General features: G+C 53.6%; 43 protein-coding genes (1 of these 43 only partly in view). 35 read left to right on the forward strand and 8 right to left on the reverse strand.

Annotation, left to right across the window (positions count from 1 at the left end):
- The coding region (locus ACFSX3_RS29175) for a transposase (protein ID WP_379313604.1) at positions 1-389 on the forward strand (389 nt) is incomplete at its 5' end.
- A 132-nt stretch (positions 390-521) separates the two neighbouring features.
- Here the strand turns inward: ACFSX3_RS29175 and ACFSX3_RS29180 are convergent.
- Positions 522-1,484 (reverse strand): helix-turn-helix transcriptional regulator, encoded by a 963-nt coding sequence (locus ACFSX3_RS29180; protein WP_209990564.1) that lies wholly within the window; start codon positions 1,482-1,484, stop codon positions 522-524.
- A 97-nt stretch (positions 1,485-1,581) separates the two neighbouring features.
- On the opposite strand from ACFSX3_RS29180, the gene ACFSX3_RS29185 reads away from it, so the two are divergent.
- Positions 1,582-2,067, forward strand: a complete 486-nt coding sequence (locus ACFSX3_RS29185; protein WP_209990567.1) for a GyrI-like domain-containing protein — start codon at positions 1,582-1,584, stop codon at positions 2,065-2,067.
- A 26-nt stretch (positions 2,068-2,093) separates the two neighbouring features.
- Positions 2,094-2,558, forward strand: a complete 465-nt coding sequence (locus ACFSX3_RS29190) for a phage tail protein (RefSeq protein WP_209990570.1) — start codon at positions 2,094-2,096, stop codon at positions 2,556-2,558.
- Between the two features lie 116 nt (positions 2,559-2,674).
- Here the strand turns inward: ACFSX3_RS29190 and ACFSX3_RS29195 are convergent, their stop codons facing one another.
- Both ACFSX3_RS29195 and ACFSX3_RS29200 read right to left on the reverse strand, forming a co-directional pair.
- Positions 2,675-3,925, reverse strand: coding sequence for an MFS transporter (locus ACFSX3_RS29195; protein ID WP_209990572.1), 1,251 nt, complete (start codon positions 3,923-3,925; stop codon positions 2,675-2,677).
- Positions 3,922-4,758 (reverse strand): TrmB family transcriptional regulator, encoded by an 837-nt coding sequence (locus tag ACFSX3_RS29200; RefSeq protein WP_209990575.1) that lies wholly within the window; start codon positions 4,756-4,758, stop codon positions 3,922-3,924. Before ACFSX3_RS29200 ends, ACFSX3_RS29195 begins: the two co-directional genes overlap by 4 nt.
- A gap of 243 nt (positions 4,759-5,001) precedes the next feature.
- Here ACFSX3_RS29200 and ACFSX3_RS29205 point away from each other — a divergent pair, with 243 nt between their 5' ends.
- On the forward strand, positions 5,002-5,625 hold the full coding sequence (locus tag ACFSX3_RS29205) for a lysozyme inhibitor LprI family protein (protein WP_209990579.1): 624 nt from the start codon (positions 5,002-5,004) through the stop codon (positions 5,623-5,625).
- 82 nt (positions 5,626-5,707) lie between these two features.
- Here the strand turns inward: ACFSX3_RS29205 and ACFSX3_RS29210 are convergent, their stop codons facing one another.
- Positions 5,708-6,442, reverse strand: a complete 735-nt coding sequence (locus tag ACFSX3_RS29210; protein WP_209990582.1) for a DUF1835 domain-containing protein — start codon at positions 6,440-6,442, stop codon at positions 5,708-5,710.
- 201 nt (positions 6,443-6,643) lie between these two features.
- Here ACFSX3_RS29210 and ACFSX3_RS29215 point away from each other — a divergent pair, with 201 nt between their 5' ends.
- The 5 genes from ACFSX3_RS29215 (at position 6,644) to ACFSX3_RS29235 (ending at position 20,256) form a co-directional block, all read left to right on the forward strand.
- Entirely contained in the window at positions 6,644-13,039 is a 6,396-nt protein-coding gene (locus tag ACFSX3_RS29215) for a rhamnogalacturonan lyase family protein (RefSeq protein ID WP_209990585.1), read from the forward strand.
- A gap of 766 nt (positions 13,040-13,805) precedes the next feature.
- Entirely contained in the window at positions 13,806-15,077 is a 1,272-nt protein-coding gene (locus tag ACFSX3_RS29220; protein WP_209990588.1) for a BNR-4 repeat-containing protein, read from the forward strand.
- A 351-nt stretch (positions 15,078-15,428) separates the two neighbouring features.
- Complete coding sequence (ppsA, locus tag ACFSX3_RS29225) at positions 15,429-18,050, forward strand: phosphoenolpyruvate synthase (protein WP_209990826.1); 2,622 nt, start codon at positions 15,429-15,431, stop codon at positions 18,048-18,050.
- A gap of 44 nt (positions 18,051-18,094) precedes the next feature.
- Complete coding sequence (locus ACFSX3_RS29230; protein ID WP_209990591.1) at positions 18,095-18,868, forward strand: ABC transporter ATP-binding protein; 774 nt, start codon at positions 18,095-18,097, stop codon at positions 18,866-18,868.
- Positions 18,869-18,999: 131 nt separating this feature from the next.
- On the forward strand, positions 19,000-20,256 hold the full coding sequence (locus ACFSX3_RS29235) for a peptidase G2 autoproteolytic cleavage domain-containing protein (protein WP_209990596.1): 1,257 nt from the start codon (positions 19,000-19,002) through the stop codon (positions 20,254-20,256).
- A gap of 86 nt (positions 20,257-20,342) precedes the next feature.
- Here ACFSX3_RS29235 and melA read toward each other — a convergent pair whose 3' ends face one another.
- Positions 20,343-21,641 (reverse strand): alpha-glucosidase/alpha-galactosidase, encoded by a 1,299-nt coding sequence (gene melA / locus ACFSX3_RS29240; RefSeq protein ID WP_209990599.1) that lies wholly within the window; start codon positions 21,639-21,641, stop codon positions 20,343-20,345.
- 136 nt (positions 21,642-21,777) lie between these two features.
- Between melA and ACFSX3_RS29245 the strand changes: the two genes are divergently transcribed.
- The 14 genes from ACFSX3_RS29245 to ACFSX3_RS29310 all read left to right on the forward strand — a co-directional run bounded on the left by ACFSX3_RS29245 (position 21,778) and on the right by ACFSX3_RS29310 (position 41,899).
- Positions 21,778-22,674 carry an AraC family transcriptional regulator gene (locus ACFSX3_RS29245; RefSeq protein WP_209990602.1) on the forward strand — a complete coding sequence of 299 codons (897 nt, stop codon included), beginning with the start codon at positions 21,778-21,780 and terminating at the stop codon, positions 22,672-22,674.
- Complete coding sequence (locus ACFSX3_RS29250) at positions 22,671-23,420, forward strand: AIR synthase related protein (RefSeq protein ID WP_209990604.1); 750 nt, start codon at positions 22,671-22,673, stop codon at positions 23,418-23,420. Before ACFSX3_RS29245 ends, ACFSX3_RS29250 begins: the two co-directional genes overlap by 4 nt.
- 708 nt (positions 23,421-24,128) lie before the next feature.
- Positions 24,129-25,067 carry an NAD(P)/FAD-dependent oxidoreductase gene (locus tag ACFSX3_RS29255; RefSeq protein WP_209990607.1) on the forward strand — a complete coding sequence of 313 codons (939 nt, stop codon included), beginning with the start codon at positions 24,129-24,131 and terminating at the stop codon, positions 25,065-25,067.
- Between the two features lie 74 nt (positions 25,068-25,141).
- On the forward strand, positions 25,142-26,566 hold the full coding sequence (locus ACFSX3_RS29260) for a spore germination protein (RefSeq protein ID WP_209990610.1): 1,425 nt from the start codon (positions 25,142-25,144) through the stop codon (positions 26,564-26,566).
- Between the two features lie 34 nt (positions 26,567-26,600).
- On the forward strand, positions 26,601-27,704 hold the full coding sequence (locus tag ACFSX3_RS29265; RefSeq protein ID WP_209990612.1) for a GerAB/ArcD/ProY family transporter: 1,104 nt from the start codon (positions 26,601-26,603) through the stop codon (positions 27,702-27,704).
- Between the two features lie 18 nt (positions 27,705-27,722).
- Positions 27,723-28,901 (forward strand): Ger(x)C family spore germination protein, encoded by a 1,179-nt coding sequence (locus tag ACFSX3_RS29270; RefSeq protein ID WP_209990615.1) that lies wholly within the window; start codon positions 27,723-27,725, stop codon positions 28,899-28,901.
- A 47-nt stretch (positions 28,902-28,948) separates the two neighbouring features.
- Entirely contained in the window at positions 28,949-29,167 is a 219-nt protein-coding gene (locus ACFSX3_RS29275; RefSeq protein ID WP_209990618.1) for a hypothetical protein, read from the forward strand.
- A 138-nt stretch (positions 29,168-29,305) separates the two neighbouring features.
- Positions 29,306-30,256: an ABC transporter permease gene (locus ACFSX3_RS29280; RefSeq protein WP_209990621.1), complete on the forward strand. Its 951-nt coding sequence runs from the start codon at positions 29,306-29,308 to the stop codon at positions 30,254-30,256.
- Entirely contained in the window at positions 30,250-31,155 is a 906-nt protein-coding gene (locus tag ACFSX3_RS29285; RefSeq protein WP_339225006.1) for a carbohydrate ABC transporter permease, read from the forward strand. The genes ACFSX3_RS29280 and ACFSX3_RS29285 overlap by 7 nt, the downstream gene beginning before the upstream one ends.
- A 115-nt stretch (positions 31,156-31,270) precedes the next feature.
- Positions 31,271-32,875 carry an extracellular solute-binding protein gene (locus ACFSX3_RS29290; RefSeq protein ID WP_209990830.1) on the forward strand — a complete coding sequence of 535 codons (1,605 nt, stop codon included), beginning with the start codon at positions 31,271-31,273 and terminating at the stop codon, positions 32,873-32,875.
- Positions 32,876-32,977: 102 nt separating this feature from the next.
- Positions 32,978-34,444: a response regulator gene (locus tag ACFSX3_RS29295; RefSeq protein WP_209990622.1), complete on the forward strand. Its 1,467-nt coding sequence runs from the start codon at positions 32,978-32,980 to the stop codon at positions 34,442-34,444.
- Positions 34,441-36,252 (forward strand): sensor histidine kinase, encoded by a 1,812-nt coding sequence (locus tag ACFSX3_RS29300; RefSeq protein WP_209990624.1) that lies wholly within the window; start codon positions 34,441-34,443, stop codon positions 36,250-36,252. The genes ACFSX3_RS29295 and ACFSX3_RS29300 overlap by 4 nt, the downstream gene beginning before the upstream one ends.
- 791 nt (positions 36,253-37,043) lie before the next feature.
- On the forward strand, positions 37,044-40,166 hold the full coding sequence (locus tag ACFSX3_RS29305; RefSeq protein WP_209990630.1) for a family 43 glycosylhydrolase: 3,123 nt from the start codon (positions 37,044-37,046) through the stop codon (positions 40,164-40,166).
- Positions 40,167-40,186: 20 nt separating this feature from the next.
- Positions 40,187-41,899 (forward strand): beta-L-arabinofuranosidase domain-containing protein, encoded by a 1,713-nt coding sequence (locus ACFSX3_RS29310; protein ID WP_209990634.1) that lies wholly within the window; start codon positions 40,187-40,189, stop codon positions 41,897-41,899.
- A gap of 149 nt (positions 41,900-42,048) precedes the next feature.
- On the opposite strand, the gene ACFSX3_RS29315 is transcribed toward ACFSX3_RS29310, so the two are convergent.
- The 3 genes from ACFSX3_RS29315 to ACFSX3_RS29325 all read right to left on the reverse strand — a co-directional run bounded on the left by ACFSX3_RS29315 (position 42,049) and on the right by ACFSX3_RS29325 (position 44,986).
- Positions 42,049-43,191: an alpha/beta hydrolase gene (locus ACFSX3_RS29315; protein WP_209990833.1), complete on the reverse strand. Its 1,143-nt coding sequence runs from the start codon at positions 43,189-43,191 to the stop codon at positions 42,049-42,051.
- An 18-nt stretch (positions 43,192-43,209) separates the two neighbouring features.
- A complete protein-coding gene (locus tag ACFSX3_RS29320; RefSeq protein WP_209990638.1) occupies positions 43,210-43,869 on the reverse strand; it encodes a TetR/AcrR family transcriptional regulator in 660 nt (219 codons plus the stop codon).
- A gap of 139 nt (positions 43,870-44,008) precedes the next feature.
- Complete coding sequence (locus ACFSX3_RS29325) at positions 44,009-44,986, reverse strand: biotin--[acetyl-CoA-carboxylase] ligase (protein ID WP_209990641.1); 978 nt, start codon at positions 44,984-44,986, stop codon at positions 44,009-44,011.
- A gap of 342 nt (positions 44,987-45,328) precedes the next feature.
- Here ACFSX3_RS29325 and ACFSX3_RS29330 point away from each other — a divergent pair, with 342 nt between their 5' ends.
- From ACFSX3_RS29330 to ACFSX3_RS29385, 12 genes are all read left to right on the forward strand, one after another.
- Entirely contained in the window at positions 45,329-46,819 is a 1,491-nt protein-coding gene (locus tag ACFSX3_RS29330; RefSeq protein ID WP_209990644.1) for a class I adenylate-forming enzyme family protein, read from the forward strand.
- 148 nt (positions 46,820-46,967) lie between these two features.
- Positions 46,968-47,228, forward strand: a complete 261-nt coding sequence (locus ACFSX3_RS29335; protein ID WP_209990648.1) for an energy-coupling factor transporter transmembrane component T — start codon at positions 46,968-46,970, stop codon at positions 47,226-47,228.
- Positions 47,229-47,239: 11 nt separating this feature from the next.
- Positions 47,240-48,439 (forward strand): phosphoenolpyruvate hydrolase family protein, encoded by a 1,200-nt coding sequence (locus tag ACFSX3_RS29340; protein ID WP_209990651.1) that lies wholly within the window; start codon positions 47,240-47,242, stop codon positions 48,437-48,439.
- 74 nt (positions 48,440-48,513) lie between these two features.
- The gene (locus ACFSX3_RS29345) at positions 48,514-49,731 is read left to right on the forward strand and encodes a Tm-1-like ATP-binding domain-containing protein (protein ID WP_209990655.1); all 1,218 of its coding nucleotides are present in this window, start codon (positions 48,514-48,516) and stop codon (positions 49,729-49,731) included.
- A 25-nt stretch (positions 49,732-49,756) separates the two neighbouring features.
- Positions 49,757-50,587, forward strand: coding sequence for a phosphoenolpyruvate hydrolase family protein (locus ACFSX3_RS29350; RefSeq protein ID WP_209990660.1), 831 nt, complete (start codon positions 49,757-49,759; stop codon positions 50,585-50,587).
- Positions 50,588-50,772: 185 nt separating this feature from the next.
- Positions 50,773-52,164, forward strand: coding sequence for an erythromycin esterase family protein (locus ACFSX3_RS29355; RefSeq protein ID WP_209990662.1), 1,392 nt, complete (start codon positions 50,773-50,775; stop codon positions 52,162-52,164).
- A 221-nt stretch (positions 52,165-52,385) separates the two neighbouring features.
- On the forward strand, positions 52,386-53,753 hold the full coding sequence (locus tag ACFSX3_RS29360; RefSeq protein WP_379256585.1) for a right-handed parallel beta-helix repeat-containing protein: 1,368 nt from the start codon (positions 52,386-52,388) through the stop codon (positions 53,751-53,753).
- Positions 53,750-54,298, forward strand: coding sequence for a nitrous oxide reductase accessory protein NosL (locus ACFSX3_RS29365; protein ID WP_209990665.1), 549 nt, complete (start codon positions 53,750-53,752; stop codon positions 54,296-54,298). The genes ACFSX3_RS29360 and ACFSX3_RS29365 overlap by 4 nt, the downstream gene beginning before the upstream one ends.
- Before the next feature lie 2 nt (positions 54,299-54,300).
- The gene (locus ACFSX3_RS29370; protein ID WP_209990836.1) at positions 54,301-55,122 is read left to right on the forward strand and encodes an ABC transporter permease; all 822 of its coding nucleotides are present in this window, start codon (positions 54,301-54,303) and stop codon (positions 55,120-55,122) included.
- Positions 55,115-55,834: an ABC transporter ATP-binding protein gene (locus ACFSX3_RS29375; protein WP_209990668.1), complete on the forward strand. Its 720-nt coding sequence runs from the start codon at positions 55,115-55,117 to the stop codon at positions 55,832-55,834. The genes ACFSX3_RS29370 and ACFSX3_RS29375 overlap by 8 nt, the downstream gene beginning before the upstream one ends.
- Positions 55,831-56,355 (forward strand): TlpA family protein disulfide reductase, encoded by a 525-nt coding sequence (locus ACFSX3_RS29380; RefSeq protein WP_209990671.1) that lies wholly within the window; start codon positions 55,831-55,833, stop codon positions 56,353-56,355. The genes ACFSX3_RS29375 and ACFSX3_RS29380 overlap by 4 nt, the downstream gene beginning before the upstream one ends.
- Positions 56,356-56,591: 236 nt before the next feature.
- On the forward strand, positions 56,592-57,671 hold the 5' portion of the coding sequence (locus ACFSX3_RS29385) for an ABC transporter substrate-binding protein (protein ID WP_379313610.1). The gene runs 243 nt beyond the window's last position; the window shows 1,080 of its 1,323 coding nt (coding positions 1-1,080); the start codon lies at positions 56,592-56,594; its stop codon lies beyond the right edge, outside the window.

The following is a 57,671-nucleotide window of genomic DNA, read 5'->3' on the forward strand; positions in this document are numbered from 1 at the left end:
TCCCGAGTGATACGCAGTTTGCATCATGGGCGGGGGTGTGTCCAGGGAACAACGAAAGTGCTGGAAAGCGAAAAAAGTCAAAAACGATGCAAGGGAACAAGCATCTGAAAGGGGCCTTGTGTCAGGCGGCTTGGGCGAACTCTCGCTCCTCGAACCGGATCGGCCAATTCTTTCGACGAATACGTAAGAGACGGGGAGATAAAAAAGCAAACGTCGCCACCGCGCATTTGCTGATTCGAATCCTCCATGCCCTGATGCGGGAGAAAAGGTCATACCAAGAAATAGACGTCTCACTAGGCGATGAGACGTCCAAGAAAAACCCGTTGGATCGGTACGTGCAATATATCCAGCAGTTAGGATATAGCGTGCAATTAAATCCTATCCAATAGTCTCTCCTTTTTCAAAAAAAACGAAACGTTATTTTGGGGCGGTGGGTCTTTTTTTGTCAAAATCCAGTCTGCGGCGCATTTTCCGATACTTTTATTTTCGTATTAAACCGGATACATGGAGCCGCGCGCTTCCTAAGGATGAAACAGCTCAACTCTCGCCTGCAGCTCCGCCCTAACTTCATCCGGAATTTCCTTCATCGTAAGATCATCGCCCAGGAACAACAGCCAATTTGTGACTTCCTTCAGCTCCTCCGTGCGGTTCACCTCGACCTCCATTTTCAGAATAGCGGTAGTTTGGTAGGGGTTAGTGTAGGACAGCGTCACCCTGAACGGGTGATATTTGCGGTATTGGGCAATGGCCCGGGGACCGAGCTCCAGGACAAGGTTGTTCTTCACCTGCTGCTTGCTTAGCTTCTCCTTAATTTTTTTCGCGCTTGGCCTGTTGGAACCCGGGGAGGGGATGACATCCGTTAGCTGATCAACCGGGATGATCCGTTTCCTGGAGGCGTCCAGGTCGAAGCACTCGATAAGCCACAGGCTTTTCTCCTGGTAGAGACGTAAAAGATACACAGCATAAGAGATATCCTTCTGGTCTTCCCGGCAGGTAATTAGCAGATATCGGTCCGCCAGCAGGAGCCGGATCAGCTTGTCCAGCATAGGGTGGGGGAGATCGGACAGGTCCAGCAGATCGGGATTGCCCGGGTGGGTGCCCTCGAACAGCAGGATCTGATTGAGAAGAACAAGCTCCTCCTGCTGATTCTCCGAGATGAGCCCCAGCAATTTCTCCGTCAGCGACTGGCGGCTCCTGAGATAAGGAAGCTGGCCGTTTCTTGTCGCCATGAAGGCAATGAACAGCGCTTTGACCTCGTTATCCGTGAACCGGACCACCGGAAGGATAGAGTTACGCATAACGGAATACCCACCATCCCGGCCCACCTCAGCGACCAGCGGCATTCCGAGCGCCTCAATCTCCCGGATATCCCGCTGGGCGGTTGAACGCGAAATATTGAATTCCCGCATGATTTCCGTCAGCGTAAAATGGGCACGATTGTTAATGTACCGCATGATGATGTTGATCCGTTCTACTTTTTTCATGGCGGCTCCTAAACAGGTTCATTTTTTGACATGATTCAAGGTTATCATATACATAGCAGGTGAGGAACACAAATATGAATAAAGGCGGGATATGACAATGGCAGGGTATACTATTGCAGAGAAAGACAGCTTTACGGTGATTGGTCTGGGCGTTGATCTTAAGAGTGATTACACGGATTATGCCGGGATTTATAAGGAGAAAGCGGATTTTTGGCAGGCGGTCAGTGAAGATGGCAGGCTCGATTTGTTAAAAGGGATTGCGGCGAATGACTATGTGTTTGTGGTGAACGAAGCGGTGAACGGCAAGATGATGCATTATGCCGGGGTGATGGCAGGTGTAGCCGCACAGGTTCCGCAGGAAGCCCGGGTGATCCAGTTCCCGAAGGGGGAATACCTTGTAGTGGCAGGAGAAGGAGCGACGACGGAGGAGTTGAGCAACACCTTGACGGGCCTGGCCTTCGGACAAGCTTTGCCGCAAGCAGAAGGATATGCCTACGTAGGAGGGCCGAATGCGGCTGTGGAGATGGGCAGCCGGGACGACTCGCTGTATGGTGAAATGTGGATTCCTGTCGTCAGAAATTAAGTAATTTAATGGAGGATAAACTAACTATGGCATATACCGTTGATTTCAAAGAGGTGTCTGTGCAAGGTCTGGAATCGTCGCCCGTTGTTGAGGCGCTGGCGGGTCTGCGTGCGAATGAGGCGCGCTATTTCATGAACAAATATAAGCATGAATTCACAGTCGTGCCGGCCAGTGAAAGCCAGGATACGCTGGATTACGTGAACGGGATTCTGAGCAAGGAGCGGGGTCTTGAATTTGCTGCCAAGCCACTGGAAACCTCGCAGTTCCAGGTCGAGAACATCCGGTTTGCCTACGTTTTCTATGAGGATGGTCTTGCGCTTAACGTCATGTACACAGTGGATGACCCCAAGAAGCGGGCGGTTGGGTTCAAGCTCTCGGAGGGAATGGAGATTCCGAAGGAGCTGGCGGACAAGTTCAAGTTCGCGCGGCAGAAGTCGAAGCTGGCCGGAACAATCCGCGGATCGTTTTTTGTGATTAAGGGAGAGTACTAATAAAAATCTCCACAAAGTGAAGTTTAAGCTTCGGAGTCTATTCAGATACTTTGCGGGGCCCCAAAACATAAAGGTTCTTAAAAAGGGGCTGCCAATCTGGCAGCCCCTTGTATCGTTCAAATCTCCTCCGCTGTATACGTCTTCTGGGTGCGGAGAACCGGGAAGAACCGGTACATCCAGAGCACGGTAATAATCAGGGTGCCCACTCCGCCGATGACGGTTGCAGGCACGGCTCCGACCAGCCCGGCCATCGTGCCGGACTCGAATTCGCCAAGCTGGTTCGAGGTACCGATGAATAACGAATTCACTGCGTTTACCCGGCCCTGCATCTCCTGCGGCGTGTTGACCTGCACCAGTGTCGAGCGGATAACGACACTCACAACATCCGAGCCGCCGATCAGAACAAGCGCAAACAGGGACAGCCAGAAGCTGTGGGAGATGCCGAACAGCATCGTGGCCAGGGCGAAGACGACCAGCGAGGCGAACAGCATCCGGCCGATGGCCCGTTCCACCGAATAGCGGGTCAGGATGAGCGAGACGATGATCGCACCTACCGCCGGGGCAGAGCGCAGCAGGCCCAAACCGAGCGAGCCGGTCTTCAGAATATCCTCGGCGAAGATTGGCAGCAGTGCCGTGGCCCCGCCAAGCAATACAGCGAACAAGTCCAGCGAGATCGTACCCAGGATAATCTTGCGGGCGAAGACAAACCGCAGACCGCTGAGGAAGGTGTCCATGCTGACGGCGTCCAGCTTTTTGACGAAGTGAACAGTCTTGACGAAGAAGATCAGCACTGTAGATACCAGCAACGCGGCAAGCGAGGCGATATAAGCGGCAGCTGTACCCCAGACCACGAGGACGCCCCCGAGGGACGGGCCGACGATCATCGCCGTCTGCATTGCAGACGCGGACCAGGCCGCTGCCTTCGGGAGCTGATCCCGATCCACAATGTCCGGCACCAGCGCCGCCGAGGCCGGACTCTCGAAGGTACGGCACGCGCCAAGCACTGCTGCGGCTGCCAGCAGGTGGACCGCGCCGAGCCAGCCTTCGATGCTGCCGAAGACGAGCAGCAGCACGATGAGGCACTCTGTCAGCTGGCACAGGAACACAATGGTTCGGCGGTCATAGCGGTCTGCCGTCTGTCCGGCAGGCAATGTCAGCAGCAGCATGGGCAGGAATTGGGCCAGCCCGACCAGTCCAAGCTGATAGGCGCTGCCGGTCAACGCATACATCTGCCAGCCAATCGCCACCGACAGCATCTGGAAGGCGCTGGTGGAGAAGATCCGCGCAATCCATAGGCGCAGGAACGAACGGTTATGCAGTACAGACGAGCGTGGAGTATTCATATCTGGTGTATTCAATGTATTCAACGGGTGTCTTCCTCCAAGCGATAGGGATGGGGTTCAGTTGCGGGGGCCGGCTTCCGCCCGCGCATCTCAGGGTGTTCCTGGAATATTAAGGAGTAATTCTTGCCGTAACGCGCCTCCAGCTCCGTGGCGAAATCCTGCTCTATGCGCATCATCACGACATCGTGATAATAAGACGTCTGAAGCACATCCAGCACAGCCGGATGGTTGCTCTCCAGCGCCGAAGCCTGCGAATGGCGGGTGAAGCTGCCCAGAAGCGAGGTCTCCTTATCCAGCAGGAGCGAGAAGTTCCGGGCGGCCTTCGGCCCGCCTGCAGGTACGCTATGCACAATGACACGCGACAGCGCTGTAGGTATGTCACCTATCACCATCAGGTGGACGGTAATTCCCCGCTCTTCGGCAGCAAGAAGTGTGTCTTCTATCTGGTGCAAATCCTCCGCCCAAATATCTACCAGAATCTCCGTGCTGGCATTGGCAGCAAGCCGCCTTACCGCCAGATCCACCTGCGCGTCTCCCTTCCAGTTGCTGAAGAAGGGCGGTGCGGCAGGCAGGTGGGTCAGCTCGTTCTCCAGTAGGCGGGCGGTGCGCTCAAATTCCGCCTGAAGCAGCTTAACGACCTGCCTTACCGGAATTGCAGCGAAGGTAACCGGCTCGCCTTCGATTGTCCGGCAGACTCCTTTATCTACCAGACTGCGCAGCGCGGCATATACATTGGACCGGGACACGGACACCTGCTTGGCGACCTCATAGCCCGAGGAGGGCGGCTGGCCGTGCAGCGCGAGATAGCAGCGGGCTTCCAGATCGGATAAGCCGAGCTTGCGTAATGCTTCAATCATGGGTGAACCGCCTTTCTGTGAGTGTGTAATGCTTCGTTGTAGTTTGTTACAAGTAGGAGTATTTCAAAATACTACTCCGATCATAAAGTGCTGTCAAGCAGCAATATCCGGCCTGCCGCAGCACCGGGCGTCTCACAAAAATGATTACAGTCGGGTGAAATCAGGTAATAACTCTCAAGCGGCTTTTGAAAAGCCGATATGCAAGAGAGTCTCGACTATAAACCAATGACAGGATGAGGACTTATGCGCAAAGCAATTCTGACTACCATGCTCATCTCCAGTCTGTTAATGGCTGGCTGCGGCAATAACGGGGCGGCAAATGGCGGTACGGCGGCTACTCCAGAGGCCGGACAAGCAGCGACGGCAAGCCCTGAGGTTACACCCGAGGTCACGCCGGAGCCGGCAGCTGAGGCTACCGCAGAGCCTGCACCGGAAGCTACGGCACAGGCACCAGCGCAGACGACCGCACCGGAAGCCACGCCGAAGGCCAGTGCGGCGGCGGGGGATTCGCAGCGGCAGACTTATTTTGACAAGCTGGATAAGATTGAAGCGGGTCTTGGCGATCTGAAGGCGCTGTCGGACAGTGGCGTAACGGCAGATATGAAGGAAGCGGCCTCCAAGGAGCATGAGCGCTGGGACAAGGCGCTGAATGAAATCTACCAGGAGCTTAAAGCGCAGCTTCCCGAAGCCGATATGGCGAAACTGAAAGAGGAGCAGCTAAGCTGGATCAAAGAACGCGATAAGGCGGCAGAGGAAGCCGCTGCCAAATATAAGGGCGGAACGATGGAGGGGCTGGAGTACGCGGCAACCTTGGCTTCAGTGACGAAGGAGCGTTGTTATAAGCTGGTGGAGTTGTATATGAAATAATCAAATAGCGCAGCAGCTCTCTCGTAAGGAGGGCCGCTGCGCTATTTTTTTGACCATTTGTATGACTGATGAATTATTAATATTAACTTAATCCCTTCCTGACCTGATTGCGCTCTTGCTCCACTTCCAGTTCAATAACGGACCTAAGAATTACCTCATCCAGCGCGCTTTCATCATAGCTAATAATGGCAGCATCTTCCCATAGACGCAGCATTTGATTTTCCTCCGCCAGCCTCAGCCAATCTGCTTCGTATTCCTTTCTCTGATTAGATTCAAGGGGGAGGCCTTGACTATATTTTTTCACGATAAGCAAGTAACTCTCCTGATCGATGGCGCCGCTATAAAAGGGTACGACACCATCCGTGCCATGAATCCCAGCTGATTGATATTGTTCTGTGACATTAACCATATGCACCGGCTGTATACGATCCCGCAACAAATGCAATACGAAACGCAGCCCGGTCTGGTCATGCGCATTATCCGCCACCCAAATGACAATTATGGCATGGTGCGGGATGCTCTTCACGGTCTGTGCCATGCGGACAAGCTGATTCTCTTGGTTGTAATGCTGGCTGATGCTGTAATCCTCATCACGTTCCATCATCCATAGATGCCTGTTCTGCATTCCGGGTATTGTATCCAAGCCTGATAAGGGCCCAATTGAGAACAATTCATTAAAAGACAGTACTTGGCTTGTCTCACGTATGCCGAGGGCGCTGAGCGTTACTTTTAAGGAACCCGCATCCGACATGCCGAAAAGAATATGTACATATTCTTGATCAATTCGTTCATTCATATCTCCCTGTGCCTTTTCCATAAACACCCTCCCAACCAATCATATCAAACTATAATACCACATATTGGAACTTAACTTACCCGTTATAAAAGTCGATTCTAGGCTGAAAGTGCTTTTTTTTGAGCAGAATGGATTCCCATTATTTGATACACTTGTGCATATTTAGTGGTGTGGTGTAAGGCCGCTGAATGGAAATCTAGAATCATAGGAGGAGTTAAGTCCATGGTTAGAAAAAAGAGGTCGCTTAAGAAATCATTGCTCACATTCTTATTATCCTGTCTGCTGGTCTTACCGCTTGCTCTCCCGCCCGCTCCGGCACATGCAGCTTCTACCGGAAATCTTCCCGCCAGGCAGGCAGAATATCTGGACCGTGGATTGGTGGCGGTTCTAACGGATGGCGGCGTCTTTTTGAGCTGGAGGTACTTGAATACGGATTCAGATGAAATCGCTTACAATGTTTATAAAAACGGGATCAAGGTGAACCCGGCTCCGATCGTAGACTCTACCAGCTATGTGGATACGACGGGGGCGGACAGCTCGCAATACCAGATTTCTGCGATTGTTGCGGGGAAGGAGGAAATGCAGCCCGGGCGGGCAGCGGTGTGGCATAACGACTATCTGCCGATTCCGCTGGATAAGCCTGCCGATGGCCGGACCAAAGACGGGGGGACGTATTCCTATTATGCCGGAGATGCCTCTGTTGGAGATCTGGACGGGGACGGGGAATATGAGATCGTTTTCTTGTGGAGTCCCAGCAATTCGAAGGATAACTCACAAGCCGGCTATACCGGGAACGTCTACATCGATGCGGTCAAAATGGACGGCACCAAGCTTTGGCGCATTGACCTTGGCGTGAACATCCGGGCCGGGGCGCACTATTCGCAGCTGATGGTGTATGACCTGGACGGCAACGGCAAAGCTGAGGTCGTGGTCAAGACAGCGGACGGCACCAAAGACGGCCAAGGTATGGTCATCGGTGACGGCACCAAGGATTACCGTAATGACGGAGGCTACATCCTCAGCGGGCCGGAATATCTGACGCTGTTCAACGGCCAGACGGGTGCTGCTGTATCTACGGTGGACTATGATCCGCCAAGAGGCAATGTAAGCGATTGGGGAGACGGATATGGCAACCGCGTCGACCGGTTCCTGGCCGGGATTGCTTACCTGGACGGTGTGAAGCCAAGCGTTGTAATGGCCCGTGGCTATTATACAAGGACAACGCTTACCGCATATGACTACACGAATGGCGCGTTGGTGAAGCGTTGGAACTTCGACACGAATGAAGCTGGCGCACAATATGAAGCACAGGGTAATCACAACCTGAGTGTGCTGGATGCAGACGGTGACGGCCGGGATGAGATCATGTACGGTGCGCTGGCGATAGACGATGACGGCACGCTGCTCTACAGCACCGGACTTGGACATGGAGATGCGATGCACGCCGGGAAGCTAGATCCGAACCGGGAAGGGTATCAGGTCGTCAGTGTGCATGAGCATAAGGATGCTGCTTACGGACTGGAGATGCGCGATGCCGCTACAGGAGAGATCCTCTGGGGCCAATTTACCGGAAAAGATACCGGGCGGGGCATGTCGGCGGATATCGATCCGGAGCATCCCGGTTATGAGTCCTGGGCATCCACGATTGTGAACGGGCAGATGGACCCGTTATCCCGCGGCTACGCAGCGGACGGTGAGGTGATCTATGAGCAGAACGAAGTCCCGCGAAGCGCGAATTTTGCAATCTGGTGGGATGGGGATCTTCAGCGGGAGCTGTTCGACCACGACTGGAATAACACGACGGCGGAAGGCATTCCGCTCATTTACAAGTGGGATTACCGGAAGAAGCAGCTGAAGGAGATTTTTCGGGCGGCGGGTGCGCTAACCAATAATCATACCAAAGGCAATCCGGCACTTCAGGCGGACATCCTGGGCGATTGGCGCGAAGAGCTGCTGCTGCGCAGCGAAGACAGTAAGGAGTACAGACTCTATACCACTACGATTCCTACAACCTACAGAATTCCAACACTAATGCAAGATCCGGTGTACCGGCTGGGGATTGCCTGGCAGAATGTAGCGTACAACCAGCCGCCGCATACCGGCTTCTATCTCGGGACGGAGGCAACGGCATTTCCCAAAGCAAATCTGACACTGACCGGCGCACCGCAACCGCTGGAGCAGGTCCACCACTTCGGGTTCGGTACGCAGCCGCCAGCCGGAACAACTTCTGTGCAGGCTACGCCGTACACGGAGGGAACGGGATATGGTTTCGAGAGCATAAGCGGAATCACCTTAGGCGCAAGCCACGCTTCCCTGCCGGAGAACACCAAGTTTGCGGTTGACCTGCCGGATGCCAATTACAAGGTGACGCTCAAGCTGGGCAGCGGAGACAGAGACTCGAACGTAGGGGTCAAATCTGAATTTGTGCAAAAGCTGGCGCTCACCCAGGTCCGTGCCGGCACACCACTGCTCTATTCCTATGACATTGCAGTGGTGGATGGCCAGTTAGAGTTTATTTTCTCCGGCACGGCTGCCGATGTGCAGGAGATTAAGATCGAGAAATACCCGCAGAAGGTCCCGGGAAGCGGAACAACCATCTATATGGCTGGTGACTCGACGATGCAGTCCTACAGCGGAATGCAGGCTCCGCAGGAAGGCTGGGGCCAGCAATTCAGTAAATACTTCAGCAGCGGAGTAACGATCCAGAATGATGCCATCGGCGGCAGAAGCAGCAAGTCGTTCATGGTGGATGGCCGTCTGGATAGTATTCTGCAGCGGATCAGGCCGGGTGATTACTTCTTCATCTCCTTCGGTCATAACGATGCCAGCGCAGGCATTCCTGACCGTTATGCCTCTCCGGCAGATTATGCAGCGTACTTGACCCGCTATGTGAACGGAGCCAAGCAGCGCGGAGCGACTCCGGTTCTGTTAACGCCAGTAGGACGCAGGGACTTCAATACGATCACTCAGGAATTCAACGTAAGCTTCCCTGAATATGTGAAGGCGGCGAAGGAAACAGCAGCCGGACTGAACGTGCCGCTGATCGATCTGAGCCAGTTGAGTATTGCAGATTATAACCGGATCGGCCTGGCCGCTACGGAGAAGATTTTCCTCTATGCCAATCCGGGAGAATATCCGAAGTACCCGAACGGGGTCGGCGATAATACCCATTTCAGCACCTACGGCGCGCAGGTCATATCCGGTCTGGTAGCGGGCGCAGTGAAGGAGATGGACCTTAGTATATCCCCCTTTGTGATCGATCCCGGGATCACGGAACCGGAGCCAGAGCCGGAGGTACAACGTTACGAGGAGAACTTCGAGGGCGATCCGGCCGCTGCACAATACTCGATGGTGAATGCTACGGGCACTGCCGGAACGATGGCGGGGACGGTTACAGAAGAGAACGGGAACAAGGTATTATCTGTGACGGGTTCCGGCTCCGGCAACCGCGCCAAGGTATTCCGCCTGTTCGATGCGGTGAACGGTGACATTGTGAATGTCGATTTCAACTGGCATTCCGGCAATGTGGGCGCTGTCCCGTCGGAGGGGCATCTGAGTCTGCAGGATGCGAATGAGAATCTGATGTTCACCCTGTTCACCAAGACTGGAGCGGCAAGTCCGAATACGAACATTCATTATTTTACTGGCCCGTACACACCAGACTATGGTACCGGCACCACTGCCATTCCAGGGGGCGGGACCGCTACGACTATTCCCAAGAATCAGTGGGTAAATGTTAAGCTGAAGATTGATTTTGCCGGAAAAACCCTTGATCTCACCTTAACAAGTCTCGCTAACCCAAGTGTCACCCAGACGATCCGTGATATTCCGCTGAGTCCTGGCGTCTATGCGAATAACGTTAGGGGCTTGCGGTTCCTGGGTACGCGCAAAGGAGGAGGAGGCACGCTGAACTGGACCACCCGGATCGACAACGTGAAAATGGAGGGCACCAAGCTGCCGGTGGCAGCAGGCGATATGGCGGCGTTGATTGCGCTGCATCAGGAAGTGAAGGCTATCGACCTCACATCCTACACGGAAGCCTCTGTAGCTGTGGTGCATAGAGCCTTGAGCGCTGCCGAGGCGCTGATCGGAACAACAGCCTCGCAGGCGCAGATCAATCATACGGTGAATATGCTGACCGTTGCACTCGACTCACTGACCCGTGAGCCTGCTGGGGATATTAGCGCGTATTCCTTTGATTTTGGCTCCGGCAGCGCAGCAGACGGCTATACGAAGGTGGATGCCAAACGGGCCTACGTGGAAGGGAACGGCTACGGGTTCGCCGACACCGCGCTGGTCCAGGACGAGAACCGGGGAACCGGCAATCTGCTGACAGAGGACTTCACCCGTGTGAACGGGACCTCTTTCGTAGTGGAGATGAAGCCGGCGAATTACCGTGTGACGATGACCATTGGGGATGCGCAAGAAGTGACCCAGACCGATGTTACGGTGGAGCAAATGAACAAACTGCCGGCCACCACCATCCCCTCAGGCCAATTCAAGGAAGTGACATATGATGTCGCCCTGATCGATGGCGTATTTAACTTCAGCTTCTCCGGCAGTACGCCGAAGATCAACGCGCTGAAGATCGAGCGCCTGCCGGAGCAGGGGGCGGCCGATAAGCCAACTCTCTATCTGGCGAGCGATTCTACAGTGGCCAATTATGCGGAGAGCTACCGTCCGCAGGCGGGTTGGGGCGAGACGCTGGGCCGTTATTTTGACACAGAGAAGATCGGCATTGATAACCGGGCAGTCGGCGGACTAAGCAGCAAAACCTTCCTGAACGGCGGATATCTCAATAATATTCTGCTCGGTATACATGAAGGAGACTATCTGTTCATGCAGTGGTCACATAACGACTCCACGCCTTCCCGGCCGGAACGTTATCTTACCCCGGAACAGTTCAAGTTGTATCTGGAGGATTACATTAACGGTGCTGTGCAGAGAGGTGCGATTCCAGTCCTGGTTACACCAGTGAACCGGAGGGATTTCAGTGGTGAAGTGCTGAACAAAAGCTTCCCGGCATACGTGCAGGCGATGAAGGAAACGGCGCAGGAGACGGGGACGCTGCTGGTTGATTTGAATCAAGCGAGCTGGGAGTATTTTCAGGAGCTGGGCACAGAGGGCACCAAGTCGATCTTCATGTGGACGGGAACCACGGAGGACAACACCCATCTGCAGATGAACGGTGCGATTAAGGTCTCGGAGCTGGTAGCGGGGCTGGTGAAGGAGCTGAATATTCCGTTGTCCGCCTTAGTTACTCTGGGAGGAGAACAAGCGGACCAGACCCCGCCGCATACGGCTGCGGCAGTGAAGGGAGCAGAGCAGAACGGCTGGTACACATCGGCGGCAGAAGTGACGTTCACCGCGAGCGATGAGCAGTCCGGGGTTGACCAGACGTATTTCAAGGTGAACGGCGGGGAGCTTCAGGCCGGCAGCAAGCTGACGATAAGTGAGGAGGGCAAGCACACCCTGACCTATTGGAGTGTGGATAAAGCTGGAAACAAAGAGGCTGAGCAGACGCTGGATGTAGCGGTTGACCTCTCGCCTCCGGCGGTCGTCATTCAGGGAGAGGCACAGTATACGATTGACCAGCAGGTCGAGCTTAGCTATACGGCTTCCGATACGGTGTCCGGTGTAGCAGATCTAAGCGGCGGGTTGCTTAATGTACCTGCATACACACTTGAACCGGGTCTGCATAAAATAACGGCCACCGTCAGCGACCTTGCTGGCCGTGAGACTAGTGTAGACTTCAGCTACAGTATTTACGCTACGTTTGCGAGTCTGGCTGAATTGACCCGGGCCTTCGCGGGTGAATCGGCAGACCCGGGTGCAGCGGCGCTTGCAGAGCAGCTCGCCAGTAAGTTAATGCTGGCGGAGCAAGCGGCGGTGGCGCGTGAAGGGGCGAAGGCCCGCTCGCTGCTTGCAGCATACAGCCAGGAGGTCAGCTCTGGGGCCGCTGCGGCTTTTACGGTGGAACAAGGGAATGTGCTAACGAGATGGGCCGCATGGCTCAGTCAGGGAATACCGCTCGCGGACAGCGCTCCAGGTATGCCAGTGCTGTCAGATAATAACGGGCATGATACAGGGCTGCGGGATGGCGATTATACGGTTACGATGAATCTCTGGTGGGGCAATAATGGCACCCGCTTCAAGCTCTATGAGAATAGCGAAATGCTTGAAGAAGGCGCTCTGACAGACCAGTCACCGTCCGCCCAGTCCGTGCAGATCGATATTGCCGGCAGACCGAACGGGACTTACGTCTATACGCTGGAGCTGAGCAACACGCACGGATCAGTAACAAGCGCACCCTTGACGGTGACAGTCACCGATGCCTCTCCTGGGCAAGCGGTATTATCGGGCGATAACTGGGATGGGGATGGCAGCTATGCGGTTACGATGAATCTGTGGTGGGGAACGAATGCGACTGAATACCGGCTGTATGAAAATGGCGTATTGGTTGATACACAGACTCTACAGGCGCATAACCCGGATGCCCAGTCCGCAGTCACGGCAATCTCCGGCAAACCCCCCGGAACCTATGAATACGAAGCCGTCCTGCTGAACGCGGCAGGCGAGTCCAGATCTGCGAAGATGACAGTAACGGTGCGGAAGTGAGTGGCTGGCTGAAGAGCGAATGATGCGCGTGGTGGTGTGAATGTGTGATCGTGTGAAATCTTCTAGAAAAGCCCGGGAAACCGGGCTTTTTGTGCTTTAAGAGATGCATTTCGTAGCTTGGGTTGAGTGTGGATGGAGGAGAAGCGGGAGGGCAGATGGGAAGGATGTATGTGAAAAACCGAATTGAGTGGCCAATTGTATGCGGAAAACTGGATGTAATCGGTTGAACCCGAAGGTTAGTGGGCAAAGTCTTGTTGAGGGAGAGCTATGAGGAGCATTAGTGCACCTGAATTAAGCGAATGTACGCGGCAATCGTAAATGAGGAGCACAAGTGCTCCTGAATTCAGTGAATGCGGGCCAGACGGGCAAATATAGTGCACTAGTGCACCCGAATTTACCGGATACGAGCAAAACGAGCAAATAAGGAGCACTAGTGCCCCTCCCTACGCCGGATGCCGCTAAAAGTAAGCGAAGAGTAAAAGAGAGTGGGCATTCATGCAGCTTGGTGCAGCTGTTTCTATAAAAGCCGTCAGTTACAGCAATCTTGCAATAGTACAGTAACAATCCTTTAAGCAGCATGCTATTCTTGGGCCAGTAACACTAGCAACTAGCGTACAGTAGCACATGTCACATTAGGACTAAGCTCGCGAATACCAGGATATTTGCTAGTACAGGGAGGCGGGGCCGGAGAAATCCGTATGCGTTTACATTGCTACACAGTATCTATTTATGTACGGAAGGCGAAGAGATGAAGGAGGCGTAATCGTTGAAGCAGATCAAACACTGGATACTTGCTCTAATTATGACGATGCTGCTGACTATACTACCTGCGGGGGCGGGGAGCGCGGCGGCTGTGCTGGAGGAGGTGCCTTTTCCGATGGATTCCAGCAATCAGGCGGGATGGTGGTCTCCTATTGCCACTTACGGGCTTGGCTATGAGTATGCCTATATGGCCTATAACGCCCCGGGGGCGATTCCCGGTAAGCATACGGTAGCTATTGCAAGAAGAGACAACGATGGAATATGGAGCAAGCTTCCGCTCATGGATGGGACAACCCCTGCGGAATATCTGGACGATCTCGGGCATAACCAGCCTTCTATGGCGAGGGACGGGAGCGGGCGGTTCCACGTTTTTGCTTCCATGCACAGCAATGCCTGGCGCTATTACCGCTCAGATACTGTAGGCGGGATTCCGCAGAACCACTCGGCCGAGCTGCCCGCAGGCATGATGATAACCTATCCGGTAGTGACGACAGCTCCGAATGGAGATCTGTATTTACTGGTGCGCGCTGACAAAGACCCGGCCGGCAAAAGAGAGGCCGTTCTGCTGCGCTGGAACAATGCCGATTCCGTATGGACTCAGGTCAAAATCATTGCAGCGCACCTGAACCGTTCTGTCTATCCGGATGACCTGGTCTTTGATGCGAACGGCGATCTGCATATCTTGTTCGAGTGGGCGTACTTCGCCGCCAGCCCGCTGCGCCATCAATTGTCTTACCTGAAGTACAGCCCGTCCACGGGTGTGTTCAGCAAAGCAGACGGTACTCCGGTTGCAGCTCCGGTCTCCCTGACTACGGCGGATATTGTGCAGCCTATGGCTCCAAGCGAAGCCTATGTGCAGAGCGGCAGTGACCCCGGCGGTCCGGGCGTACAGAGCGCCAAGATGACGCTTGATTCAGCGGGCCGTCCGGTGATCGCTTACCGTTATCGTGAGGAGGGCAGCACTATCTTTGCTGTGAAACAGGCCACTTACGGTACAGGAGGCTGGAACTTGCAGACCGTCTATAACGCTGCTCCTACCAACGCGGCGATCGATGTGACCTGGACCGGTACAGCCGCCAGAATCTATTATGTCCGAAGCAGTGGAGAGGCCCGGGCGTTCATGGCAGTGAATACCGGCGGAGGCTGGACAGAGAGCCCGCTTGCACCGGGTATCCCGGTTGAACGGCTGGCGGTAGACCGCAGTCCGAAGGGCATTGACACCTTATATCTGGTAGATGTAACGAACCTGAAGCTCTACTACGGACGAAATAACTAGGCTCTGCAAGGGGAGTTCCACAACATAGCTATCTGCAAGTGTAAACGGCATTGCTGTCCTTTTGAAGGACGGTACCGTTTCGGCGAGAAATAGAAGGATAATGTATAGCGTGAAACAAATACATTCTTATATTTTCAAAAAAGAACCCGGACATTCGCGCCCGGGTTCTTTCTTATTGCATCTATATGTGCACGATGATATAATCAACTGCGACTATTTTTTCTTTTGAGAATATAAATAAGACATCTTATATTCCAATCATAACATGCAACCATGAGGGTGTCAATTTATTTTTAAGCCGAGTTTATTTACGGTTTAAGGGTGCTACTTCACAAGTTAGGGGAGATTGGAATAGGATCACTGATTCTGGAGCTTAAGGAATTGGACCATGCACCGCTGCGGCTGGTGGGCGGGAAGGGGCTGAATCTGGGCAGACTGTCCCAAATGGAGGGCATTCATGTGCCAGACGGGTTCTGTGTGACTACCGAGGGGTATCAGGAAGCTACCCGGCATAATGAAGCGTATCATGCTTTGCTGGAGCGGTTAACGGAGATGCAAGCCGAAGACCAAGATCTGGCGCAACTCATGGACCTCAGCAGAGCAATCCGCCAGACGATTGAAGAATCCGGGATTCCGCCCGAAGTTGCAGCAGCAGTGAAGCAGCAGCTATCCCGGCTTGGAGACGATCAGGCGTATGCGGTGCGCTCCAGTGCAACGGCAGAGGATCTGCCGCAGGCCTCTTTTGCCGGTCAACAGGATACATTCTTAAATATTGTGGGCCTGGACGCCATTCTGGAGCATATCCGCAAATGCTGGGCGTCGCTGTTCACAGATCGTGCGGTAATCTACCGGAAGCAGCAAGGCTATGATCACAGACAGGTGTATCTGTCTGTCATTGTGCAGCAGATGGTCTTCCCGCAGGCCTCAGGCATTCTGTTCACCGCCGATCCCGTCACGAACAACCGCAAGCTGCTGTCGATCGACGCCGGGTATGGTTTGGGTGAAGCGCTCGTCTCGGGCATCGTATCCGCAGATGTCTATAAGGTGCGGGATGAGAATATCGTGGAGCAGCGGATTTCCTCCAAAAAGCTCGCAGTCTACGCGTTACCCGAAGGCGGTACAGAAATCCGGCAACTTAACCCCGTACAGCAGGAAGCACAGACGCTTACGGAACCGCAGATTGTGCAGCTCGCCCGGATTGGGAGGCACATTGAAGCAAGCTTCGGGACCCCGCAGGATATCGAATGGTGCTTGGCCGATAACACCTTCTATATCGTCCAGAGCCGGCCAATTACTACTTTATACCCGATCCCTGATTCCGGGGACTCGGAGAACCGCGCGTATATTTCTGTGGGCCATGGGCAAATGATGACAGACGCGATGAAGCCGCTGGGCTTGTCTTTTCATCTGATGGTTACTCCTGCCCCTATGCGTGTGGCCGGTGCAAGACTGTTCGTTGATGTGACCGCATATTTGGCTTCACCCGCCAGACAGACGATTATTGATACGCTTGGGAAGTCCGATCCCTTAGTCAAAGACGCGCTGCTGACGATCCTTGAGCGGGAGGATTTCATCCAAATGCAGTCAGCGCCTACTCCCGTACCTGGTCCCGCTGCAAACAAGCCAGGCAAGCCGGTCCCAGAGGATCAGGACCCCCTCAGTTCCGATCCGGCCATTGTTACTGAGCTGATTAAGAATAACGAAGCCTCCGTAGAAGAACTGAAGCAGGTCATCCAGGGGAAATCCGGCGCAGCACTGTTGGATTTTATCCGGGAGGATATTAAGGAACTTAAGCGGCTGTTGTTCGATCCGCGCAGTACGGCGGTGTTCATGGCTGCCATGGCTGCTTCAGCCTGGCTGAATGAGCACTTGAAGGAATGGCTCGGCGAAATCAACGCAGCAGATACCTTATCGCAATCGGTGGACAACAATATTACCTCGGCCATGGGTCTTGCGCTGCTTGATGTGGCTGATGTGATCCGTCCTTGTCCGCAGGTAATCGATTATTTGCAGCAGCACGCACATGACGGGGATTTCCTGACCGGACTCCTTCCAATAGAAGGCGGGCAAGCTGCCTATGCTGCGCTGATAGAGTATCTCGGTAAATACGGAATGCGCTGTACGGGGGAGATCGATATCACCCGAACCCGCTGGAGTGAGAATCCGGCGATTCTGATTCCTATGATTCTCAGCAATATCAGGCAGTTTGCGCCGGGGGCCGGCAGACAGAAGTTCCAGCAGGGGCTTAAGGAAGCACGGGAGAAGGAGAAGGGGATTATCGAACGCTTGCGGTTGTTGCCGGATGGCGAAGACAAGGTGCGGGAAACCAGACAACGGATCGAGCTGCTCCGTAATTATATCGGGTATCGTGAATATCCGAAATACGGGATGGTCAGCCGCTATCTGGTCTACAAACAGGCGATGATGAAGGAAGCGGAGCGGCTCGTGCAAGCAGGCAGTATCCATGACAAGGAAGATATTTTCTATCTGCAGTTCGAGGAATTGTACGAGGCCGACCGCACTGCTGTATTCGATGATGAGCTGATCAAGAAGCGCAAGGACGAATTCAAATTAGCCGAAAAGCTAACGCCGCCGCGTGTCATCACATCAGAGGGTGAAATCCTGTCCGGCCGGTACAGACGGGAGGATCTCCCGCCCAACGCTCTGGCCGGTCTGCCTGTATCTACAGGAGTGATTGAGGGCCGGGCGCGGGTCATCCTTAACATGGAGGAGGCAGACCTGGAGGAAGGAGATATTCTGGTTACCTCGTATACAGACCCCAGTTGGACACCGTTGTTCGTCTCCATTAAAGGGCTGGTTACCGAGGTCGGCGGGCTGATGACGCACGGGGCAGTGATCGCACGCGAATACGGCTTGCCCGCAGTGGTGGGTGTTGAACATGCCACCCGGCGGATTCAGGACGGGCAACGGATTCGGGTAGATGGAAGCGCAGGATATGTGGAGCTGCTATAATATTTCATTGAAGACTATTGCGAGGCAAGGGGGAACATCGGAACATGATCATATCGCTTGAACAGGTATCATGGCGGCGTGAGCAGACAATGATTCTGCATGATATGAATTGGCAGGTACATGAGGGACAGCATTGGTGCATTGTCGGTCTGAACGGATCAGGCAAGACGACCATGCTGAACGTCGTGAACGGCTACATCTGGCCGACCCAGGGACAGGTGGAGGTGCTGGGCCATCGCTTCGGCGATGTGGACCTGAGGGAGCTGCGCAAGCGGATCGGCTGGGTCAGCACCTCATTGCAGCAGAAGCTGTACGGCCATCAGACGGCGCTGAATATCATTCTGAGCGGCAAATTCGCCACGATCGGACTGTACGACAAGACAGAAGAAGCGGACCTGAAGCAGGCAGAGGAGCTGCTGGAGTTCCTGGATTGCTCGGCCCTGGCCACACGAACTTATGATACCTTATCACAGGGACAACGCCAGAAGATTCTTATCGCACGGGCGCTCATTGCAAATCCTGATCTACTCATCTTGGACGAGCCTTGTACGGGACTGGATATTTTTGCGCGGGAGCAGTTGCTGCAGATGATCGAGAAGATCACCAAGCAGGAAGACGGCCCCACCTTGCTCTATGTGACCCATCATATCGAGGAGATTACTCCCTGTTTCACCCATACCCTGCTGGTTAAGAATGGGGAAATCTATAAAGCTGACGAGACGACGGAGTGCCTGAAGTCAGAGGTGCTCAGCGATTTCTTCGATACCCCGGTTGAGGTGCAGGAGCATCATAACCGGAGATGGCTTACGTTGGGTTGAACAAGAGGCATTCCAGGCATCCATGACAAATAATATTTTGTACCCGGGAGACATGCCGTGTCCATTCCATCAAGTCCGCAATATTGTGTAGGGTAGGACCATAAAAACCACAATATTAGGAGGAATGGCTTATGGCAGATGAAGGATGCAATCAGAATGCTTCCGGATCTTGCTCACATGCAGAGGGGAACTCCACTACCGCTAGCGGGTTTGCTTCCCATACTGAGGGGTACCAGACTACAGCCAGCGCTTCTGCGGCTCATGCTGAAGGCTACCAGACCATTGCAGCATTGGACACGGCCCATGCCGAAGGGAATGGGGCCCTTGCATCAGGACCGGCCTCACATGCGGAAGGTTACAGGACCTTTGCAATCAACGATGCTGCCCACGCTGAGGGAGGTTTAACTGTTGCTTCAGGGACTCAATCTCACGCTGAGGGTGCTCAGACGACTGCTTCGGGTGTAGCTTCACACGCGGAAGGCAATCAGAGTACTGCAAGTGGTGAATACTCCCACTCAGAAGGCTTCCTGACTGTAGCTGCTGGTCCTGCTGCCCATGCAGAAGGCTTCTCAACTCAGGCAAATGGGCTTAGTTCTCATGCAGAAGGTTCCTTCACTGAGGCGAATGGTAACTTTTCCCACGCAGAAGGTTTGTCTACAATTGCAGGTGCTCAGAACTCTCATGCTGAAGGGAACAGCACGGTTGTTCTTCCAGAACACACTGAAGCTCACATTATGGGTGCTTTTGGTGAAACACTGTATCCTGCTTCTTGGCATTTAGCCAATGGTACTCCATCCACCCCTGACCTGGCTGCTGTGCTTCAGGGGTCTACCGGAAATTTATACCTTAAAGGCACGGTAATGAATTTTGGGGCAGACTATGCCGAAATGTTTGAGACGGTGGATGGATTGCCGATCGAACCGGGCTATTTTGTGACCACGGATGGGGAGCGGGTAAGAAAAGCAACGCCAGCAGACAAATATATCTTGGGGGTAGTGAGTGCTACCCCCTCTGTCCTTGGAGATGCAAGCCCCTTGAACTGGAAAGGCAAATACGAAAGGGATGAATGGGGCAGGGTTAGATATGAAGACTGGGAAGTTGAGGCGGTGAGAGACAGCGAGGATAATGTTCTGGCGCCTGCATATTCTGTGAGCGCGGCCGTTCTCAATCCTCAATACAAGCCGTCTCAAGCCTATGTGCCACGGATCGATCGCCCGGAATGGGTGGCTGTAGGAACCATGGGCAAGCTCCTTGTCCGGGATGATGGAACCTGTCAGGTGAACGGCTATTGTCTTCCAGGTGAGAATGGAGTGGCAACCGCTTCTACAGAAGGGTACCGTGTCCTGGCAAGAACAGCACCGTATCAGATCAGAATTTATGTGAAATAGAGACGATTCAGCAAGCGGGCGCGGTTCAAAAATATAAGGCAGCAATTCTCCTGTTATGGAGGATTGCTGCCTTTGTTATTGAGGATTTATTGATACTTCGGCAGCCAGTCACCATGGGCAGCGATCAGGTCATCGCACATGCTCACAATATCGTCCATCGACAGCTCAGCGGCGGTGTGCGGGTCCAACATGGCGGCGTGGTAGATATGGTCCTTCTTGCGTGTCATGGCGGCTTCGATGGTCAGGAGCTGTGTGTTGATGTTGGTCCGGTTGAGCGCTGCGCACTGCGGCGGCAGGTCACCTACGAAGGTTGGCGTTACGCCGCTTCTGTCCACCAGACAAGGCACCTCGACACAGGCTTCTCTCGGCAGATTGGTAATCAGCCCCGTGTTCATCACATTGCCGCCGATTTTGAACGGCACATCCGTCTCCATGGCTTCCAGGATGTATGAGGCATATTCATGGGAACGCTCATGCTTCAGCTCCTGATTGTTCACCAGTTCCCCCCGCATCTGCTCCCACTGCTTAATCTGTTCCACGCAGCGGCGCGGATATTCGTCCAGCGGAATCTGGAAGCGTTCGATCAGCTCGGGATAGTTTCTTTTGATGAAGTACGGATGGTATTCGGCATTATGCTCGGAGGATTCCGTAATATAGTAGCCGAATTTCAGCATCATCTCGTAGCGGACCATGTCGTAGTGAGACTCCAGCTGCTTCTCGGACGCACGCCGTTTGATCTCCGGGTACAGGTCCTCGCCGTCTTTGGTGACTTCAAGCAGCCAGGCCATGTGGTTGATGCCGGCGATTTTGGCTTGAACCCCTGTCTTGTCAATGCCGAGGTGGTCGAATAGTCCAGGAATACACTGCTGCACGCTGTGGCAGAGTCCAATGGTATTCACCCCGCCGTAAGTGTTCATGACATTCGTCAGAACAGCCATCGGGTTCGTATAGTTCAGGAATAACGCATCCGGGCAGACCTCACGGATATCGGCCGCAAAATCCAGCATTACCGGAATGGTCCGCAGGTTGCGGAAGATGCCGCCGATCCCTACCGTGTCCGCAATGGTCTGGCGCAGGCCGTATTTCTTGGGGATCTCAAAATCAGTAATCGTACAAGGATCGTACCCGCCGACCTGAATGGCGTTCACCACATATTTGGCACCGCGCAGTGCTTCCTTGCGGTCAGTATAGGTATTGACGGTACAAGTGCTGCCGCTGCTTTTCTTCAGATTCTGGAGCATGCTGGCAGAGTCATTCAGACGCTGCAGATCGATATCATATAGTGCAAGCTCGAAGCCTTGCAAAGCGGGTGTAGCCATGATATCTCCGAGTACGTTTTTGGCGAATACTGTACTTCCGGCACCGATAAATGTAACTTTAGACATAAGAGTCTGGCCTCCTGTGGGTTGTGGAATATAAGATTTCAGAAGCTTTTTTCGCTTGTTTCTTCTATAATTACTATAGAATAGAACCGAAGGACCGCCTATGGAGAAAGACAAGATAGATATGGAGGAATGTTGCATGAATCCGGATCATTACGAGTTCACTCTGGCCATTAACCTCATACCGGAGGAGCAGGATTTGTCAGTGCTGTTCAGCGGCGAGGGGAGACCGCTTCCCGGACACACCATAGGACCGTCCGTACATGATTTCTACTTAATACATACCGTTCTGGAGGGCGGCGGCCTGTTCGAGTGCGGGACGTTCACGGCGGAGTGCCGGGCGGGAGATACCTTCGTGATTATCCCCGGCTCATTATTCAGCTATAAGGCCGACCTCGATAATCCCTGGCATTATGCATGGGTTGCCTTGCAGGGCATTGGGGTACTGGATCTCCTTAGAGCGGTCGGGATTACCAAGGACCAGCCCTTTATCCGTTCAGGCGGCGGTAACGCCGCTGAGCTGCATAGCTTATATGAACATATCAGGCTTGCGTTCAAGCAATCCGCTTATCCGCGGCTGGAGAGTCTGGAAGCATCGGGCTGGGCACGGCTGCTGCTGCATCGGTTCGGACGGGATAATCTAAGCGCCTTGCCGCCGAATCCGTCCGGGATGCCGGAGATGATCGACCGGCAGATCGACCAGGCGATCCGCTGGATTACGCTGCAATACCATCAGCAGATCAGCATCGATCACCTCGCGTCCTCACTCGGCTATCACCGGGTTCATTTATCCAAGGCATTCAAGCAGCGGACCGGCCTGTCACCCAAGCAGTTCCTGCTTAGAATCAGAATGGACAAGGCCAGAGAACTGCTGGGCAGCACGCTGACGATTGAACAGGTGGCTTCTTCCGTCGGCTTCAATGACGCCTTGTATTTCTCCAAGCAATTCCGCAAAGCTACAGGCATGCCGCCGAGCGAATTCCGGGCAGTACTCAGGAACGGGAATGAAAAAGATACAGGAGGATCAAACATATGAAACCGCAAGTCCAGCGAATCCGTGATCTGACCATAGTACGAAGAGAGGGAGGGCGCTTGCTGGTCGTCGGCTGCGATTCCAGTGCCAGCATCGGCAACAAGCCTATGGATGTGGTGCAGACACCCCCGGCTGTTGCAGGCTATTATGCTGCCAGAGTTGCAGTGATGGAGGTCCTGTCTGTGGGAGCGGAGATTTTTACGGTCATCGATACCCTGGCGGTAGAGAAGGAGCCTACAGGGAATGAGATTATCCGGGGCATCCACAAGCTGCTTCAGGAAGCCGGACTGACTACCGCCCATGTGAACGGCAGCACCGAGGATAATTTCGTGACCTGCCAGACCGGTATCGGAATCACTGTGATCGGTGAGGCGGATGAGACGCAGTTGAAGGTGGGGTGTTCACAGAGCGGAGACTGTATTGTGATGCTGGGCGAACCGCTGGTCGGAAGTGCTGTGCTGGAGCAGGAAGCAAGCCATTGTACTATCCGGCAGCTTCAGCTTTTGGCAGTTGCGCCGGAGGTCCATGATATTCACCCGGTTGGCTCTAAGGGAGCCGGGTATGAAGCGGAGCTTCTCGCAGAGTTGAACGGCTGTGGCTTCCAGCCGGTGCCTGGAATAGCGGATAAGCTACAGGCATCCGGGGGGCCGGCGACAGCGGTGATTTTTGCGGCAGAGGAACGTAAGATTAGAGAGCTACAGTCCAGAATAGGCGGAAAGATGGAGATTATCGGTTATTTGCAGCCTTGAACGGCTTGCGGAAGGTGAATACCAGCGCGAACAAGGCGGATTTGATTAAACCAAATCTGGCCTGCCGCCAACAAATGGATAAACGTATCTTAATTTCCCGCTTTTTGCGAAATGTCCTGAAACAAGTGGAAAAATAGCAACTGCTGCTTACGGATTGGGCCGTTTCAGGTAACGAGTGATTATTTAAGTGCCATTTTTCCAAGTGTTTCCCTCGCGTGACCCATACGTTCTCCAGGAAGTGGAGAAAATCCAACTAAATGCTCTCCTGCAAGCATACACATCCCAGTCTCATACGCTATCCAAGCGCAATGGGCACTGCCAGCCCCTTGCAGACAGGGAGTGGTATGAGCTGGAGAATGTACAATCTTTCTATCAATTTTTCAATCAGCATAAGCATTTGTTTGAATAAGGCTTATAAACGCCACGAAGCGCCACAATTGACATCATTCTAATTTAAAGTTATTATAGACACACATAATCCTTAATTAGGGCGATGCAGATGTGCAATACAGATTGGCGATGTAGTTTGGCGTAGCAAATGTGCGTTACAGATTGGACGATGCAGGTGTGCGATGTAGAGGAGGAAGAAGTGGTGAATTTTTTGCGATAATAGTAGACTACACAAGTCTCTAATATCCGCAAACCTCCCCGTCGTAAACCATACCCAAACAAACCACAAACCACAAACCACACAAGGAGGATTTACAAATGAAGAACCTGGAAAACACTGATGCCGCAAATGCTGATGTAGTAATTATCGGGGGAGGCCCCGCCGGGCTTAATGCCGGACTGATGCTGGGCCGGGCACGCAAACGGACGATTGTTATAGATGCCGGGCGTCCGCGTAATGCGGTCACCCGGGAAGCGCATGGCTTCCTGACCCGGGACGGGATTGCTCCGTTTGAACTCCGGCGGATTGCCATAGAGCAGCTTGGGGCTTATCCATCGGTCTCACACCTTGAGGATACAGTTGTGTCCATTAAAGGAGAGGACGGTGCCTTCCTGCTGGAGACCGCTTCAGGGCTTAAGATCTCCAGCAGGAAGCTGCTGTTCGCCGCAGGCATGAAGGACCGCAGGCTGGACATTCCGGGGCTGGCCGAGGTCTACGGGAAGAGCGCCTTTGTCTGCCCGTATTGCGATGGCTGGGAATTAAGGGATCAGCCGCTGGTGGTCATTAGCAGAGGGGCTGCGCTCATGCATCTTGCGCCATTGTTATATGGGTGGACAAAGCAATTCGCGGTCTGCACGAATGGACCCGATGAGCTCACAGAAGCGGAACGTGAGGAATTACGTGCTCATGATATCCCGTTATTCGATACTCCGATCCGCGAGATTTCATCCAGTGAGGGTATGGTTAACCATGTGAAGCTGATGGATGGAACAGAAATTCCGTGTACCGGCATCTTCTTTAGGCCCGAGCTGGCTCCGGGAACGGATCTGCCGCATTCCCTGGGCTGCCGGATATCCGAGCAGGGAATCGTTGAAGTCGGCGAGTCCGGCCAGACCAGCGTGCCCGGGATATATGCCGCCGGGGATGCCGCCACCATGATGCATCAATCCATAGCTGCCGCCGCATCGGGCGCGCTGGCTGCTGCTGCGGTGAATGGTGAATTGAACAGGGAAGCCTGGAAGGCGGGGCTTGCATAATTATTCCCTCAATAGCAAAGGATAACATGACTATGAATATGATATTCAAAGGGTAGAGCAGGGAGGGAGTACAGATGAATACTGCAACGGAAGCAGCACCGGAGATCAATCTCACCCGTCTGCTGGCAGAGAACGAACAGGTATTGCACGGGATTTTTGCAGGCTGTGAGGATATTGTGTTCCATTCGTTCCAGACTGTTCATCGTACTTCTGCGCTCTGTGTGTACTGTACAGGATTATGTGATACGGAACGGCTGGAGCAGCAATTGCTGGCCCCGCTGGAGCAGACCGGCCTTGCAGTTGAACCGGCAGTGGAGTGGTCTGCTGAGGTTCCGGTCGCCTCGATTCACCAGATTAACACCGCCAAACAAGCCGTTACAGCGATTCTGGACGGCGAAGCTGTTCTTTTGCTGGACGGCCAGGCTTCGGGTAAAGGTTATCCGCTATACAAGGTGCCCACCCGGACCCCCGAAGAACCGGCGGCTGAATCCACTGTGCGCGGTGCCCGTGACGGGTTCACGGAAGCTCTGGCTATGAATCAGTCTCTATTGCGTATGCGGCTTAAGACGCCTGCATTGAAGCTGCACACTAAGACTATTGGAGAATACAGCCATACGAAGGTCACCCTCGCTTATGTGGAAGGGATGATTCAGCCGGGACTGGTCACTGAAGTCAACAAACGGCTAAGCCGCCTGAATATCAAAGATGTGCTGGAGAGCCAGTATATTGAGCAGGGCATCATTGACCAGCCCTTTTCGCCGTTTCCGCAGATGATTGCCACGGAGCGCCCGGATGTGGTGGTCTCCAATCTGCTGGAGGGCCGGTTTGCGCTACTGATTGACGGGACTCCCTTCAGTCTTATTGCCCCGGTCAATATGTTCTCCATGCTGCAATCCCCGGAGGACTACTACGAGAACATTTACATGAGTATTTTTGTCCGCTGGCTCAGGTATATCTTCTATGCTCTGTCACTCCTGCTCCCCTCCGCTTACGTAGCCATCACCACCTTCCATCAGGAGATGATCCCCACAGTGCTGCTGTTGAGTATCGCGCGGGCGAGAGAGGAGATTCCTTTTCCGGCCCTCGTGGAAGCCTTCATTATGGAGATTGCCTTCGAGGCGTTGCGGGAGGCCGGAGTCCGGCTGCCGAAGCAGATAGGTTCCGCCGTCAGTATCGTGGGCGCGTTAATCATAGGCCAAGCTGCTACCACTGCGGGAATTGTCTCTGCGCCAATGATCATTATCGTGGCGATCACGGGCATTGCGTCCTTCATGGTTCCGCGTTATTCAGCCAGTATCGCGACCCGTCTGCTGCGCTTCCCCATGATGATTCTGGCAGGCACGCTGGGCCTGATCGGCGTTATGCTCGGCATCATCCTGGTGGTCATTCATCTTAGCAGTCTGCGTTCGTTCGGCAGGCCCTATCTGTCACCGGCAGCTCCAACGTTCAGCAAGGGCTTGAAGGATGTATTGTGGATCTCCCAGCCGCGGAGCAAATGACGGCAGCCGGACTTCACCAGAGAAGGGGATACTTATGTTGACTGACAAAGGGAAAATATCGGTTACCCAGCTGGCCTATCTGGTGTTTCCCTCCATTCTTGCCACGGCTATCCTGTCTGTCCCCGGGATCACCATGCATTATGCCGGGCATGATATGTGGTTATCGCCCATCCTGGGCTCGCTGATTGGAGTAACGGTCATGGTGATCTCGCTTGGACTGAACCGCCTCTATCCCGGCAAGACCCTTATGCAGTCCAGTCTGCTGATCGCCGGGTGGCTGCCGGGCAAGGTGATTGGGCTGGGTTTTCTGCTCTTTTTGCCCCATTTGAACGGCCTGATTATTCTGGAATACGGTGAGTTCATTGTGAATAATGCGCTTCCCAAGACGCCGCTGCTTGTCATAATGGGGACGATGGTCGCAGTCTGCGCGATTAATGTGAGGCTGGGCATTGAGGTGGTCAGCCGGACTGCGCAGGTGTTCGTTACGCTGCTGGTGGTGATGCTCTGCCTGATCTTTGTGCTCCTGATCCGGGAGCTCCAACCCGCCCAGGTGCTTCCGTTCATGGAGAACGGGTTCGTTCCCATCGTCAAAGGCGCGGTGGCTCCGGCGGCATGGTTCAGTGAATATACTGTGCTGGCCTTCCTGCTGCCCTACGTTAACAGCAAGAAGCATCTGGGCCGGACGATGCTCGCCTCGCTGGTCGCAACAACCCTGGCCATGACCGCGACCAATCTGTTCTGCCTGCTGCTTATGGGTGATTTGACGGACAGCTTTGCTTTTCCGGTGATGATTGCTGCACGTTACATTACGATTGCCGATTTCCTGCAGCATATTGAGGCGCTCATTATTGCGATCTGGATCTTCGGGATCTTTGTCAAAATCTCTGTCTTTCTCTACATCTTCGCCACCTCGGCCGCTGAATGGTTCGGGCTGGACGATTATAGACCGCTGGTGGTTCCGCTCGCCTTCGTAAGCATGGTGTTCTCTTACTGGGTAGTAACCGGCGCTGCGGGAGTGTCTGCGCTTATCAGCGCTTCGGCTAACCTATACACAATGATGTTCCTGGTGGGGCTTCCCGCCGCAATCTATGGACTGGCCCTGCTGAAGAAGGGGCTGAAGCTGCTGAGAAGAGGATGACAATAAGGAGGGAGGGCTATGCGGAGCTTCAAGGCCATTACAGCGCTATTGCTGAGCAGTCTGCTGCTGGCCGGATGCTGGGACCGGACGGAGATTAATGACCTGGCGATCGTGCTCGCTACCGGCGTGGATTATAAGGACGGCCAGGCGCTGTTGACGGCACAGATCTTCATTCCGCGTAAAGGAGGCGGCGGCTCGGAGAGCGGCGGGGCAGGCGAAGGCGCGAGCGGGGTCACCATGATCCGGACTGCTGAAGGAGAGAACATTGCGGAAGCCTTGAACCGGCTGCAGCGGAAGGTCGCCCGCCATATGTTCTGGGGCCAATGTGAGGTGATTGTAATCAGTGAAGAAGCGGGGAAGCAGGGGCTGCGTGAATATGTTGATTTCTTCCTCCGTTATCCGCAATTCCGTGAACACGCGTATATCTTCTCCAGCCAGGATTCCGCCAAGGATATTCTTGCCCTGCTGGACCCGCTGGAGCGGAGCTCCTCTGAATCCCTCCGCGAAATGGCGAATATGAACCTGGGCACGCGTGTGACCCTGCTGGAATTGTCCCAATCCATTCAGGGAGCCAGCGGTTCGGCCATCTTAACCCGTATCCTGATTGCTCCCCCGGAACAGAATGATGGCCCAAATGCGACGACTCCCTCTCTCAAAGGGTTAAGCCTGTATAAGCACGGACGTTATTCCCTCACTGTAAAAGAACCGGTAAGCCTCGGGGTACTGCTGATGATTAATGAGCTTAATAATATTATCATGCCGGTTGCTCTGGAGGGAGAGAAGGGCTCCTTCTCGATTCAGTCTAAACAAATCACCACCATGCTGACCCCGAGCATCGTCAACGGCGAATGGAAGATGAAGGTCCGTATTCAGGCCAAGGGAGAGGTCGTTCTGAATACAACCGATGCCAACCTGACTGATCCGTCAAAGGTGATGGCGCTGAAGAAGGCGTGGGAGAAGTGGCTCAAGGGGGCTGCCGGGCAGGCACTCCGCATGTCTCAACAGGAGCAGAAGACCGACTTTTACAGATTCGCCGATTCCTTCCGCAAGCATTACCCGCAGCAGTGGAAGGCGAAGAAGGACCAGTGGGAGGCTATGTATCCCGAGCTGCGGGTGGAGGTCTCCGTCAAGACAAGTATTACCGGGAACGGAAGATCAACCGGACCTCAAGGCATACCCGAGCAATCGGCCCACTGACGGAGGGGACGCCTGAATTCCAGCAACCATACAAGGATGTGGGAAGCATGAAAATGGCAATGATCCTAAGTATTCTGCTGCTGTCATGCGGGATCATTATTTTTGAATTCCGGGGCAGTAAGGACAAGAAAGCCAGAAAGGTTATCGCAGGCATTACGTTTGCGGCGGCGGGAGTTACCATTCTTCTTTTCTTTCAGCCGGGATTGCCGGGTCCTACCGAGCTGGTGAAGCTGTTGTTCGGCAGAATCGATCTGATTATGAAATGAAGCTTAAGGCAGCTCCTTCACGGGGCTGTCTTTTAAGTTATTACCAAATTCATTTAAGCGATTACATTTTCTTATCTCCCGGCGCAGCTATAATGAAGAACAAGAGAGCTCCTTAATACAGCCGGAGGGATGGGAGAAATGAAAGCGGTTTTAAACAATCAGCAAGATCAAATCGTACTAACGCGAAGACACACCTTTTGGCTCAGGATCAGGAGAGATGCCCTACTCTATACCCTTTTGCTGCTGCCTCTGCTGTACATTGCCATTTTTAAATATGCCCCGATTTACGGCTTGATTATGGCCTTTCAGGATTACAATATTTTTCAGGGGACGAGTGGAAGCGAATGGGTCGGACTGGATGTGTTCCGGTTTATTTTTCAGCAGGACAGCTTCTATCGTGCCCTCAAAAATACGCTGGTCCTGAATGTGCTGGATTTAGTGGCAGGTTTCCCGGCTCCGATTATCCTGGCGATTCTGCTTAACGAGGTCCGTATGGCAAGGTTCAAGAAATTAACGCAGACGATTCTCTATCTGCCACACTTCATGTCCTGGGTGATTATCGGCGGGATTGTCTATCTGATGTTCTCCAACAGCGGGATGGTTAATCTTTTCCTGGACAGTCTGGGCCTGTCGAAAATCGAATTCCTGTCGCAGAAGACCCCTTGGCTGGTCACCTATATTACTGTAGGGGTATGGCAGAACATCGGGTGGGGGACGATTATTTATCTCGCGGCGATTACCGGCATCAACAAGGAGCTGTATGAAGCGTCCGATATGGACGGCTGCAGCAGACTCCGCAAAATGTGGCATATTACACTGCCGGGCATTAAATCTACGATCAATATCCTGCTGATTCTTCAGATTGGCCGAATGGTATCGATCGGGTTCGACCGCCCGTTTGTGATGGGGAATTCACTGGTCAGCGAATATTCCGATGTCATCAGCACCTTCGTGTACAGAGTGGGCATCAGCTCGGGAGACTTCTCCCAGGCAACGGCCGTCGGGCTGTTCCAGTCTGTGGTAGGTCTGACCCTGCTGATCGGTGCCAACTATATTGCAAAGAAATTGGGTGAGGATGGGATATGGTGAGAGCGGCAAGCACGATACGAATGGGGCGGAATGGCCGGAAAAAAAGTGTGGCAGATATTGCGATTATTGTCTTTATTGTGGCTTTGTCGTTCACCTGCATTGTACCGTTCCTATACATGATAGCGCTATCATTAAGTTCCAACGAAGCGATTATCTCGCAAAAGGTAAGCTTATGGCCGGTAGACTTCACTTTAGAGACGTATAAGACGATTCTGAGCGATGCCGATATGCTGTATACGCTTGGATACAGTATTGTGCTTACGATTTTTTACACGGCGGTGTGTATGTTCCTGACCATCTGTGCGGCGTATCCGTTAACGAAAAAGCGGCTATGGGGGAGAAACTTCCTGCTGTCCGCGCTGGTCTTCACGATGTATTTCAGCGGCGGTCTGATTCCTTCCTATATCCTGATCAAGAACCTGGGGATGATGGATACGATATGGAGTCTGGTGCTGCCGGGCGCAATGAGTGTATTCAATCTGATTATCCTGAAAACCTTCTTCAGCTCTCTTCCCGAGAGTCTGGAGGAATCGGCGTCCATTGACGGGTGCTCGGATCTGGGGATTCTTCTGCGGATTGTGCTGCCTCTCTCGCTGCCTTCGATTGCCACCTTAAGCCTCTTCTATGCCGTAGACCGGTGGAACGGATTCCAGGATGCCTTATTCTATATTACCAAAAAAGAGCTTTATCCCATGCAGCTTAAGCTGTACCAGATCATCTCAGCCAACCAGCAGCTTGACAGCCAGCAGGGCGGCGAGGGCAGTATCGGCTCGTTCATTGTGCCGGAGTCGCTGAAGGCCGCAAGCGTCATGTTCACCACCATTCCGATTCTGCTGATCTACCCCAAGCTGCAGAAGTATTTCGTAGACGGTGTAATGACAGGCGCGATCAAGGGCTGAGGCGGGTATACTCCGCGGAAGGGGGGATGCCGGGCTGGCGGAAGTTGAAGCTGCCTGGGCAAGGAAGCTATAATCTGGATTACTATCATGCTAAGAGATGAAAGGGTGGTATACCGTGAAGACAGGCATCAAGAAAATATCGGCCGTTCTGTGCAGCACCGTGCTGCTGGCCGGCGTTGCTGCAGGCTGCGGCGAAAGTGGCAAAGAGAGCAAAGAGACAGCCGCGCCGGAGTCGTCTAATGCCGCAAAGTCCCCTTCTGATCCTCCTGCAAAGCTTACGGTTGAGGTGTTCGACAGAGGGGTGCAGGGCCAGCCGGATCTGAATAATAATTTCTGGACGAAATATGTGAATGAGCATTTCGGCAAGCCGAATAACGCTGTTGTTGAATATGTACCGGTTCCCCGGTCCCAGGAGGTTGATAAGCTGAACGTATTAATGGCTGCGGGCCAGGCTCCGGACATCTCGTTCACCTATGACGGGACGCTGGTCACCCGTTTTGCCAAAAGCGACGGCCTCTACACGCTCGACGAGCTGCTGGAGAGCCATGGCCAACAACTGAAAACTTATCTCGGGGACAATGTTCTCGATTACGGCAAATATAACGACAAGCAGGTATCGATTCCGGGCAAGCGCACCTTGCTGGCCTGGAACGGGATGTTCATCCGTAAGGATTGGCTCGACAAGCTGGGAATGCCGCTTCCGACCAATAGAGATGAGTTATACGAGACGCTGGTGGCCTTCCGCGACAAGAACCCGGGCAATGTGAACGGCGTCATTCCCTGGGCAACGGCGGCAGCCGGCATGAACTACACCTTCGGCAACCTGGTTCAATCCTTCTGGGGCCAGATGTCCGAGGAAGAATTCGTCACCACGCCGAACTGGCTGAAGCCGGGCAACAAAGATGCCTACAAATGGCTGAACAAGCTGTATAATGAGAAGCTGATCAGCCCCGATTTTGCCCTGGACAAAACCACCAAGCAGGCGGATGCCGATGTCACCAACGGCAAGGTCGGCTTCTATGCCGCCAACTGGGATTATCCAATGACCCAGAAAATCCGTGTTCCACTGAAGCAAAACTCGCCGGATGCCCACTATGTTCCGGTGGATACCTTCAAAAACACCGAAGGCAAATACCTCAAAGAGGTATATAATGAGAACGGAATATTCTCCTTCATTCCCAAAAGCAGCAAAAATGCGGAGCTGGCGGTCAAATATCTGAACTGGATGGCGGACCCGGAGGTGATGTTCTTCCTGCAGTTTGGTGAAGAAGGCGTTCACCATACGCTGAAAGACGGCATCCCGCAAGGGATTGCACAGACCGGCGAGAAAATGCAAATGAGTAATTTGAACATGGATTATACGATGATTGTTAATGGCGCTGAGCTGGGCGACACCGAAAAGAACGTCAAAACCTATGCCGCAGCCCTGGCCTCCGGGGATAAGCAGTATGAGGAACTCGCTATGGAATCATACAAAATCAACACTACAGACGGCTATTCATCCTTCTATTACGGGGTGCCGAACGAATCAAACATCAAGTACGGCAAGACGCTGGGCGACATGAACAAGCAGATGGTTGACCGGCTGGTGGTGGCCAAGGAGGCAGAATTCGACGCCTTATACGATAAGCTGGTGAAGGAATATATGGATGCTGGCGGTAAAGCGGTTCAGGATGAGAATGTGAAGCTCTACAGAGAAATTAAAGCGAAAACCAAATAAGTCTTGAAATACGGATAAACCACGAGGATGATTAGAAGTGGTTTATCCGCCTTTCGTTTGCCGGGTAAGCCCAGATGAATTCACAGGTTCAGGAGGGTATCCATGTACAAGGTCATTATTGTAGATGATGAGTCGTGGGCGATTAGAGGGATCAGCAATGCCTTTGACTGGGAGCAGTATGGCTTTGAAATCTCGGGACAGTTCACAAGTGCAACCCAGGCGTGGGAAGCCATCGCCTTGCAGGAGCCTGATTTGGTAGTCACAGATATCCGGATGCCGGAGATTTCCGGGCTCGATCTGATGAAGCGGGCCAAAGCGCAGGGCATAGACACGGAATTCGTCATTATAAGCGGGTATGCAGAATTTGAATACGCCCAGGAAGCGCTGCGCTTCGGGGCCTTGGATTACTTCCTGAAGCCGCTTGATGTGGATATGACCGATACGTTCCTGGCGAAGCTCGCGCTGCACTTCTCCCGGCGAAGTGCAGCGCGCAATCACCTTCTGTTGGATGCGCTTACCTCAGCAGATGAAGAAGAGATCAGACGCTGCTTTCCTGCCGGCTCGAATGCAGGCTGCTGCCGGGTGCTTGCTGTCCATTATGAGGCAGACCGGCCGAAGCTCAGCGAACTGCTGAAGCTGGACGGGCAGCCGGTTCATGTGCTGGAGGTAGAGAACGGAGCAAGCACCCTGCTGGCGGTTCTGATCACAGAGCAGGAGAGTGAGCTGGAAGGAATCACGGATGAATGGCCTGCGGCCGCAGGCAGTCCAGGGCTTCCTGTGGTGGGGATCAGCAGCATCGGCAGCGGGCTTAAGCAGATCAGCAAGCTGATCAAGGAAGCCGAGCTGGCGGCCTCCCGGGTATTCGTGGATGAAACTTCCGGCGCGGTTCACTATAATCCCAAGCTGCCTCTGGTGAAGCCCTGTATAGATGAGCTGCACTCTATAGTTCATGGCAATCAATACGACAGCATCGAGACATACATCTTGGGCTTGCAGGAATACTTCAGGCTTCATGAGCTGGGAATGATTGAGGTGGTCTACTTATGGAATCAGGCCGTCGGACTTCTGACGAGCGCTTATTCGGAAGAACTCAGAGACATGGAGCTGGAATTCCTGAATTATGCCGAGCTGAAGGAGCGGTTCGAGGACCTGGAGTCGCTGTGCAGCTTCCTGCATGACGTTCTTACCGTGCTCCGGCAAGGGAACAGCCGTGCCTTGCAGGAAGGTGATATTCTCTCCTGCTTCAACCGGATGGTCGCCTATATCGACCGGAATTATGAGCAGAAGCTGTATCTGAAGGAGCTGTCGGTCCAATTTTTCATCAATCAGGTGTATTGCTGTCAACTGTTCAAGAAGAATCTGGGCAAAACCTTCTCTGAATACGTGGCCGAGCTGAGGATCAGGAAAGCCCGCGGGCTTTTGCAGCAGACAGACCTGTCCATTGAGAGCATTGCTATCCAGTCCGGGTATGTAGATTATTATTATTTCAATAAGGTGTTCAAGAAGCACTGCGGGATGACGCCCGCCAAATTCAGAAAAAGGGAAATTGAACGGAGCAGCAGGCCATGAAGACCCGCAAGGTGAAATTGAAGCATCAGCTATGGTTGTTCTTCTGTTGCTCTATTGTTATATTCACTGTGATGGAATTTTACTTCTTCTATAATTTCTCTGCTCTTACGCAAAAGAGGGCGGTCACGTATAGCAACCAGATGATTGAGCAGACCCGCGGCAAAATTGATTCGGTATTCAATGATATCCGGGTCAGCACCGGCTTTGCGGTCAACAGTAAGCTGATTCAAGAGTTCACTATAGCCGATGATGATTACAAAAGGGCGTTCGACAGCGCTCCCTATGCACTGGATCTGATGGAATATATGCGCTCCTTCAATTCGTATGTGAACGGCATCATGATCAATGACCTCCAGGGAAGACGCCTCTCCAGCGAGGATTCTGCAAGCGGCGATATTTTTTATATTAACCTGTATGACAGCTTTATCCGCCCGTACAGGAACGATCCTGCGCTTCGGCAGAAGGGGAAGTTCACCGCCATTCTGAAGGATGACCGGACAGGAACGGAACAGTTCTTCTATATTGCTCCCATTGTGGAGTCCATTGGGGGCGTCCATTTCTCACAGATTACGGGTTACTGCATGGTGATGGTCAATATGGACAAAATGCAGGGGCTGGTAGCGAATACGGAACTGACGCAGAATTCCACCTTGTCCATTCTGAATAACCGGGACGAGGTGGTTGCCTCCACCAATTCCTATGCGCGGGGCAATGTGATCAAAGATGTGCTGTCTATGGATAAGAACCATTTGCTGAACGGGGTGAAAGCAACGATTGGCGGCAAGGAGGTGCTCGTTCAGGTTAAGGGGCTGGAGCAGGCTGACGGGTGGCGTGTGGTCAGTATGATCCCGGTGCAGGAACTGACTGCCGACATGATTCCTATGCGGAAGGTCAGCATTATGGTGGGCCTTGGCATCATTGTCAGTATGATTATTACAGGCAGCTTCTTCATGAGCAATCTGATGCGCCCCCTGATGGGACTGGTCATGGATATGAAGAAGGTGGCAGGGCGGGACAGAGGCTTCCGGATTAAAGTCCGGTTCACCAACGAGGTGGGCCTGCTGGCCCAGGATATTAACCGGATGATGGACGAGATGGACGAAATGACCCTGGAGATGTTCAATACCCAGGCCAGACTATACGAATCCGAGCTGAGTCAGAAGCAGGCGGAGTTCTCTGCCCTGCAGAGCCAGATTAATCCCCACTTCCTGTATAATACGCTGAATTGTATCAGCAGCATCGGACTGGAGTACGGAAGCCGGGAGATTGCGCAAATTACGTACTGCATGTCCAAGATCTTCCGCTACAGCATCAAGAAGGATGATCTTGTGCAGATCCGGGAAGAGGTGGACTGCATTCAGGCTTATATGAAAATTATCCTGATCCGCTACGAGAATAAATTCTCTCTGGCGCTTGATGTGGAGGAGGGCTTGCTGGAGCTGCAGACGCCCAAGATGATCCTCCAGCCCATCGTGGAGAATTCGGTCTATCACGGACTGGAACGGATGGATCAGGGCGGACGGCTTCAGATTACCGGGAGCCTGGATGAGTCCGGGGATGTGTGCTTCTGTATTACGGATACCGGTAGGGGAATGGAGCCAGAGGAGCTGGCCGCCCTCCAGTCCAAGCTTGGCCTGGAGCACAAGGAGCTGGCCGTGGCCGGACAATCGGCGCAAGGCATCGGCCTGCTGAATATTCATAACCGGCTCCGCCATCTGTTCGGAGAAGGCTACGGACTTACCGTTGACAGCCGGCTGGGCTATGGGACAACCGTGAACGTGAAGATTCCGAAGCTGCCCGGCAGCTGAAATAGCAAGTGAGTGTGGAACAGGGTACCTCCGTTTAGCGGGAGGTGCCCTGTTTGGCTGCAGGGGGAAGGGCAGGCTTCAGGATGATTCAGGCGGGAAGGGAAGAATGATGATTAAGGTTGGAGGGGGAGAGTGATGATTTAGGTGGAAGGGAAGCGTGATGATTTAGGTGGAAGTTACCTCGCGAGGTTGAGCTTACAGCTATTGAGTAATGAGGAGCATTAGTGCACCTGAATTCGGCGGAAGAAGGCTAAGTGAGCGAATGAGGTGCATTAGTGCACTTGAATTCGGCGGTTATGAGAAATTCGGGCGAATGAGGGGTATTTGTGCACCTGATTTTGCCGAAAGCAGGCAATATCCAGAAATGAGGTGCACAAGTGCACCTGAATCTGGCGAGCGCTCCCCTTGGGCAGGCAGGAGGGGAAATAGTTGGATTTACTCCACCTGCTGATGGAGATACGGCCCGCCTGAGCGCAGCAGGTGGATAAACAACACTTACTCAAGCGCTATTTACTTATAGTGCCTGAATCCGTGAGCAACAGTTGCTCTTTTTCCACTTGTTCGCCTGCAATCGTCAGAAGTTGAGAAATTAAGCGGCGTTTATCCAATTATTTGTATGCCAAGTATCCAATAGTTTGTTTACCTGACCTGGCTGGTCGCCGACCTGTAAGTATTTACAACTAAAACGGTTACAAAAACATTTTAAGATAGTCCATTTTTTAAATGCGTCCCGGAGGGTATTATGAGTACGCTAGACGGAACCATCATTCCTGCGAGAAGGAGATGAAAAAATGAAAGCGGTTAATTCAGCCCGGAAAGAACAGAAGTGGTCTAGAACAAGCGTCAAAGCTCTACTGCTCAGCCTCGCGGTCCTGCTCATGCTGCCTCAGTGGGGAGGGGGAGCTGCGGCGGAAGAGTCGGGGACGTCACTACCAGAGCCGGTAGTGGCTGCACAAGGAGGAACGAATGTGACGGATTTCTACAATGTCATCATGCAGACCGGGGCCGATCCCTGGGTATACAAGCACACGGACGGCTATTATTACAACACCTTTGTTAATGCCAGTGGAGTGATGGTCCGCAGGTCGAAGACGATTACCGGTATTGAAGCAGGCGAGCGGAGTCTGGCTTGGTCGCCAGTTAAGGGAACTATGTACAGCTCCAACGTGTGGGCACCGGAGATGCATTATCTCAAAGATACGGACGGCCAGTACAAATGGTATATCTACGTTGCAGCCGATAACGGAACCAACGCTAACCACCGTATGTATGTGATGGAGAATGCCAGTGCCGATCCGATGAGCGGAAGCTGGACCTTCAAAGGCAAAATTACCGATGCCACGGACCGCTGGGCAATTGACGGCACTGTGCTGACGGTCGGCGACCAGCACTACTTCATCTGGTCCGGCTGGGAGGAGACGGACGGAAGCTTCCAGAATCTGTACATCGCCAGAATGAGCAATCCATGGACCATCAGCTCGCAGCGAGTGCTCCTGTCCACGCCGGAGTACGACTGGGAGACGTCCCCCGGCCGGATTAATGAAGGCCCGCAGATTACGATCAAGGGGAACAAGATCAATCTGGTCTACTCCGCCAACGGAAGCTGGACAGACAGCTATAGTCTCGGCTTGATCACTGCCAGCACCAGCGCCGATCTGATGAATCCGGACTCTTGGACCAAGCGTGATCAGCCGCTCTTCTCCAGCGCGAACGGTGTCTACGGCCCGGGCCATCACAGTATCGTAACCTCACCGGACGGCAGCGAGGACTGGATCATCTACCATTCCGCCCGTTGGCCGGGCTCAGGCTGGACCCGCAATGTCCGCGCGCAGAAGTTCACCTGGAACGCAGACAACACGCCGAACCTGGGAGAACCCGTTAATCCGAACAGTCCGATAGCAATCCCATCAGGCGAGCCAGCCCGGATTCGTTATCAAACTGAAGAAGCTCTGCTTGTAAAAGATCCCGCTGGCACTTCATCCCCGGCAGTCCGGCGCGAAAGCTCCGCCTCCGGCGGGATGAAGATTACCAGTCTGGCGAACGCCTACGACTACGCCCAGTTCAACGTTAACGTGCCGGAGGCGGGCTTCTATGTGCTGTCCGTGCGCAATAGCAACGGCTCAGCGAATGCCGGAGATGCCTCCCATATCCTGTCGGTCAACGGCGGGCCTGGAGCATCGATGAATATCGTCTATTCCGGCGCGAACCGCTGGGGAGCCTCTACGGCGAAGATCTTTCTTCCGCAAGGCAGCAATATCCTCCGCTTCACCAAGGGGAATAATCTGGCCGACATCGACAGCCTGGATCTATCCCGGCTGAATACATCGGAGCTGCTGTTCGGGACTCCCGGATATACGCTTGGTCTTAACGAGACCCGCAGTCTGCCCCTTTATACAGTAACAGGAACTACCTATGCTGCTGTCACGGCAGGCGTGATCCTGAACTCGTCCGATACGAACGTAGCCGTGATTCAAGCAGGGAATCAGGTGAAGGCCGCCGGGACAGGAAGTGCAACGATTACCGCTTCCTATAACGGAAAAACTGCTACCGCTGCGATTAACGTCAAGGCTGATCCTAGAACGGTACAGTCTTTAGCGCTCACCGGACCGGAGCCTGTGCTGATCAGCGGCCAGACCCCCTCACCGCTGCGGGCAACAGCACATTACAACAATTATGAAGTTCAGAATGTAACCGCGAGTGCGCAGTATACCAGCAGCAATCCAGGAGTGGCAGCCATCGACCCGGCTACCCATACGGTAAATGCCGTTCAACCGGGCATAGCGCAAATTACAGCCGTATCCGGCGGCAAGCAAGCTACCTTCCGCATAACAGTCATTGCCGCTTCCGATGCCGTTCAGGTCACTTCAACAGTGAAGACACCTTCAGGCGTGGTTCCCGTGCTTCCGGGCGTTGTAAATGCCGTCTACCATAACCAGCCAGTGCAGCCCCAGGTGACCGGCAGCGAGCTGGCAGGACTGGACTTCAGCACCATTGGCACGGTGCAGATTCCTGTGACGCTCAAGATCAACAACCAGGAGTTTTCCTCCACCATTTCTGTAGAGGTTGTACCGGGTTACGGCCTGGATGAGATTGTGAATCAGCTTCGCAGCAAGCTGGCTAATAACTCCTATCCGCTTGGAAACGGGGCAGGCAATTATAGTGCTGCCAAGTATGACGACTTCGTTGCCGCAGTGGATCATGCAGAGGCGCTGGCGGGCAATGCGGAATTGACGCTGGCGCAGTTCAATGCAGAGCTGAATGCACTCGCTGAAGCGGAAGCCGCCCTGCTGGCTTCGCTGATTACCACACAGAACGGTATAACTTATAAGGCCTACCGGGACTTCTCCGGCGATACGGCAGGCAAATATCCCTATGGCATTACAGCGCAGGATTTGACGAACGGCGCTGCCGCTATGGTTCATGAGGAAGCCGGCAACAAATTCCTGCGGCTGACCACAACCGCAGTAGCGGGCAAAGCCAACCTGTTCCTGCCTTATGCGGGCGATGTAAACGCTGAGGGGAATCAGCGCATTGTCATCGAGTACCGTGTCCGGTTAAACAGCAGCTTCCAGTATGCCAACGGCGCTATGGTAAGAAATGATAGCGGGACCGGCAACTATTCTATGGTAACGGCGTTTGATTCCGGTAAAATCCTGGTCCAAAATGGCGGTTCCAACAAGGTCAAGGTGAGAGATTTCGCGCTGGGTACATGGTATGCCATCAAAATGGTCGCGAACTGGGATGCCAAGACGTACAGCGTCTATATCAACAATGAATCTGTTCCGGCTGCTACAGATTTCGCCTTCCGCCATACCGGCGGCAGTACATTGACCGGACAGCTGTTCGGCGTCGACGGTTATGCGAACGCGTCCATCGATTTTGACGATTTCAAGGTGAGGGTTACCGGAGATTAACCAGCGGAGGGATAGACAACATGTCAAGTCAGGTCTACGAAAAGTTCACGCCGTTACACAATGCCAAGCTCGTTCTGGGGTATCTGACCTCAATGGTGGATGCGCAGGAAGACAATCTGCCCTATTGGCTTGTACTGCCGCATAAGAAGCCAGCCGAGGCTGCCCATTGCCGGGTGGACGATGCGGAGCTGGTCGGCTCCTGGTATGAGGCCATAGATGCGGTACGCAAAATGCTGAAGACGGAGGAAGGCGCTGCGGTGCAGCAATCCTTTTACCGCCATCTGATGAAGTCCTGGGGGGAGCACGGCCTGCGCTTTCATGAGCCTTATCCGTGGACGCATACGAATCATAGCTCTTTTCATGAAATGGGCTATATTCTACCCGCGCTGAACCGGATGCTGGAGAATGATCCCGGGGATGGGGAGGCGGAGAGCAGAGCGGCCGGGCTGGTCAGGGGAATGCGCTCTCTGGTGATCGAGCGGAAGGTTCGAACGTTCTGGTCGGGGGATTATGAGGAGCAGGAGCCCCTGTACGAATTCCCCAATGATGTGTACCTGAAGGACGGCGGCTTCGAGCTGTCCAGGCATACCGGGCGGGGGGAGCAGGCGATCCGCAATGCCATTGTCCTACATTCTCTGGTGCGCAGATATGAGATTGCCGGAGATGAGGCCGCACTGGATCTCGCAACGGGCATCGCCAACCATCTGCTCGGACCTTCACGCTATTTCAATTACAAGATGGAGTTCTTCGGCCATGTCCATTCCGCAGGCTGGGTAGCTTCCGGTCTGGTACGTCTGGGCCGGGTAACAGGCAAGGAGCGGTATATTACCGCAGGTAAAGGAATCTATGATTATATCCGCAGCTTGTCCTCCTCCTTCGGTTGGGTGCCTGAGTATGCCCAGTGGCATCCGCCACATGAGGAGCATTGCGAGACCTGCTGCATCAAGGACATGATTGAATGTGCGAATGAGCTGATTCTGGCCGGGTATGAGGAATATTGGGAGGATATGACCCTGTTTGCGCGGAACCAGCTGGTGGAGAATCAGCTTAAGGTAACTTCCTACGTGGTCACAGACAATACCCGGCCTGACGAAGCAGGCATAACCTACAGGGAGATTGACCAAAGAATGATCGGGGGCTTCACCGGAGGCTCACTCGTGAATTCCATGTCGTTATCCAAGTTTCGTTCCATTGCGGGCTGCTGCGTCGGCATGGCTCCGGTGGCCCTGGAGATCATATGGAACCGGGCGGTGGAATTCCAGAATGGAATGGTAATCGTCAATATGCCGGTGGATAAGGAGACGGAGGAGGCAGCCGTCACCATGAGCTATCCCGACCAGGGCCATATGTCCATTACAGTCAAGCAGCCGTGCGATGTTGCGGTACGGGTCTATGACTGGATGGGGCAGAACCTCAGCATGAAGATTAACGGAGCCGTTTGCACACCTGAGAGGGAAGGGAATCTGCTTGTTATCCGTAGTATTGGAGCGGGGGACACTGTAGAGCTGGAGCATCCGCTGGAGACGGTGGCTGTGAAGGAGACAGTGCGCGGCGAGGAATACAAGGTATCCTGGAGAGGCTGTGATGTCGTGGATATCGCTCCCCGGGGAGAGCACTTGCGGCTGTATCAGCGGGATCTGCGCATCCCAAAAGTGTATCCCACGCAGGCAGATGTTCACTTCACCGGAGCGACGAATTACGGGCCTACCCAGCAGACGCAGGGGAGCAAATAATATCAACACTGAAATAATCCGCAATTGAAAAACCGCACCGCGCAGATATTGCTTGCGGGGTGCGGTTTTTTGGCGTTTTAGAACAGAATATGGACTTCAGCGCCGGGTAGATATTTCTCTGTTGCCGGTGAAAATTGAGTCTGTACGGCTCACTTATTATTGGTCTTCCTGACCAAATCCACCCCATCGTAAACCAGACTGTCTACACTTGCCGCCTTCTGCCGGAGGTAATGATCCAAAAAGGTCTTCGTATAATCTGTAACCAGATTTCGCATCTCCATCGCATCCCGTGCGCCTCTAAGTTCCTCATTCACACCGGTAAACACGATGTCACAGTAATCTAAATGCGCAACCCGGTCAACAGAGAAATAATAGGTTTCCCTGCTATTGTTAGCGCCAATGATCGCATTCATGTTGTAGTTGGGTTCACGAAACAGCAGCATAAAAGGCGTCTTAAGGTCGCTATCGAGGAGACCGAATGCACCGCTATCCAAGCCAATCCCGCAGGTAAACCGGTCGTCGTCCCGGCAGACCATCGCCGTCGTAAGCCCTCCATAAGAATGCCCGACGATGCCCATGCCGGGGTCAACAAGCAATCTGCCTTTAAAGATAGAATCCAGCTCTCCAGCGTCCAGCTTGTACAGAACATCGGCTACAAAACGTACATCTTCTGCCTGTAACTCACTAAGCTCTGTTAACTTGGCAAGTACCGGGAGTGCAAGCACGTTACGGCACATCTGAACGGCAGTTTCATCGTCAGGCCGCATCTCCATCGTACCAGCCAGTGCCAGCATCTCCGGATCTTCAGACATCGCTATGATGGCATCGGAAAAATCCTTGGATACATTAAACAGACGCCCGTCTTTACGCTTATACATCGTACTATTCGGATGGCCGATGCTGACCACAACGTATCCCAAGCTGGCCAAGTCCGTACAGAGCACTGTTCCCCATTCAGGGGAGCCGCCCCCGCCGCAGACATAGAATAACACCGGATAGCGCTGCTCCTTCGCGGAGAGAGCAAGGTCGTCGTAACACCGGGTCTTGAACTCTATGGAGAAAAAATCGCTTGAAACATACCCGGTGACGAGCGGCTGATCCTTTAACATCCCGTAGACTTCAGGAAACATGTATGCTGATGTAGCTTTACCTTCGCTGCTGTCGGACGGATAGAACACGAATGCCGTCAGTTCTCTTGTGGAATGATCCGCTGCCGTGTACTCCAGATCCATCTGAGTCCGGCCAACAGTATAGCTGCCAACAGGTGCTGGAAAAACCTCATAAGTTTTCATATGCTTGTTCATACACTTCTACTCCTTTGCTTTTTTAATATCGCTAACCAGCTCGGAATATTTATGATCTTCAAGCAGACCATGACCCATAAAGTCAGCAAAGTATTTGCTAAGCTTATGCTGCATCTGAGAATCCTTAATCCCGAATTCCCTATAAAACATAACTAAATTAAACTGCATAGATTCAAACATAAATGAAATCAGGTCGTCGTCAATATCAGGCCGGAGATATCCGTCCACCCTCAGCCGCCGTATAATGTCCTTGATCAAGGGGAAGGACTCGCCCTTTAGCACGTTCAGATATACTTTCAGCAGTATGTCCTCGGGAATGTGTAAAAAAGTCTCAGTAAGCTTGATCTCCAGCTCATTCAGCGGCTCGGCCGCAGTGCCATTCACGTTACCAAATAAGCCGGTAAGGAAAGACCGGAACAGGGAATCTTCAGTACTGTTATTAAAGTACGCAGCTCTTTTCCGGGTCACATTACGGATTAAGTGACAATACAGGTCATCTTTGTCTTCAAAATAACGGTAGAAGGTTCCGGGGTGCATGGACAAGCTATCCAGAACCATCTTCATCGATATATCCTCGTAAAGATGATCCACAAAAAGCTGCATAGCCCTATTCGATATTTCCCCGCGCCTTGCTTCATCCAATCGAAAGAACGTATTTTTTGGCATCGCTTCCTCCTTTAATACGTGGTGTGAACTCATTCACACTATATCGATAATCAATTCACATGTCAAATATCCGAGCCGGAATAGCGGCACAAAAAAACCACAACCCGCAAGTAACTCTTGCGAATTGTGGTTTGAGGCGTTATAGCAGAATACGAACCTCGCCGCTCGACAGATATTCTTCATCGCCATTCGGATACCGGACCTTCAGGCGGCAGTCATTGTCGATATCAACGGCGGTTGCCGCTTGCTCTTGATGCTCCTTAACAACCATGACCGTCTCGCCCAGGGACATCATGCGCTGCCGGTATTCGGGCAGGAACAGCCGTTCCTTGAGCTGCTCATAGTAGCCCATGAAGCGGTTCAGCACTTCGGCTGTAAGCCGGTTCCGCAAATCCCCTTGCGGATTGCCTGCCTCATAGATAGAGGTTGCAACCTCTGACAGCTCTGCGGGAAAGCCGCCGGAGGGCAATGTCACATTGATCCCGATCCCGAGCACGGCATAATCCAGCCACTCGCTCTCCAGGGACAGGGAAGCCTCGGTGAGGATTCCGCACACCTTTTTACCGTTCATGAAGACATCATTGACCCATTTGATCTGCGTGCTGAGGCCGGACACACTCTCGATAGCCAGAGCGACCGCAACGGCAGCAGAGGTAGTCAGAAGCGTAGCATCCGTCGCCGACAGCCGGGGACGCAGCAGAATGCTCATATAGATGCCCGTCCCCGCAGGGGAAAAGAAAGGCCGGCCTTTCCGGCCCCGCCCGGCGGTCTGCTCCTCCGAAAGGATGACTTTGCCTTCCGCTTCTCCGCCGGAAGCCAGCGCCTTCACCAGCTCATTCGTGGAAGCCACGCTCTTGAAAACTTCAAGCCGCAGCTTGTGCCCCCTGGCATCCAGGTATTTAGCGACCGCTGCGGCGGACAGTATGTCCGTCTGAGGGGACAGGGAGTATCCCTTATTGGTGACGGCTTGAATGGAATAGCCGTCACTCTGCAGCGCTTTGATGGCCTTCCACACTGCGCTGCGCGTCACGGATAACCGCCCGGCGATGTCCTCGCCGGAGAAGTATTCACCCTTATTGCTGTCCAGTAAGGCCAGGATATGTTCTTTGACTGTCATGCCTATAACCCTCCACAAGTATAACGTTCCGAGCTCATCTCTTTAAGTATATTAACATGCTTAGGATCATTAGAAAAATCAGGTATACTCACATCTTTATTGTGAACCTTAATATAATTAATGGTATACAATGAAACCATCCTCCACTATAATTCAGCTTGTTGGCTGGACTCCCTGACCGGAAGGCCGTCCAATTCCTGTATCTTATCTCGTGGAGGTTATTGAATTGAGAATCAAAGAGTTGGTCTATGCGGCCTTATTCGCCGCGCTTATCGCGGTGATGCCAGGCGGACGCGGCGTGCTGGCTAGACTGGTTGTACCGACAGCTGGCGTGAGATCCCGATGAATCTGGCAGAACACATTCTGGAACGTGCCGCACTCGTCCCTCACCGCATTGCAATTTCAGATGGACACGAAGAACGTACCTATGAGCAGCTCACGAAGCGGGTTCAGCGGGTTGCCAGCGGTCTGCGGCAGGGCGGACACACGAAACAGACTTTTGCGCTTCTATCCGGTAACCGCATGGAATTCGCCGAATTTGTCCTGGGTGCTATCTACGCAGGCTGCATTCCCGTGCTGCTGGACCCGAAATGGTCTCCAGCAGCGCTGGAGCAGGTCATCCGGCAATGCGCTCCCGTGCTGATGGTCAGTGAAGCATGCTTCGCGGCTGATCTGACCGGTCGTTACAGTGGAATTCCCCAGCTATATTTCGGCAGGGAACAGGTCTCTGGCAGCTATGAGGCCTGGGCGGCAGGCTTCGGGCCGGAGGCTGAAGCCGCAGATAGCCCGGAACTGCTGTTCATCGGGTATACCTCTGGCACTACAGGCATCCCGAAGGGGTATATGCGGACCCATGAGTCTTGGATCAGCAGCTTGGAGGCTACAGAGAAGGCGTTCAGCCTGAACCGGATGCAGCATGTGCTTGCGCCCGGGCCTTTCGTGCATTCGCTGTCGCTGTTCGCTCTGCTGCAATCCCTGTACAGCGGGGCCACGTTCCATCTCCTTCCGGAATTTGATGCAGAGCGCGTACTCACCCTGTGCTGCCACGTACCGGATATGATTCTGTTCGTTGTGCCCGCTATGACCGAGGCGTTATTGCGCCAAGCAGAGTCAAGCAACGCCGAGGTGTCCATCCAGGCCTTGATTAGCTCCGGCGGCAAATGGCCTGTGTCTTCTATACCTAAATGCCGCGAGAGGTTCAACGGGGTTAGGCTCTATGAATATTACGGCTCATCTGAAGCCAGCTACATCAGCTATCTGGAGCTTACCGGAGCGGAGCCGCAGGACTCCTTGGGTCAGCCGTTCAGCGGTGTAGAGCTATTGATCTGCGATGAACAGTTCCGCGAGGTTCCTCAAGGCACGGTGGGGGAGCTATACATCCGCAGCGATATGATCTTCTCCGGGTATCATCTCCTGCCGGAAGAGACGGCGCAGGTATTCCGGGACGGCTGGCTGCGCACAGGGGATTACGTATATCAGGACCGGCAGATGCATCTGCGCCTGGCCGGACGCGCGGGCAGCATGATCAAGAGCGGGGGACTCAAGGTGTTCCCGGAAGAAGTGGAAGCCGTGCTGCTTCGCCATCCGGATATCCGGGAGGCGATGGTGTTCGGCATACCGGATGAACGCTGGGGGGAGCAGGTAACGTTACTGATACAGTGGCAGGGTCAGGAACGGCTTACGCTCGATGAGATCCGGAAGTATTGCCGCCCCTATCTGGCCAGCTATAAGCTGCCTAAGCAGCTGATTAGCGTGGAGGAATTCAGCTACACCGGTTCCGGCAAAATCGCCCGCCAGCTCATGAAGAGCCTCGCACTAAAGGGGATGACATGAAAGAGGCCGTGCAGGAAGGTGTATCGCCTATGCTCGTTTTTGAGCAGGTAGACTTTGCTTACCGGAGAGGGCAGCCGGTATATATTGCGGGAACAGTTCTGGCGGGAGGACAGCTCCGACGAAACCGCTCGCTCTGGACCGCATTCTTGTGGCGCAACAGGCCAGAGGGTATGATATCAGGGATACCAAAGGCCTTAACCGGGTACAGGCTTACATCCAATTAGTGATTCCGCTGCTCGTCACCACCCTTGCGCGGGCGGAGCAGCTGGTGATGACGATTGAGGCAAGGGCTTACGGGAACGGGAAGGGACGGACTTCCTATCGGGTGCTGAAATATGCACGGATGGATTATGCAGCCGGCGGGATTATGCTTGCGTATGTTCTGCTGGGAATTCTGCTGGAGAGATGAGGAGATAGAGCTTGAACAGAACAGCCATACTGGAGCGGCTTCAGTCAGAGCTGCGCGAAGGCAACCACATTATCGGTGTCTCGACAGGCACGGGAATTACAGCCAAGGTTGCCGCTGACAGCGGAGCAGACTTCATTCTAATGCTGAACTCGGGCAAGTTCCGGCAGATGGGGAGAAGCTCTCTGGCGGGGTTCCTGCCCTTCTGCAACAGCAATGAGATGGTGATGGATTTTGCCTCGAAGGAGATTGTGCCGCTGGTGAGAGACACTCCGGTGCTGTTCGGGCTGAATGCGAATGATCCAACGAGAGACATGTCCCTTTATATAGAAGAGATCAAGAACAGAGGCTTCGCGGGAGTGAATAATTATCCGACAGTCGGCTTGATCGACGGGGCGTTCAGAGAGGCATTGGAGGAAGACGGCATCAGCTATGACAGGGAGGTGGAGGCTATACGTCTGGCTCATCAGCAGGAGCTGTTCACGGTGGCCTTCGTCTTCGACAAAGCCCAAGCGGTCCAGATGGCTGAAGCGGGGGCAGATGTGATCTGTGTGCATCTTGGCCTGACCGTAGGCGGATTGCTGGGGGCACGGAAGGTGGTCTCTCTGGAAGCTGCCAAGGCGAAGGCGCTGCGCATTCTCACTGCCTGCGGTGAGGTTAAGCCTGAAGTCATTAAGATGATCTACGGCGGCCCGGTCAAGACTCCGGTTGATGTCCAGTATATGTACAGCAATAATACGCAGATTATGGGCTACATTGGCGGCTCTGCCTTTGAACGGATTCCCTCTGAGCAGTCCATTACGGCCATTACCCGCGATTTCAAGCGCCTGGGCAAGCTGGATGAAGATGATCTCATGGTCAAAATGCTCAGCGGCATCACCCGGCATTACGATTACGTAGAATTTGTCAAAGAGTATGTCGCCCAGAATTACAGCGAGGAAGTAGTGTTCGCAGATCTGGCCAAGGTGGCGCATGTGTCGCGCAGTTATCTGAGCAGCTTGTTCAAAAAGGAAGTAGGGTGCAGCTTCCAGAGCTATCTGGTCGGCTTCCGTATGCAAAAGGCTGCCATACTGCTCCAGGCCCCGCACCTGCAATTATCCGAGGTGTCCGCAATGGCCGGCTACCCCGACTATGCCCAGTTCAGCAGAATGTTCAAAAAGCTCATGGGCTGCTCGCCCAAGCAGTACAAATCTAACCTAAACACAAAAACATAGAACATAAAAGCGTTTTCATCCATAAAAATGCCCGGTATGATGAATCTAAGATTCGTATACGAGGAGGCCGCAGAATGAAGACGATCGCCATAGCTGGAACGTTTGATACGAAGGGTGAGGAGTACCTGTACATCAAGAAGCTTGCAGAGGAGCTGGGCCTCAGAGCCCTGATGATCCATACCGGTGTATTCGAGCCTGCCTTTCAACCCGATGTGTCTAACCGGGAGGTCGCATCCGCCGCAGGGATGGAGCTGGACGAGCTTGCCGCGAAGAAGGACCGGGCGTTAGCTACAGAAGTGTTATCCAAAGGACTGGAGCAGCTTGTTCCCCGGTTATACCAGGAGGGGAAATTTGACGGCATCATATCCTTCGGGGGCACCGGCGGAACTTCACTGGTTGCCCCTGCCATGAGAGCCTTGCCGATCGGCGTACCGAAGGTGCTGGTATCCACGGTTGCCTCCGGAAATACCGCCCCTTATGTCGGGACCAGCGATATTATGATGATTCCGTCTGTGGTGGATGTCTCAGGCCTCAATTCGATCTCGACGAGAATATTCAGCAATGCAATGTTTGCCATCGCGGGCATGCTCCTGTTCGAAGCAGACTATGAACCGGAGAAAAAGCCGCTGGTCGCAGCCACCATGTTCGGAGTGACCACGCCGTGTGTGACCGAAGCGCGCAAATACCTGGAGGAGCGCGGCTACGAGGTGCTGGTATTCCATGCAACCGGAATCGGCGGACAATCGATGGAGGCGCTGATCGAAGCGGGCTTCATTGAAGGGGTGCTGGATTTAACTACCACCGAATGGGCAGATGAACTGGTCGGCGGCGTCTTGAACGCAGGACCGCACCGCCTGGAGGCCGCAGGCCGCAACCGTATTCCGCAGGTCGTCTCGGTAGGCGCCCTGGATATGTGCAACTTCGGCCCGGCGGATACCGTACCGGAGAAGTTCAAGGATCGCAAATTCTATCATCATAACCCGACCGTTACGCTGATGCGGACGACCGTGGAGGAGAATGAACAGCTCGGCAGGAAGCTGGCCGAGAAGCTCAATATGGCAACGGAGAGTACGGTGCTTATGCTGCCGCTTGGCGGTATTTCGGCGATTGATGTGGAGGGTCAGCCCTTCTACGGCCCTGAAGAGGACCGGATGTTGTTCGATACCCTGCGCCGGCAGGTGGACTGCTCAAGAGTTGAACTGATCGAAATGGACCTGGCGATTAATGATCCGGCCTTTGCCGAGGCCGCAGCCCGGAAGCTGATTGATCTCATGCAGGCCGCGAAGGCCTGAAACCCACAATAAGGAGGAGCTACTAATGAATAAGCAGACCAGAGCTGAGATTATGGATAGATTCAAGCAAGAGGTGAAGGCGGGCAAGATTCTTCTCGGTGTCGGGGCAGGCACGGGGATTACCGCTAAGAGCAGTGAAGCAGGCGGAGCGGATATGCTGATTGTGTACAATTCCGGCCGTTACAGAATGGCGGGACGCGGTTCACTGGCAGGCTTGCTGTCGTATGGCGACGCCAATCAGATTGTGGTGGAGATGGGTTCGGAGGTGCTACCTGTCGTCAAGGATACGCCCGTTCTGGCAGGGGTATGCGGCACCGACCCGTTCCGGGTGATGGAGGTATTCCTGAAGCAGCTGAAGGAGCAGGGCTTCAGCGGTGTGCAGAATTTCCCTACCGTGGGTCTGATCGATGGCGTATTCCGCCAGAATCTGGAGGAGACCGGGATGGGCTACGGCCTCGAGGTCGAAATGATCCGCATCGCCCATGAGCTGGATATGCTGACGACCCCGTATGTGTTCGACCCTGAACAGGCACGGGCCATGGCAGAGGCGGGTGCAGATATTCTGGTCGCCCACATGGGCCTCACCACCAAGGGCACCATTGGCGCAGTTACCGCGCTAACACTGGACGATTGTGTGGAGCGTATTGAAGCGATTATCGAAGCCGGACGGGCGGTCAACCCGGAGATTATGATAATCTGCCACGGCGGCCCGATTGCCGAGCCGGAGGATGCGGCTTATGTCATTCAGCGGACGAAGGGCATCCATGGATTCTTCGGCGCATCAAGCATTGAGCGCTTCGCAGCGGAGCAGGGAATTACCCGCCAGACCGAGTCCTTCAAAGCAATTCAGCAATAATCGCAGGCGTACGGCATTAGAGCCCTTGATACTTTCAAGGGCTTTTTTGGGGTTCAACCGTATGCAAAAACCGAATACATTGGGCCACAGCTGTTCGACTTTAAACTAATTTTAAACAGGACACCACGCTCGATTTAACCTTCCCTTGTTAAGCTGATGTCATATACAAAGGGAGGGTTAACATCATGAATCCATTGCTTCGCAAAGCAGTCTTGTCAGCAGTCTTGTGCAGCTTCACTCTAATGACCGTTAGGGGAGCTGTATACGCGGAAGGGGCGCCTGCAGCTGACGTTAAGAGTGCGATGTCCGCAGAGGCCGGCTGGAAGGAGAACGTCCGGGCCACGGCGAACACCATTACAACCATTAAGCCGGAGAAGGACGACACTTATTCGGATTTGGCGTTTCTTCAGCCGATTCTGGCAGATAAACGGATCGTGAGCTTGGGCGAGGCCTCGCATGGGGCGGCCGAATATAATTCGGTGAAGGTCCGGCTGATTAAGTACCTGCATGAGAAGCTCGGGTATAACGTTATTGCCTTTGAGTCCAATCTGGCGGATGCTGCCGCAGCGTACACACAGGTTCAGGAGCTGAAGCCGCAGGAATTGATGGAGAACTCCATCTACGGCGTATGGCAGGTGGAAGAGAATCTGCCGCTGTTCGAGTACATAGCGGAGCAGAGCCGTACGGATCATCCGCTGATGCTGACCGGGTTTGATTCCCAGGCCGCCACAGACTCTTTTATTACATTTGTTGAACAATGGTTTGCCGGGGTGGACTCTTCTAAAGCCAAAGCGTTTACCCGGACGGAAGAATGGTATTTGAAGCTTAATATGATTGATGATATCGGAGAGTTTACAGCCCAGAAGGATGCAATCAAGAGCAAATATATGATTTTCCAGGCATTCGTGAAAGATCATAAAGCTTCATTAAGCAAAGTCTATCCCAAACAGCCTAAGCTGGTGCCGACTCTTGAGCGTGTGCTTCAGAACAGGATCGATATGCTGGATTATTACCATCCTCATATTGTACAGCTGCTGGCCGGGGCAGACCCGGAGAAGCACGTTAAGCAGGGGAGCTATGAGAGAGATCGCGTGATGGCAGGGAACGTGGCTTGGCTCGCAAACACAGCCTATCCGGAGGAAAAGATTATTCTGTGGGGACACAACTACCATATCCGCAAACACAATTCTACGATGATTACCGAGCATAATGGATTCGGTTATGATCAGACACCCTATCCTACGATGGGGGAGCTGCTGCCTTGGTCCCTGAAGCAAGATAACTATGTGATCGGATTATATGCTTATGAAGGAAGTGCGCATAAGAACAACGGTAAGGTGGAGCAGATTATGCCGCATGACAAGGGAAGTCTTGAAGAAATTATGGGTGCAGGCATGGGCGCTGCGCAGTTTATCAACTTAAGAGACACCACGTTAGGCGCATCCACAGAATGGATGTACACCCCGCGTACCGCCAAGGCATGGGGAGTCCTCAATGAGACAATGATCCCGCGCGAACAGTATGACGGGATACTGCTCATTCAACAGCTTCATCCGTCCACCCCGGTAAAAGATTAGTCCCGCAGCATATAACGGCTTCTATATTAGCTGGAAATGGGCACTCTTTAAATAAAGAGTGTCTTTTTCGAATGTTCATAGAAGCGAGGATATGATATAAATCACAGAATGGTCACAGACTCCAGCCGGTATAGCCAGTTCGGGCTATAGGCACTTCAATTCCTTTTATTTACACTTAATTCGGGTTTGCACAAGAAACCATCCTACAGTGGGGGTGAACAATGCTTGTACTGAAAAGGTATGAATGCTCCATCAGCATCAGGGTTCTCGTCTTCATGATTCTAGGCATGTTAATCTGCTCCTTCAATCATAGCACCGTTGTAAGCGCAGACAACAGCACCCGAGTCCTTCCGCTCCAGCCCATCATCGACTCAGCCCGTGAGGGAGATCTCATCACCCTGGCTCCGGGAGCCTATTCCGGTCCGGTCCGGCTGGATAAGCGATTGACGATTAACGGTAACGGCGAGGCGATTCTGCTGCATACGGCAAAGGACGAGCAGACGGCGGTGCTGATCACGGCAGACGGTGTAAGGCTTGAGAATCTGAAGATTCAGCAGAATAACGACGGGGAAGCGGCGGCTGTACGCGTTGAAGCGGACAGGGTCACCCTGAAGGGGCTGGTCATTCATTCGGCAGGGTACGGCATACTCCTCCGTGAAGCCGATGGCGGGGTAATCTCGGATAATACAATAAGCTGGTTCATTCCCAAGGGAGAAGCACCGGGAACGAGAGGCAACGGGATCGATCTCTATAACTCTCACGGCGCTGTGATCCGGGGCAACGACATCGCTTATCTGCGGGATGGCATCTATCTGGAGAACAGCCGCAATACGGTGGTGGATCAGAACAAGCTCTCTTATCTGCGGTACGGGGTCCATTGCATGTATATCAATGGCTCGAAGGTCACTAACAACACCGGGGAATACAACATTACCGGCGCAATGGTAATGGGCGTAACCGATGTGGTGGTGTCGGGGAACTCCTTCCGCAAGCAGAGCCGGAATGTGCATTCACAGGGGATTCTGCTCTACGATGTGCGGAATTCCGCGATTATGAACAACCGGGTGGAAGGCAACCGGGTGGGGATTTACATGCAGCAGTCCTCGGATAACAAGCTGCAGCAGAATCTGGTGCTCCGCAACTATATCGGCGTGCAGTTCGAGAACGCAGAGGGCAACCGCTTTGAGCGTAACGGGTTTGTGGCGAACGTCATTGAGGCCCAGGCCACGGGCAGCAGGGACAATGAGATGAACGGGAATTACTGGGACGCCTTTGGCGGACTGGATCTCACGGGGGATGGGGTCAGCGATCTGAAGTATGCGATCAACCCCTTCTATCAGCAATTGGTTGCGGGGAATGCAGCGTATCAGCTGTTTTTCCAGTCACCGGGGATGACGTTCCTGAGCGATATGTACACCGGCGGTTCGGCAGGGTGGTCCACCGATTCAGCGCCGCTCATGCAGCTTGAGGCAGGTACAGTTAGCCCGGATCAGGCGGCAGGCGGACAAGGCACGGTCATGGTAGCGGGCTGGCTGCTGCTGTTCCTATCCGTAATTACAATCATATACTTGGGGGTACTGCGATTATGAAACGATGGAGTCTGGTCTTGATGGTAGCAATGAGTCTGGTGATCCTCGCGGCCTGCGGACAGAAAAAATACGAGCCGTTAGCGATTAATGAAGACGTCGATATCTGTGTGGTCTGCAATATGCAGGTGAAGGATGATGCTTTCGCCACTCAGCTAACGACCAAGGACGGCAAGAATTACAAGTTCGACGATATCGGCTGCATGAATGAGTGGAAGACCAGCAATGGCACGGAGCAGATCGGCATGGATTATGTCCGCGACTATAACGACAAGAGCTGGATTGAATTCAGCAAGGCGAGCTATGTGTATGACGCTTCTCTGCGTACACCGATGGCTTATGGAGTGATCAGCTTCAAGGACAAGGCGGCAGCAGAAGCATTCGTGAAGGAGCAGGCGCTAGGCACTGTTCTGACCGCCGGAGAGCTGGCCTCCCATGAATGGAAGCAGAACAAGGATATGATGAACATGGACATGCAGAGCGGGGAAGGTCATATGGAGGAGCATAGCTCAGAGGAAGGCAAGCATTCCGAAGAGACGGATATGTGAGTATGGCTGACATCCTGCATATCGCCCGCAGAGAGCTTAAGATGGGCTTCCGCAACCCGTGGGCCTATTCCTTCCTGGCCTTGTTCTGTACCTTCAGTCTAGGGCTGCTGCTGATCCATGCGAATAACGCGGTGGAAGGCTATACGGCTGTTACGGGCTCTATGCTGAGCCTGATTCTGTATCTTTTGCCGCTGATGACGTTATTTCTGGGCTCCTTCTCACTGACCTCGGAACGGGAAGACGGAAGCTGGCAGCTCTTATCCACCTATCCCATTGGAACCTTATCCTTCGTTCTGGGAAAATACACCGGGCTAGCCGCTGTCCTGCTGACGATTGTAGCGTTTGGTTACGGGCTGATGGGGCTGGTCTGCGGCCTGCTCGGGATGGCTTTTGCGGCGGATACTTACTTCCTGTTCCTGGCCTTCTCGGCAGGTCTGGTCTTACTGTTCCTGACCCTTGCCCTCTTCATCGGCTCGTTATCCCGCAACCGCTGGCAGGCCTTGACGATCTCCGTAGCGGTCTGGTTCTTTGCGGTGATCGGCTGGCCGACATTCCTGATCGCAGGCCTCGGCCTGCTCCCATATCTCTGGATCAAGCCAGCGCTGATTGTGCTGACGATGCTTAATCCGGCTGAGCTGGTGCGCCTGTTCGTGGTGGTGAAGCTGGGCGGAGGGTCGGTTCTGGGGCCGGAATATTATCAGTGGGTGGAATGGATTAGCCGCCCGGGCGGCAGCCTGTTGTTCCTCGCGGTCTGCGCTGCCTGGGTGCTGCTGTCCATCTTAGCGGTATATTGGATCTGGGAGAGGGGGCGTTCCCGTGGATAATCCGCTAATTCAGGTGAAAGGGATTACCAAGGTCATTGGGCGGCAAACACTGGTCGAAGAGATCAGCTTCCAGGTTCCAGGCGGCAGCATACTTGCCCTGTGCGGCGGGAATGGAGCCGGCAAAAGCACGGTGCTGCGGATGGTAGCCGGGATTCTACAGCCGACTTCAGGCGAAATTACGGTAAACGGGCTGAAGTGGAAGCAATCCCGCAAGCGCTTTTCCATGCAAATCGGCTATATGCCGGATGATTATCAGTTCAGCCACGGGCTGTCTGCGGAAGAACTGCTGAATTTCTGGGCGGCGCTGCGCCGGATTCCCAGACGCAAACAGCGGGTAGAGGAGGTGCTGGCTCTAGTCGGACTTGCGGATAAGCGCAACAGCCTGGTGACCACCTTCTCCAAGGGGATGCGCCAGCGTGTGCTGTTCGCGCAAGCGCTGCTGGCGAAGCCGCCGCTCCTGATTATGGATGAGCCAACTAACGGGCTGGACCCGTTCTGGATGAACGAATTCGTGAAGCTGCTGCAGAACATCCGGGAAGAGGGGCATACGGTCCTCTTTTCCACTCATCAGCTGGAGATTGCGGATCGGGTGGCCGATCAGATTGTCTTCTTGAATCAGGGCAAGCATGTGGGGTCAGGCACTACGGCAGAGATCCGGGCAGAATTCGGTTCGCTGTATGCCGCCTTTCACCATAGTCTGGGGCTGGGATGAAGCTGCGCCGGATCGTTACTCTGCTGATTATTGCCGCTGCCTGTGCTGCCGGAATCGGGGTTTATCTTCAGCAGTCCAGCCAACCTCCGGCTGGGAGAATGACCGCAGGTGCTTCGGCTCCGGCGTTCGAAGCGGTAACCTTGCAGGGGGAGAAGGTGCGCCTCAGCGAATACAAGGGCCGGGTCGTGCTGCTTAACTTCTGGGCGACCTGGTGCAAGCCCTGTATGCGGGAAATGCCCCTGTTAAATGAACTAAGCCAGTCCGCAGAGCTTCCAGTCGAGACCTTGTTCGTGAACGCAGGAGAATCCAAGGGGACGGTATCGGAGTATATGGCGGAGCAGCAGTTCACTTTTCCCGTAATTATCGATGTTACCGGAAGAATATCTGCCTCGTATAGCGTCAATGCACTGCCGTCAACTTATATCATCAATAAGGCGGGCGAGATAAGCAAAGTCGTGGTCGGAGAGATCGGTGATCTCGATACGCTCAAGCAATGGCTGGTTGAGGCCGGAGCAGAATAAAGAAGGGGATATTCTATTCTAAATACAGCCTCCGCCTGCCGGGAAGATGCTTCTGGTGCAGGCGGAGGTTTTTAAAACCATAAAAAGAAAAATTATTTCTTTTTTTATTTTATTTTAGAAAAATTACTTTATTTTAATCCAAATTCTGCTATACTCTATGCCAAGAGGGAGCATTAGTCAGGAATCCTGACGCGGGAAGGGCGCTCGCTTACACTTAATCTGAGGGGGAATGTGGTGTGGGAACTAACAGAAAGGGCTTCACAGTATCGCTGCTGCTGACCATGTCTATGCTGCTTGCGGCTTGCGGAGGAAATGGCAATACGAAGGGGACACCGGATGCCGGAAGCACCGGAGCACCCGGCACGGGCGCTGAAGCTACGGCTGCGGCGGAGCCGGTGAAGCTTGAATTCTGGACGATTGCACTTCAGCCTACGTTCAATGATTACTTCAATAATCTGATTACCCAGTATGAGGGCAGCCACCCCGGGGTGACGGTAGAGTGGAAGGACTATCCCTATGATGCAATCTCGCAGCGGCTGTTGACTAGTACAGCGAGCGGCAAGAGTCCCGATGTCGTGAATCTGAACACCGAGTTCGCCAGCCAGTTAGGCAGTAAGGGAGCGCTGCTGAATCTGAACGAGTACCTGACGGATGAGCAGGCGAAGAGTTATTTCGAGGGGATTTATAATTCTACGGTATTCGATGGCAAGGCTTACGCGCTTCCCTGGTACACAGGCACTGAGGTGCTGTTCATGAACAAAAAGCTGGTGGAGAAGGCCGGTCTCGACCCGGCGAACCCGCCGCAGACCCGCGAGGAGCTGGTGGAGTGGGCGCGTCAGGTTCATGAGAAAACCGGAGCAGCCGGGTATGCCCAGCAGCTGGTCTCCAAGCTGTTCCCGATCGACGGAATCCAGATCCTGAATGAAGACAAGACGGCTGCGGCCTTCAATACGCCGGAAGCCGAGGCAATGATTACCCAGATGCGCGACCTGATGAAGGAAGGGGTAGTGCTGAAGGAGGACGCTGATTTCAGCAAGCAGATTCAGTATTTCTCCGGTGAGCAGGTAGCCTTCCAGTTGTCCGGCCCAACGTTCATTAACTTCATCAAGACCTCTGCGCCGGATGTCTACAAGAACACCATTGCGGTCCCGCTGCCGACAGGCAAGGCGAACCTGCGTCTCTCTAATTCGATGAATCTGGTCGTGCCGCAGAAGTCGAAGAACCCGCAGCAGGCGGTGGAATTCGCTGCCTTCCTTACGAATGCCGAGAACCAGACAGCCTTCTCCAAGGTCGCCAACACACTGCCGTCAAGCAAG

It is taken from the genome of Paenibacillus rhizoplanae, from assembly GCF_042684125.1.
Classification (GTDB): Bacteria; Bacillota; Bacilli; order Paenibacillales; family Paenibacillaceae; genus Paenibacillus_AQ; species Paenibacillus_AQ rhizoplanae.

What these genes read in the sequence shown, in the direction of transcription:
- ACFSX3_RS29180 (WP_209990564.1), bottom strand. Translation starts at nt 1,484, where the DNA reads ATGAAAAAAGTAGAACGGATCAACATCATCATGCGGTACATTAACAAT.
- ACFSX3_RS29185 (WP_209990567.1), top strand. Translation starts at nt 1,582, where the DNA reads ATGGCAGGGTATACTATTGCAGAGAAAGACAGCTTTACGGTGATTGGT.
- ACFSX3_RS29190 (WP_209990570.1), top strand. Translation starts at nt 2,094, where the DNA reads ATGGCATATACCGTTGATTTCAAAGAGGTGTCTGTGCAAGGTCTGGAA.
- ACFSX3_RS29200 (WP_209990575.1), bottom strand. Translation starts at nt 4,758, where the DNA reads ATGATTGAAGCATTACGCAAGCTCGGCTTATCCGATCTGGAAGCCCGC.
- ACFSX3_RS29205 (WP_209990579.1), top strand. Translation starts at nt 5,002, where the DNA reads ATGCGCAAAGCAATTCTGACTACCATGCTCATCTCCAGTCTGTTAATG.
- ACFSX3_RS29210 (WP_209990582.1), bottom strand. Translation starts at nt 6,442, where the DNA reads ATGGAAAAGGCACAGGGAGATATGAATGAACGAATTGATCAAGAATAT.
- ACFSX3_RS29215 (WP_209990585.1), top strand. Translation starts at nt 6,644, where the DNA reads ATGGTTAGAAAAAAGAGGTCGCTTAAGAAATCATTGCTCACATTCTTA.
- ACFSX3_RS29230 (WP_209990591.1), top strand. Translation starts at nt 18,095, where the DNA reads ATGATCATATCGCTTGAACAGGTATCATGGCGGCGTGAGCAGACAATG.
- ACFSX3_RS29235 (WP_209990596.1), top strand. Translation starts at nt 19,000, where the DNA reads ATGGCAGATGAAGGATGCAATCAGAATGCTTCCGGATCTTGCTCACAT.
- melA (WP_209990599.1), bottom strand. Translation starts at nt 21,641, where the DNA reads ATGTCTAAAGTTACATTTATCGGTGCCGGAAGTACAGTATTCGCCAAA.
- ACFSX3_RS29245 (WP_209990602.1), top strand. Translation starts at nt 21,778, where the DNA reads ATGAATCCGGATCATTACGAGTTCACTCTGGCCATTAACCTCATACCG.
- ACFSX3_RS29250 (WP_209990604.1), top strand. Translation starts at nt 22,671, where the DNA reads ATGAAACCGCAAGTCCAGCGAATCCGTGATCTGACCATAGTACGAAGA.
- ACFSX3_RS29255 (WP_209990607.1), top strand. Translation starts at nt 24,129, where the DNA reads ATGAAGAACCTGGAAAACACTGATGCCGCAAATGCTGATGTAGTAATT.
- ACFSX3_RS29260 (WP_209990610.1), top strand. Translation starts at nt 25,142, where the DNA reads ATGAATACTGCAACGGAAGCAGCACCGGAGATCAATCTCACCCGTCTG.
- ACFSX3_RS29265 (WP_209990612.1), top strand. Translation starts at nt 26,601, where the DNA reads ATGTTGACTGACAAAGGGAAAATATCGGTTACCCAGCTGGCCTATCTG.
- ACFSX3_RS29270 (WP_209990615.1), top strand. Translation starts at nt 27,723, where the DNA reads ATGCGGAGCTTCAAGGCCATTACAGCGCTATTGCTGAGCAGTCTGCTG.
- ACFSX3_RS29275 (WP_209990618.1), top strand. Translation starts at nt 28,949, where the DNA reads ATGAAAATGGCAATGATCCTAAGTATTCTGCTGCTGTCATGCGGGATC.
- ACFSX3_RS29280 (WP_209990621.1), top strand. Translation starts at nt 29,306, where the DNA reads ATGAAAGCGGTTTTAAACAATCAGCAAGATCAAATCGTACTAACGCGA.
- ACFSX3_RS29285 (WP_339225006.1), top strand. Translation starts at nt 30,250, where the DNA reads ATGGTGAGAGCGGCAAGCACGATACGAATGGGGCGGAATGGCCGGAAA.
- ACFSX3_RS29295 (WP_209990622.1), top strand. Translation starts at nt 32,978, where the DNA reads ATGTACAAGGTCATTATTGTAGATGATGAGTCGTGGGCGATTAGAGGG.
- ACFSX3_RS29300 (WP_209990624.1), top strand. Translation starts at nt 34,441, where the DNA reads ATGAAGACCCGCAAGGTGAAATTGAAGCATCAGCTATGGTTGTTCTTC.
- ACFSX3_RS29305 (WP_209990630.1), top strand. Translation starts at nt 37,044, where the DNA reads ATGAAAGCGGTTAATTCAGCCCGGAAAGAACAGAAGTGGTCTAGAACA.
- ACFSX3_RS29310 (WP_209990634.1), top strand. Translation starts at nt 40,187, where the DNA reads ATGTCAAGTCAGGTCTACGAAAAGTTCACGCCGTTACACAATGCCAAG.
- ACFSX3_RS29315 (WP_209990833.1), bottom strand. Translation starts at nt 43,191, where the DNA reads ATGAAAACTTATGAGGTTTTTCCAGCACCTGTTGGCAGCTATACTGTT.
- ACFSX3_RS29320 (WP_209990638.1), bottom strand. Translation starts at nt 43,869, where the DNA reads ATGCCAAAAAATACGTTCTTTCGATTGGATGAAGCAAGGCGCGGGGAA.
- ACFSX3_RS29325 (WP_209990641.1), bottom strand. Translation starts at nt 44,986, where the DNA reads ATGACAGTCAAAGAACATATCCTGGCCTTACTGGACAGCAATAAGGGT.
- ACFSX3_RS29330 (WP_209990644.1), top strand. Translation starts at nt 45,329, where the DNA reads ATGAATCTGGCAGAACACATTCTGGAACGTGCCGCACTCGTCCCTCAC.
- ACFSX3_RS29345 (WP_209990655.1), top strand. Translation starts at nt 48,514, where the DNA reads ATGAAGACGATCGCCATAGCTGGAACGTTTGATACGAAGGGTGAGGAG.
- ACFSX3_RS29350 (WP_209990660.1), top strand. Translation starts at nt 49,757, where the DNA reads ATGAATAAGCAGACCAGAGCTGAGATTATGGATAGATTCAAGCAAGAG.
- ACFSX3_RS29355 (WP_209990662.1), top strand. Translation starts at nt 50,773, where the DNA reads ATGAATCCATTGCTTCGCAAAGCAGTCTTGTCAGCAGTCTTGTGCAGC.
- ACFSX3_RS29360 (WP_379256585.1), top strand. Translation starts at nt 52,386, where the DNA reads ATGCTTGTACTGAAAAGGTATGAATGCTCCATCAGCATCAGGGTTCTC.
- ACFSX3_RS29365 (WP_209990665.1), top strand. Translation starts at nt 53,750, where the DNA reads ATGAAACGATGGAGTCTGGTCTTGATGGTAGCAATGAGTCTGGTGATC.
- ACFSX3_RS29370 (WP_209990836.1), top strand. Translation starts at nt 54,301, where the DNA reads ATGGCTGACATCCTGCATATCGCCCGCAGAGAGCTTAAGATGGGCTTC.
- ACFSX3_RS29380 (WP_209990671.1), top strand. Translation starts at nt 55,831, where the DNA reads ATGAAGCTGCGCCGGATCGTTACTCTGCTGATTATTGCCGCTGCCTGT.